Below are 55,931 nucleotides of genomic sequence, written 5' to 3'. Positions count from 1 at the left end.
ACGTGAATGCTGACCCAACGAGTTGACCTCGGAGCACGATGAACTCGGTCGATCCAAGGCCGACTTCGCCGTCAGCTAGAGACTGCACAAGACCGGTCTTCCCGTTCTGCAAGCACGGCGTGATCCGAGCGAACAGAGTGTCACCTCGCTCGAACTTGGCACCGGAACCCCCTGAGCGAACCTGGCTCGGACGACACCCCATGCTTCGTTCATCGAGGTCGCCCATCGTAATGAATGGGTGCTCGATCGACTTATCCAGCTTGATGCGGGGGTTCACGCTTATCGCCGTCGAGGCTGGAACCATTTGCCAACCCTCAGGAATCGGGCCAAGGGCAGAGTCGACCAACGGCACGTCGCCGTGGCCGGGGTAACGGAACTTCACGAACCACTCGCGGTAGATGGCCCGCGCCATCTCTTCCAGAACCTCCAACCGCCGACGGTTGTTCTCGCTCAGGTCATCTAGCGACCGTAGGATCTCACCAATCCGTCGCTGTTCAGGAAGGGGTGGACAAGGAATCGTGAGCTTTTCGCAGTCCGGCACACGAAGATGCTCCACGGTGGAGCCTGAGCCAAGACTCTTCAGCTCGGCCTGTACAACAGGTCCCATCATGCTGTACATCAGGAAATGCGGATCACATTTCGCTTCGTCGGCTCGGTACATAACGAGTCGCTGTCCAAGAAAGACCTGGTCGTCGCTCCGAATCATGCCTACACCTCCAAACGGCGCCTCTCGCGTCAGGATGATGTCGCCTCGCTGGGGCACAAGTCGACGCGTCCATTTCGTGTAGGTGAAGGCATCGACGTATCTGACGCTCATCGTGTCGACCCGGCCGCCACGGACATTTGTCGTGCGAAGCATCTTGAAAGGCGTGGGGGGTGACTCCTGTGAAGGTGCAGTCTTGTTGATGCAATCAACGATCGCGGTGCACAGGTCCTTTATGGATCTATCGCGCCATACGCTCATGCCTCAAGAATCCCCTGAACGGCGGCATCCACCTTCGAGCGCAGCACCTTAGCTTCGTCACTCAGCATCGTGAACTCCTCGTAGAGAGTTTCGAGATCGCCCATGAAGTCGACGTCGTTCTCGTCAACCGCTGCGGTGCCACTGTACCGTCCGGGGTTGAGGCTCCAGCCTCGGGCCTCGATCTCGGCGCGAGTTGCGACTTTGCACAGACCGCCGACGTCGACGTACTTCCCGTCGGGGAAGTTCTCAGCGAGCAGGGTGTAGCTGCCGTCAGCGGTCTCGACGTCCTCGCCGCGGTAGAGCCGGACGATGTTGGCGAGGAATTCTATTTGATCGGGCTTGAAGTCGCGGTGGGTGCGGTCGATCTGGTTATAGATATGCCGGGCATCTAGGAATAGCACGGTGTCTTCGCGCGGCGTACCGACCTTGGCTTTGTCGAGGAACCAAAGCGTCACTGGCAGTGTGACGGTGTAGAAGAAGTTGGAGCCAATGGAGACCATGACGTCGACGGCACCGGACTCGATCAGCTGCCTGCGGATCTCCTTCTCGGAGTGGCGCGCGTCGCCGGCGGAGTTGGCCATTACGAAGCCGGCGCGGCCCTTCGGGGAGAGCGCCGCGTAGAACTGCTGGATCCACAGGAAGTTGCCGTTGTCGACTTTCGGTAAGCCGAATGGGAATCGCTTGTTGCCGACAAGCTTTTCCTTCTTGATTTTGTCGACGTTGAACGGCGGGTTGGCCATCACATAGTCGAAGGCACCGACGGCGTTGTGGGGGTCTTCGTAATAGCTGTTGGCCTGGCGGATTTCGCCCGAGAGCCCGTGGAGCGCGAGGTTCATCTTGGCCAACGGAACAGTGTCTTCGGTCTTTTCGGCTCCGAAGACCGAGAGTTTGCGGCTGGCCGACTCGTTGTGCCGCTCAACGAACTTCGCACACTGGACGAACATGCCGCCCGATCCGCAGGCCGGATCGAAAACCCGACCCTGGAAAGGTTCCAGGATCTCGACAATGAGGCGGACGATCGAGTAGGGCGTGAAGTACTCTCCACCCCCCTTGCCTTCTTGCGCTGCGAAGTTGGAGAGGAAGTCCTCGTAGATGAAACCGAAAGCGTCACCTTCGAGTTGGGTGGGCAGGGGCGCAAAGAGCCGCAGCAGCTCGATCAGGGTCGAGCGCTCCAGCTTTTGGTAACCACGGGGCAGGATGTCCTTGAGTTCAGGGTTATCCTTCTCGATAGCTTTGATCGCTGCGTCGGTAGCTTTGCCGACGTCTTCGCCTTCGGGCAGGTCAACAAGACTGGACAGCCGTGCGTTATCGGGGACATAAAGCACCGACTTCGCCTTGTAGTCCGCGATCGTCGCAGGGTTCCGAGCGCTGGCCTTCGCCTCGACCTCGCCACGAACAGCCTCAAATCGGTTCTCGGCGTAGGCGAGGAACACTAACCCGAGCACCGGGTCGCGGTACTGGCCAGGCGTGAGTTTCGAGTTGGCTCGTAGTTCATCGGCGGCAGCCCAGAGTGTGGCCCGCACCCGGGCGAGATCGGAAGTTTTCACAACTAAAGGATATCGGCACGGCAAGGCCAAACAGCGCCGTGTCAGCCCTCCAGCTAAGCTGGGAATTATTCGCGGTGCGGCACTGGCAGGGCGGCGATGACTGCGTGATCCATCCGCGGAAGGACAAACCAATGGCTCGGCCGACAGTTCAGGACGTCGCCAAAACGGCGGGTGTGTCCGTGGGGACGGTCTCGCGCGTTCTGAACGGGAGTTCGGCCGTCAGCGAGGCGGCCAAGGAAAAGGTCAACGCCGCCATCCGGGAGCTCAGCTATCGACCGCTCGCCTCAGCGAGGGATCTCCGAAGGGACCGCACAATGCGTGTCCTTGCCCTGGCCAAGAACCTGGACTCGCTGGTGATCAGCGAAGTCTTCCGCGGTGTCGGCGATGCTGCCGCGGACTCGGGCTACGTCAGCCTCATCGCAGCGACCGACGGGGACTTGGATCGCGAGCAGCAGCTCGTGGACATGCTGAGGAACGGCTCCGTGGACGGACTGGTGATCTTCTCACCAACAATGCCGGACGACGACGTCAACGCAGTCGCCGAGCAACTCAGCGTGATTCAGGTCTGTGAAATCGTGGACGCCGAGTCGGCATTCGGGGTGTCCATCGATGACCGCCAGGCCGCCTACGACATCACTAAACACCTGATCAACACGGGCGCCACGAAGCTGGCCATGCTCGCGCATAGGGGTGCCCGCTCGGGCCGGCTGCGTGAGGAAGGATTCCGCCAGGCACTCACTGAGGGAGGCCTGAACGCGGACCAGATCCTGCTCGGTGAAGGTAACTTCGGATTCCACGCAGGCCGCAATCTCACCAAGAAACTTCTGGATACAAAAGACCTTCCGGATGCGATCTTCTGCGGCACCGACGTGGTCGCCGCCGGCTGCGTCCGTGAGCTCACCGACGCCGGACTACGAGTTCCTGATGACATCGCCGTGGCAGGCTTCGACGACTCTGCTCAAGCGGAAATGTGCGTCCCGGAGCTGACCACAGTCCGCCAACCCGCCTACGAAATGGGCCGCGTAGCCTTCGCTGAACTCCTGGAGCGGATGACCGTCGAGGGCTCACATCGCAAGGGAAGAACCTTCCTCCCGCACGAACTCGTCATCCGGGACTCCACCAAATAAGAAGGGTTGACAGCCCTCAGTGGTCCCTGTCACACTAATTTGGAATCGATTCCACGGCCGCAAGGCCGATTCTTTTGAACACATTTGGAATCGATTCCATGGATCACAAGAACCACCGGCAAAGAAGCCACCCTCAGCACGCGGGACAGCCAAAACGCGCACTGAACGCCACTCACCCACAGCCACCAAAGGAGCCACTTGTGGACTTGAACCGACCTGCTCAACCGCTCCAGAACAAAGCCACGAACCGAAAAGCACTAGCCGCGACCGCAATAGCAGCAGCCCTCCTGCTCAGCGCGTGCGGCGGGGGAGCCGCACCCCAAGGTGCGGAACAAGCGGCAGCTGCCGATCCGGCGTCGGGCGCTAATGCCAGCGGTGCCGTGAACATCTGCGGCGTCAAGGATGCGAGCGGTATCTACAAGGGCACGGCGGAGGCGTTCACCAAGGCGAACGGCAAGGTTACGGCCAAGTACACCGAGATCGGCGCCACCACGGATGAGGCCCGCACGCGGATTGTGCAGCGGCTCGAAGGCAAGTCCACCGAGTGCGACCTCTTCCTCACGGACGTCATCTGGACCTCCGAGTTCGCCTCCCAGGGCTGGCTGCTGGACCAGACCAAGCTGGTCGAGGCCAACAAGGACCGGCTCATTCCCTCCACTGTGGAAACCACCAAGTACCAGGAGAAGTACTGGGCCTCGCCGTTCTTCACCAACGCCGGATTGATCTACTACCAGAAGGACAAGGTGGCCAAGCCCGAGTCCTGGCAGCAGCTCTACGCGGAAGCCGCCAAGGCTCCCGGCAACGGATACGTCTACCAGGGCAAGCAGTACGAGGGCCTCACGGTGAACTTCCTCGAAATGCTCTACAGCGCAGGCGGCGAAGTCCTCAACGACCAGGGCGACGTCACAATCGACTCCAAGGAAACCCGCGACGTCCTCAACTTCATGAGCGACGGTCTCAAGAACGGCTCAGCCGACCGCGCCGTCCTCACCTACAACGAAGACCCGGCCCGCCTCGCCTACGAGTCCGGCGACTTCGGATACCAGCGCAACTGGCCGCACGTTTACCGCCTGCTCAACGCGACACCGTTGGCGTCCAGCTTCGCGGTCGCGCCGCTGCCGGCATGGGAAGGCGGCAAGGCCTCCGGCGTGCTCGGCGGCTGGAACCTGGCAATCTCGGCCCACTCCACCAACCAGGCTGGCGCTGTCGCGTTCATCGACTTCGCCACCAGCCCGGAGTGGCAGAAGCACGTGGCCATGGACTACTCGCAGGCTCCCGTGAATGAAGCTGCCTACTCAGACGCCGCGGTACTGCAGAAGATGCCGTTCGCCACGGAACTCCTCGCATCCGTGAAGGGTGCCAAGCCGCGCCCCATCTCCCCGGTTTACCCGCAGATCTCGCAGGCGATCTACAAGAACGTCTACGCCGTGCTCTCCGGCACCGCCTCCACCGAGGATGCCGTGAAGAAGATGGCCGAGGAAATCACCACCGCCAAGGCGAGCTTCTAGCCATGGCCATCAAGACACTCCTACCGGGCCGCGGCGCGCCGAACCGCGGCGCACCCGCCCGCCCACCGGCAAAAACAAGCGGCCGCGACCGCGCCGAACGCAAGCTCGCGTTCCGCATGACCGCGCCGTCGCTGGTCATCATGGCGCTGGTTGCGGCGGTCCCGATCGGCTACGCGATCTGGCTCTCGCTGAACCAGTACAGCGTCCGCACCGCAGGCCTGTCCCGCTTTGTCGGCCTGGAAAACTACATCAACGCCCTCGCCAGCCAAGAGTGGTGGGCGGCGTTCGGCCAGACGTTCCTCTTCGCAGGCCTCTCTGTCAGCCTGGAACTCATCCTCGGTACGGCCATGGCACTGCTCCTCAACCTCGCGTTCAAGGGCCGCGCCGTCCTGCGCACCGTGGTTCTGCTGCCGTACGCGATCATCACCGTGGTCAGCGCCATCACCTGGCAAACAATGTTCCAGCCAAACATGGGCCTCGTCACCAACGTCCTCTCCGCGCTGGGGCTGCCAGGTGGCGACGTCGTGTGGCTCGGGGAGCACGGTTACGCGATGGCCGTGATCGTTATGGCCGACGTCTGGAAGACCACGCCCTTCGCCGCGCTCATCATCCTTGCCGGTCTGCAGGTCATCTCCGCCGAAACGTACGAGGCCGCGGAACTCGACGGCGCCAGCAAATGGCAGACCTTCGTGAACATCACCCTGCCGCTGCTACGTCCGGCGATCGTCCTCGCCGCGATCTTCCGCACCATGGATGCCCTCCGCGTCTTCGACCTGCCGTTCGTCCTCACCCGCGGCGCCAACGGCACCGAGTCCATGTCCATGCTCGCCTACACGCAGCTGCGCGAAAACCGGCTGGTGGGCGAAGGTTCGGCGCTGTCCATCCTGACCTTCCTCACCGTCATGGTGGTCTCGGTCATCTACGTCCGCTTCGCCGGCGGCAACATCCGCGACGTCGCGAAGGAGGAGCAATGAGCACGCTGACTGCAGAACGCCCGACGGCGGAACTCGCCACGCGCCCCAAGGCGCCGAAGCGTCGGTTGCGTGGGGAAGCGAAGCTGCACCCCATGGTGTGGGTGTTCGTCATTGCCGTGATGGGCTTCTCGCTCATCCCGTTCTACTGGCTGGTCAACACTTCCCTTAAGAAGGGTGCGAGCCTGGCCCAAGGCGAGCTCTTCCCGAGCCAGCCGACCCTGGAGAACTATCTGGTGGTCTTCCAGAACCCCGAGTTCCTCCTGGCCTTGCGCAACTCGGTGATTATCGCCGTCGTAACTACAACAGTGGCGCTGGTTTTCGCGTCCTTTGCCGCCTATGCGCTGGCCCGGTTGAAGATGCGCCGCAAGGCGATGATCCTGACGCTGATCCTCTCGGTGACGACGTTCCCGGCCATCGCCATCGCGGCCCCCATGTTCTCCATCTGGCGCGACATCGGGCTGTACGATACTCTGCTCGGCCTCATCATCCCGAAGCTGACGTTCGCGTTGCCGCTGGCGATCTACACGCTGACTTCTTTCTTCAAGGAGATCCCGCGTGAGCTTGAGGAATCTGCGTACATGGACGGCGCCACGCCGTTTGTCGCCTTCCGCAAGGTCATCCTGCCGCTGGCGGTCCCCGGCCTGGCGACCACGGCGATCCTGGTGTTCATCTCGGTCTGGAACGAATTCCTCCTGGCCGTCACCTTGACCACCTCGCCAGAGGCGCGGCCTGTTCCGGTGGCGATCGCGTTCTTCAGCGGCACCAGCGAGTTCGACCAACCCCTCGGCACCATCAGCGCAGCGTCGGTGATCATCACCGTCCCGCTCGTGATCCTGGTGCTCCTGTGCCAGAAGCGCATCGTTTCCGGCATGACGGCCGGTGCGGTCAAAGGCTAGGCCCGAGTACCGTCACGAAATCCAAGAAGCACCCACTGATTCCTTATACGAACCCAGAAAGAACAGGAACAACGTGAGCATTCAGCAGCAGGCCCCGTCCGCAACCCTCAAAGTGGGAGTTGTGGGCATCGGTTGGGCCGGCCAGCAGCACCTCAAGGCGTACAGCAATATCGACGGCGTCGAGATTGTCGCCGTCGCAGGCATGGAAGCTGATCTTCTTGCCCAGCTGAAGGAGGAATACAGCATTCCCCACGCCTTCGCCCGCTGGGAAGACATGATCGAGCTTGAAGGTCTCGACGCCGTCAGCGTCGCCGTGCCGACGTTCCTGCATGCACCCATCGCCATTGCCTCGCTCGAGCGCGGACTGCACGTGCTGAGCGAAAAGCCGTTGGCGCGTAACGCCGTCGAGGGTCAACAGATGGTGGACGCCGCCCGCAAGGCCGGCCGCGTCCTGGACGTCGCGTTTAACCACCGTCGCCGCGGCGACATTCAGGCGCTCAAGGAAGTGATCGACGCCGGCACGCTGGGACGTCCGTACTACGCCAAGGCATCGTGGCTCCGGCGCCAAGGCATTCCGATGCTGGGCAGCTGGTTCACCAACCCGGAACTCGCTGGCGGCGGCCCGCTTGCCGACATCGGCGTGCACGTCCTGGACTACTCGCTGCACCTCCTGGGCGAGCCCAAGGTTCTGGCCGTCTCGGCATCGACCCACTCCGAACTCGGCCCACGCGGACTCGGTGGCAACGCCCGCTACACGGCGTCGAACTCCAGCCATAAGTTTGAAGTGGAAGACTTCGCTTCGGCGTTCATCCGGCTGGAAGGCGGCGGGACCCTGATCCTGGAAGCCGGATGGGCCACCTACCGCGACGAGCGGGACCTGATGGACTTCACCGTTTACGGGACCGACGGCGGAGCGGACTTGCGCTCGGTTGGCGCCTCCGAGAACCCGGTAGCGGACGTGCACGTCTTCACCGAGAAGGACGGCGAAAACGCTGACTTCGAAGTGGTGGCCGAACCCGGGCGAGCGCACCAGGCCGTCGTCGACGACTTCATCGCCGCCGTGCGCGGCGGCGAGACCGTGTGGGGAAGCCACGACGGTTCGCTTGCCCTAAGTCGCGCTCTGGTACTCGATGCCTGCTACAAATCCGCCCTCGAACAACGTGAAGTGGTGCTCTGAAAATGTCTGATTCAAAACTCAAGATTGTCGTCTGGAACGAGGCCGTCCACGAGGCCCGCAACGAGCCCGCCACTATCGGCGAGATGTACCCCGAAGGGATCCACGGCGCCATTGCCGGCGGTCTGCGCGGTTTCTACCCGGACTCCGAAATCACGACGGCGACACTCGCCGATCCCGAGCACGGGCTCTCCGAAGAAGTGCTGGAGCAGACCGACGTGCTGCTGTGGTGGGGACATATCGCGCACCAGGAAGTCAGCGACGAAGTGGTGGAACGCGTGCAGCGCCACGTGCTCGGCGGCATGGGTCTGGTGGTTCTGCACTCGGGGCACTTCGCCAAGATATTCACCCGCTTGCTTGGGACCACCTGCTCCCTGAAGTGGCGCAACGAGGGGGAGCGGGAACTCGTGTGGACGGTCAAGCCGTCGCACCCGATCGCGGCTGGTATCGAGAGCCCCATCGTCATCCCCAAGCAGGAAATGTACGGCGAACTGTTCGACATCCCCGAGCCCGATGACCTGATCTTCATCAGCTCCTTTGAAGGTGGAGAGGTGTTCCGCTCCGGCGTGACATTCACCCGAGGCAAGGGCAGGATCTTCTACTTCAGCCCGGGCGATCAGGAATACCCGGTGTACCACCAGCCGCAGATCCAGAGAGTTATTGCCAACGGTGTTGGCTGGGTGGCGCAGCCCGGTGTCTTCCGGGAGTCACCCGAGGTTTCCAACCCTTCGCGGGGCTGGTTCGAGGCCTAAGCCTTCCCATTTCACTTCAAGGAGCATCAGCATGACCACTTCCCTTCCTCCCGCTGGCCGTCCCCTGGGCGTGGCCGCCATTGGCTACGCCTTCATGGGCAAGGCCCATTCGAACGCGTGGCGGAACGTGGCCAGTTTCTTCGACGTTCCGGCCTTCGAGCAGAAGGTACTCGTTGGCCGGGACGCCTCCCTGGTGGCCGAAGCCGCCGCCAAGTATGGTTGGGCGGAATCCGCCACTGATTGGCGCTCCGTGATCTCGCGGGACGACATCGACATCGTGGATATCTGCGCTCCAGGCTGGATGCATGCGGAGATCGCTCTGGCAGCTCTGGCTGCCGGGAAGCATGTGCTTGTGGAGAAGCCGCTGGCCAACACTCTGGAAGAGGCCGAGTTGATGGCGGAAGCGGCTGCTTCGGCTCGTGCCCGGGGCGTGCAGTCGATGATCGGCTTCAATTACCGACGCGTTCCTGCGCTGGCATTGGCTCGGGAACTGATTGCGGAGGGCCGTCTCGGAACTGTGCGGCACGTCCGTGCCGCTTACCTTCAGGACTGGCTTTCCGACGTCGAAACCCCCATGAGTTGGCGGCTCCGGAAGGAAACCGCCGGTTCCGGCGCACTAGGCGATATCGCCTCCCACGCCATCGACCAGGTCCAGCATCTAACGGGTCAAACCGTCACTGAAGTGACGGGAACGTTGAGGACTTTTGTTGCCGAACGACCTGGCCCTGACGGTTTGGAGAAAGTAACGGTCGACGACGCCGCGTGGGCAACGCTTGGAATGACAGGGAATATCAGCGCTTCGGTGGAGGCATCGCGCGTGGCCACGGGGCAGAAGAACTCGCTCAAGATCGAAATCTATGGCTCACGCGGGTCGCTGACGTTTGACCTGGAGAACCTGAACGAGCTCGGCTTTATGGACGCTACGCTTCCGGTGCGGGAGCAGGGCTTTCGGCGGATCCTCGTGAATGAGCCCGAGCACCCGTACGCCGCTGCGTGGTGGCCGCAGGGGCACATCATCGGCTGGGAGCACACGTTCACGCATCAGGTCCGCGACTTCCTCCTTGCCATTCGCGACGGAAGCCTACCGTCGCCGTCGTTCGCTGACGGGCTCCAGATCCAGCGGGTGCTGGCCGCCGTCGAAGAGTCGGCGCGGAACAGGAGTGTGGTGACGGAGGTTCCAGAGTCACCCTCGGCGGCCGAGAACGCGTCAGGAAGACTCCTGGGCACGATTGTTCCGTGCTAGAGTTTGATCATCACGATCAGCCCGCTCGCCTCACGGCTCGGGCTGATTTTCTTTAACTAGGGGGTCGTGGCTGACTATAGGAAGCAGTGGCTTTCAGTCGAGGAGCAGATCCAAAAGTTGGCTTCGCGGGGTGTGGCGATTCCAAACGACGGGAGCGGTGTGCAGCTTCTTCGCGCCATCGGCTATTACCGGCTAACCGGGTATCTCTACCCCTTCCGGAATTCAGAGTTTTACCTTGATCAGTACGGTCGCAGGCGATTGCGCGTTCTTAACAACTATCGAGATGGCACCTCGCTTGAGGACGCAGCTGCAATCATCGACTTTGACCGTAAGCTGCGGATGTTGATTCTCGACGGAATTGAGAGGATAGAAGTCTCTCTCCGCATGCAGATTGGCTATACGTTGGGTTGTCGTTCTGCCTTTGCTCATCTGGAACCGGTCACGTTCGTCAGCGCCTTGACGAATCCCCCGATCGACGACTGCACTGGTCAGGTTGGCCCAAGCAAACATGAGCTTTGGATCGCTCGTATGCGAGAACGCCAGAACGCTTCTGACGAGGCGTTCGTTGCCCATTTTCGTGACAACTACGACGGTCGCATGCCGATTTGGGCAGCTACCGAGATTATGGAGATGGGACACCTCAGCCGCCTATACAGCGGCTTGGTGAGTTCAATAGCTACCGAGATTGCACTGGCGTATGGTGCACCTTCCAAACGCGTTATGAATAGCTGGATTGCGAGTCTGAACTATGTCAGGAATGTGGCTGCTCATCATGCCCGCATCTTCAATCGAAAGCTCGTAACAGCCCCCAAACGTCCGGGCAAAGGCACGGTTCCGATTCTTGATCACCTTCTTGACGAGACATCCTCGAAGCAAGTCTTTGGCCTCTATAACGCGTTGGCGGTCATGGCGTACCTACTTAGGGCGATCGATGAAGACGCTGATTGGACGCGTCGCGTTGTCGAACTGGTGAAGGCCTTCCCAACCGCCGGACATCTAACCGAAGAATCCATGGGCATGCCCGAGGGGTGGGCCGGCCTAGAGTTATGGAAGGCGTGATCGCTGGAATATAGGAAGAGAAAGAGCAGTCCCTTACTTACCCATGCCCGCCGGCCTCCAACCCCGCGCCCACAGCCTCAACGAACGCATCCGTCTCAGCTGACCTCCGGCTCTTCAACCACAACGCCGACGTCCGCCAGGCCAGGGGATCACCAACCAGCGGCCGCCACACAATTCCCGAAGGCAACGGAGTCCACGGCTCCTCATTGAAGTGCACCCCGCGGCCGGCGAGGATCAGTCCGTGCGTGAAGTGTTGGTTCCTCGCGTGCACGATCGCCGCCGGCAGGTACCCCGCGTCCCGGCACGTGTGCAGGAATGAGTCGTACAGAGTAGGGGCCATATGCCGCGGGAAGATGATCAACGGGTTGCCGGCCAAATCGCCCAGGGGCACAGAAGAAGCAGCAGCCAACGGATGCGCAGCATTCATCACCACTCCTAGCGCCCGCGAATACACTGGCCCCGACTCGAAACCTACGCTGCTCAAAGGGTGACGAACTACCGCAACGTCCAGTTCGCCGTCGCGCAGTCGCTCAACCTGCTCCACGGTGGTGAGCTCGTGCAGGTTCAGCAGAACGTCGTGCGCGGAAGCGCCAAAGGAAGAAACCATCGTGGACAGGGCAACGGGGTTTGTGTCCGGCGGCACGGCCACCTGCAGGATCCCTGAAGCGCCTGGCCGGATCCGGCGCATCGACTCCTGCGCCATGGCCACGTGATCCAGCACCCCACGTGCGTGCTCCAGCAGCAGAGCCCCTGCTTCGGAGAGCTCCACACCGGTGCGTCGGCGGTGGAACAGCAGCACTCCAAGCTCCTTCTCCAGGTCCTTGATCCGCTGCGACAGCGGCGGCTGGGCCATGTGCAGACGTTGCGCAGCACGGCCGAAATGAAGCTCTTCGGAGAGCACCACGAAGTACTTGAGATGGTGGAGGTCCATCGCCGCACCATATCAGTTTGGTATCAAGGCGAGTAGATATTGATGTTAGACGGGTCACATTCGCCGATGGTCAGATGGGAATCAAGAAGCCCCAACGAACCAAAGGAAACTTCCCAATGTCCCAGGATGTCCTCTTCGAACAGACCGGCCCCACCGCCATCATCACCCTCAATCGCCCGGACAAGCTCAACGCGTGGACCGAGGCAATGCGCAGCGAACTCATCGGCCACCTTGAAGGCCTCAAGGGCAACGAGGAAGTCCGCACCGTCATCCTCACCGGCAGCGGCCGCGCGTTCTGCGCCGGGCAGGACCTGGCCGAGACCGAGTCCATGAACCCCGAGGATCACGAATCCGCGGAAGCTTGGATCGATGGGTTCGATCGCCTCTACCGCGCTGTCCGCAACCTTGACCAGATCACCATCGCGGCAGTCAACGGCGTCGCCGCCGGCTCCGGTTTCCAGTACTCGCTCCTCGCGGACCTCCGCGTCGGTGACTCCAAAGTCCGCATGGGCCAGCCCGAAGTCCTCTCCGGGATCCCCAGCATCACAGGAATTTGGGCTATGTGGAGCATTCTCGGTAAGTCCAAAACCTCTCAGTTCGTCCTCACGGGCGAACTGGTGGACGCTGCGGAGGCTCAGCGCCTCGGCCTCCTTAACTACTTGGCGGACGACGGCGGCGTGCTGGCTTACGCGAAGGACCTCGCCTCGCGCTTGAGCCTCCTTCCCCCGGGCGCAGTCCGGTTGACCAAGAACCGCCTGCGCAGCCTGGAAGATGACGACCTCGCCGACGCCATGGCAGAAGCCAAGCGCGTCCACCGCGAGGCCTACGGCACCGGCGAACCACAGCGCGAAATGGCCCGCTTCCTCGCTGGCCGCCGCTGAGCCAGGAACCACGAGGAGGCAAACCCATGACAACCACAGCAACCCAAGACCGGTACACCGAACTGCGAAACAACCACCGCTGGGAGGTGCCGGAGCTCTACAACATGGCCGTCGACGTCGCCGACCGGCACCCGAGGGAAAAGCGGGCACTCATCCTGGAGTCCGCCGTCGAAGGTCAACGCGAGGTGAGCTGGGGCGAAATCCAGGACCGCTCCCGGCAGATCGCCGCCACCCTGCAAGCCGCGGGCATCAAGAAGGGCGACCGCGTCGCTGTCCTGCTGCCGCAGCGCTCCGACACTCCGGCCGCGTACCTCGGTGTGCTGCGGACCGGCGCCATCCTGGTCACCATGTCCCTGCTCTGGGCGGCCGAACCCATCCGATTCCGGCTGGAGGACAGCGGCGCGTCAGTGATCATCGCCGAGGAGTCCGCGAAGCATCTGTTCAAGGACTACGAAGGCACCTTCATCGACATCGATGGTTCGGCCATCAAAGAAGCGCCCACGGAGTTCCAGGATGTCGAAACCAAAGCCGACGACCCCGCGCTCATCTTCTACACCTCGGGCACCACCGGCCGCGCGAAGGGAATCGTCCACGCCCACCGGACCCTCCTTGGCCACAACGAGTTCGAGTACTGCCACCAGATCGGCGACGGCGATGTTTTCTACGGTGCGGGGGATTGGGCATGGTCGCTGGCCAAGCTCATGGGACCGCTCCGGCTAGGCGCAACTCACTTGGTCTTCCGGCCCGACGGCGGCTTCGACCCCGCAGCCCTGCTGGACAGCATGAGCCGCCACCGCGTCACCAGCGCACTGGTCAACCCGACGTTCCTGCGCAAGATGCGCGAAGACGTTCCCGACGCCGGGACTCGCTTCCCGCTGCACGTGCGGACGATTTGTTCGTCCAATGAGCCGCTGACGCCGGACTTGATCGCTTGGTTCCAGGCGCAGTACGGCGTGACGTTGCTCGATTACTACGGTTCTACCGAGTCGTACCCTCTGCTCGGCAACTACCCGGATGTGCCAGTGAAGCCCGGGTCCATGGGGCGTCCACTTCCTGGATGGGAAGTCCGCCTACTGGACAAAAACGAGCAGGAAGTCCCCATCGGTGAGACCGGCGAGATCTGCCTCCGTGCACGCTCCAACCCGCAATTTCCCTTGGGATACTGGAAGATGCCGGAGGCGTCAGCTGCCGCGTTCGGAGGCGGTTGGTACCACACGAAGGATCAGGCCTACGCGGACGAGGACGGCTACTTCTGGTTCCTGGGGAGGACCGACGACGTCATCAAAACGTCCGGCTACCGAGTAGGACCCTATGAGCTGGAGGCGGTCATTCGCGAACTCGATCCCGTGCGGGACGTGTCGGTGACCGGCGTGCCCGACGAGCTGCGCGGCCAGTCAATCAAGGCCTGGATCGAACTGATGCCCGGTCACGCTGGGGGAGCGGACCTGAGCGAAACCATCGTGGCGCATGTGAAGGAGAACTTCTCCCGCTTCGCTTACCCGCGATTCATTGAGTACGTATCCGAACTGCCGAAGTCGGCCACCGGAAAAGTCCAGCGGGCCCAGCTCCGCGAACTCCCACACGTTGTAGCCTCTCCCCACCTCGAAGGACAACAATCATGAATACGATGACCGAGAAAGTTGCTGAAACTGAATCTTCCCCCCGGCGCAGCCTGAAGCGCGTCGCTGCGGCAGCCGCCGTCGGAAATTTCGTCGAATGGTTCGACTCCGCGGCCTATGCGGTCATGTCCGTCACCATCGCGAAGCTCTTCTTCCCCGATTACTCCACGACGGCGTCACTTCTGGCCGTGTGGGCGATCTTCGCCGGCGGCTTCATCGCCAGGCCGCTCGGGGCGGCGTTCTTTGGACGCTACGGTGACCGGATTGGCCGCAACAAGATGCTCGGCCTGTGCGTGCTGATCATGAGCGCGGCGACATTCTGCATCGGTATACTGCCGACTTTCGCTGTGATCGGCGTGTGGGCTCCGATCCTGCTGTTCTTGTTCCGCGCCGTGCAGGGCTTCACCACTGGTGGTGAGTACACGGGGTCGTCGGCGTTCATCGTCGAATACGCTCCGGAAGGCAAGCGGGCGACCTACGCCAGCATCATCCCCGCCACAGTCGGCCTGGCTTCGGTTGCAGGTGCGCTGCTGGGTGCCGCGATCACCGCGACATTGAGCCCCGCCGACCTTCAGGCTTGGGGCTGGCGCATCCCATTCCTGCTCGCTGCGCCGCTGGGTCTGATCGGCCTCTACATCCGGTCCAGGGTGGACGACACTCCCGTTTTCCGCGGTCTGGAGAAGAAAGGCAACGTGGCCAAGAAGCCCCTGGGCGATGCCATTCGCCTCTGCGCCCGGCAGATCTTCACTCTCTTTGGATACAGCATCACAAACGCCATCGCTTACTACCTGATGAGCAGCTACATGATTGCGTACATGACCTCAAGCCTCCACTACTCCAGTACGGAATCAATGATCACTAGTGTGATAACGATGCTCGTGTATACGGGCGTCTGCCCTCTGGCCGCCCGCGCCAGCGACCGCTACGGACGCAAGCGGATGCTGCTGGTGGCGTGCGTGGGATTCGTCGTCATGACGATTCCGGCTTTCTCGATCATGCCGCTGGGTCTCGGCTTCGCAATCCTGGGCACGAGCATCCTGGGTGCTCTGGTCGCCGTGATCGGTACCTCAAATGTTCCGGCTTTGGTGGAGATGTTCCCTTCCTCGGTTCGGGCTTCGGGGTCCGCTATTGGTTACACGCTGGCCTACGTTCTATTCGGTGGAACCGCGCCGTTCGTTGCTACGGGATTGGTGGCTGGCTTTGGGACGCCGCTGGCTCCGGCCTTCTACCTGATGGGCATGGCCCTCGTGTCCGCGGTGGTCGTGGTCCTGTTCTTCCGGGAGACGAAGAACCTCTCGTTGTCGAGGACGACGGTTTTGTAGGTTTCCTTGTGCAAAGGCCCCCGCCGCTCAGTTTACTGGCTGACGGCGGGGACTTTTGCACATTCTGCCAAGGCCAACTTCGTGGATTCGGCTTCAGTAATTCTTTGGTGCTCAACAGATGGGGTTTGCATGTGCGAACGCGCAGGCTTCTCAGACCCAAGACTTCTCCGCCACGGCATGGAGGCCAAATGCTAATGCACCGGCTGCAAGGACGACGAACCCGACCCATCTTACGTAGTGAAGTTTGCTGCTACCCAGAGACATGACAGTGACTAGGAGCCAAGCCACGGATGCGCTCCAGATTCCAGCAAAAAAGGTGTAAACAGCCCATATGCCAGTGAACCCTGGATTTAGGTTTAAGGCAGCATCGGCGATCGCGACCGGAACGGCCGTTGCCGCGCCGGAAGTCATCATCGCAGGGAGTTGCAGCGCCAACCGCAGCTTTCCAGAAATAAATCTGTAGGTCGGAAACCAAATCAGAACCGCAGCCACGAGGGCAACTATCGAACCTTGGAATCCCGCGACAGCAACCTCCATGAGGACTTCATGCCCACTCGTGGATGCCCCCCGTGAAGCGGAAGAACCGGTGACGACTACTAGGGCACCGAGAAAAGTCCCAATGATCACGGCACCCAAGAATGACAGCAACTTGACCTGCTCTTTGCCCATATCCACCTTAATCGTCGCCGTCACTGGGCTCGACTAGTACGAACGAGCGTAGTTGATGGTCTGAGTGCCGCAAAGGCCGACTAGGCAGTGGAAGCCCGTGTTGCCGAGTTTGAACACATTCAACCACTGCTCAGTACCTGCCGTGGTATTGAACCTTGCCCAACCTTCATGTGCTGGCGCCTGCTGCCTGTTGCCGACTACCTCGACTAGTCCGGAACGATAGAACCGTACGATTACGCTGTAGGAGATTGAGCCCCCGTAGTTGACATCCCAGAGCTTGCAGTGCGGGTTGGAGGCGTCGTGCTTAAATCTTACCTGCGCGTAGGAACCAGCGGACTGGCCGTTTTGGAAGAGCATGTTTGAAGTGCTGGCGTATGATGTGGCGACAACCTGATTGTCCTTGTAGGTTACGCTTTTTCCAACATTCTTCGCAAGAACGAGCTTCTCACCGTCAGGGTTTTGCCAGTTCACATTTGCCCACATCATCGTCCGGTAATCAGGAGAATCGTATGGTGCGTTTATTGGGGGAGACCGAAACCCGCGGTTGTCACCTCCGAATGTGTAACGCGAATCTGCATAGTTGCACATAGAAGCATCGACTCTCGCTGGCGGGATGAATGTTTTGTATTGAAATGCTGTCCCATATGCCTGGTAAGTCATCGGCGTAATTGCTTGACCATCCTTCGATAGCGTTCTAAGTGTAAAAGTCTTACGCGATTCCTCCCCACTACGGTCGTCAACAGGTGTCACGACAGTGAATGTGTAGTCTGTCAATGGTCTCAAATTGTTCGTGGAAAACTTTCCCCGGCTCACGTACTGCAAGAACTTGCCGTTGAGATAGACGTCGGACTTGGTCGCCTCGTTCGGTGTCTCCCATGCAAGGCTCGCGGTAGTCGGAGTTACAGCCCAAGCCGAGACGGGCCTCATAGTTGAGGTGTCAAATTTGAGTTCCGATGCACTCAGAGTGTCTACTTCAACCTCAGGTGCATCACTGAGCTGACGGTCCTCGCCTAGTTTGGGTTTCCCGTTGATGCCAACCATGGAACCTACCCCTGCATCTGCCGGATCCATTGGAGGAGCTTTTTGGATGACAATCTTGACGGGCGTTTTCTGTCTGGTTGTGCCCAGAATTACTCGCTCACCTTCATCGGCATCATCGGAGACGACATCGATCTTCTTCTTGTTCAGATCTGTGAAATGAGAAGTTTGCTTTAGATCCAGCAAGATTCCCGGCTCTAATTCATCGGCAGCTGCCGGACCAATCGAAAGCAAGCAGCCTCCAGCCGTTATCAATACTGCCCAAATGGAAGTCCACTTCCTGAGCATACTTTGCTTGGAGCTCCTCATTGCTCATTCCCCATTTCGTTGTTGACCAAGGTGGTCTGTGGCCGTCGACCATCTGCGACGTCTGGCGCCGCTAGTAGTTCTGCTGCGGTTTAGGACAAAAACCCTATATATGACCTCATCCGCCGAAGGGTGTCGACTCCAGAATGCAACACGATTCCAGCACTAGGTGCTGAAATCGGGAGAAGTGAGTGCTGAATCGCGAGAAATGAGTGCTGACGACAGCCTTCTAGGTACTTAATTGGGCCCGAAATAGGTGTTGCTGGGCGTCTCTTAGGTGTTGCTGGCCCTTATAGAGCACCACGCATGAGCTGCGGCGTTACGCAAATCGTCGACTAAGCGCTCGATCGCTGCCAAGACCTCAGTTTGTGCCATTTGCGAAGCCTTCGGGATCTGCAAAGAGTGTCGGTTCCGGCCACCTCGAAAAGTATCCCGCCACTCCTCTAATTTGAATCCGTAGGACATCGCGCCAGGTGGAAGCATTCTGGATGGCGGTTGCCTCGACATGATCGGGCATTGATTCCCACCACCTAGACCACCCTTCCCCACCACCTAGATAGGGCCAGGCACCACCTATCTTTGGGGCATTCCACCACCTAGTTTCAATTTCCTCCACCATGGCACGCACGTCGGCCCATAGCTTCGTCTCAAGAACGACGGAACTATTGGGGGTTGGGGAATTGGCGTTAAGTCAGCAGCAGACCATTGCCGCAGCAGTGGATCAGTGGATTACGGGCATACCAGGGCGCATCGCAGGCCACGTCGTCTTCGTGGAGAATCCCGAGCACACCGACTACGCGAAGACGTTGGCAACTGAGGGCTCGGTCATCCTTGCTCTCAACGGCGACAAAAACGACGAAGCCATCACAACAGTGTCCGGCTCGTTCGACGCCGCCGGCGAAGAACTCATGGTGGACGGCACGCTCAGCCTCGAAATCCAGGACTACGTGGCCATACCTTTCGTGAATCTGGTGGGCGTAACGGTGGTCAGGATGACCACCAAAGAGGACTGGCAAGCCTTCTTGGACGATGTCGAAGAAGCTCGACGCTCGGGGCACTTCGTCCGGCAACTGACGGAAGTGAATGCTGTTCTGGCCGAGCGTGCCTTGCTCACGGGGATAGAACAGAAGAGCATGTCCTTGGCCAGGCTTCACATCACTTGGGATGGAAGAATTCTCAACGGCCCCTTTGGAGCAGAGATTGGCCGGGTCGGCGATGCGATTGGTGACCTGCGCGCAAAGTCAGTGGGCCCCGCATCAGCTATGGCTGCGGTCAACTGCGCGGCGGACATTGAGGCCCTCACAGCCAACCCCTGGACTCCGCGCTACCTGGCCGCTTTGGACGCATGGAAGTTCATTAATCGTGAAGCCCGCGAGGCCACCAGCTTGGTCGGCTTCGGAGCCAGCCTCTATGGCGCGTCATCGGGAGCCCCTTCGGCTTCCGCTCCTTTCATCGTCCAAAGGGCAGGGGAGTACACGCTGCTGGACACCAAGTCGGGTCGCGTCTTCAAGATTGGGGTTGACGCCGCCACCATCATCGAAGCCATATCCAACTTGCGGGACGCCAGCGCTGCTGCCGCGGTCATAGCGCCAGCCCTCAACGTCTCAGAGGCCGTGGCCACAGAATCCGTGACGGCAGTCCTGAATCAATTCGAACAGCTCGGCATTGACCTCATCGGCACAAACCGATGACCGCACCCCTAAAACCCCGGACACAGCTGCCGCTGTGGGTCCCGTTGGTGAGCCAGCACGATTTCGAGGCAGCAAGCCACACAGCGGTCAGTGCCCAAGGCGTCCACGTCACCTTCGAAGACGGACGACGACGGCTCTGCGCGAAGAGCGGCCTGTGGAACACGAACCTTGGCTATGGGAGTGCACAGATTGCCGAGTCAATAGCCAAAGAACTCGAAACAGCGTCCTACTTGCCACTTTTCCGGACTGCGCACGGCAAAGCCATCGAGGCATCCAAAGCCCTCCTTGAATTGCCCAAGCACCAATTCGAGCGCGTTCTCTTCTCTACGTCCGGAGGTGCCGCCAACGACGCCGTTATGAAGCTCGCCCGCCATTACTTTGTCCTGGACAAACAACCCGAACGCAAACTCGTCATCGGGTTAAGCGGCAGCTACCACGGGCTTACGTTCGGGAGCCAGGCACTCAGCGGCGACGACCTCGGCCAGGCCGTCTATGGCGTCGACAGGCGCAACATCCGGCATATCCGGTTCGACGACGGGGGCGTGGAGTTGGCCCAACTGATGCGAAGGGAGGGGCACCGCGTCGCAATGGTAGTCGTCGAGCCCGTCCTTGGTTCGGGGGCGGAAGTTGTACCGGACGCATTCGTGACTGCCCTCCTCAAACACCGGGATGAGCATGGCTTCCTTGTTGTTGCTGACGAAGTCGCCACCGGGTTCGGCCGTATCGGAGGGTGGTTCGCTTCAGATGAGTGGCGGGAAGCCCCGGACGTCGTTGTCACTTCCAAGGGACTTACCAACGGCACCAGCGCATGTGCCGCCCTCCTCATCGGCCAGCGCATAACCCAGCTCTTCGATAACAACGAGGCCGTCTTTGTCCACGGTGAAACCCAGGCCGGAACTCCAGCTACCTGTGCTGCGATTCTCGCCACGATTTCCGAGATGGAAAGGCTGGATCACAACACTCTGACTAAGCGGGTGTCCGAAGGCCTCGACGAGCTCATTACCAAGCTCCAGGGCGTTCCGAGGGTTGGCGAGTCCTCAGGACGGGGCTGTATGAGGGGCATCCTGCTGCGGACCAAGAGTGGATCATCCCTTTCTCCGAACGGTGTCCTGGCCGTCGTCCGGCGGATCCATCAAGCCGGGGCAATCGTGCAGCCTGGGCCGGGCCGGATCCAACTGCTGCCAGCACTGACCTATACACAGGAGAACTTCGAGGAACTCCACACGGCCATGGTCGATGGGCTGGCCAGAGCAGAACGCGATGGAGTTTTCGCATGATCGCGGATCGCACGTGGAACACGCGTTGCGTCGTCCTGGATCCGGGGATGGCACCCAACTACATCGGAGAACTTACCCGAGGCCGGACCGGACTCGTGGTGGATAACGCACTCGCGGGACAGAGGGATGCCCTCTTGGCCGGTGACTTAAAGGGAGCGCCAACCTTGGAGTTAAACGCTACCCCGGTCAACGTTGAGACCCTGCGGCTTGTGGGCAGCTTCATTCGCAAACACGGACTCCAGTCGGTTGTGGGTCTTGGCGGAGGTTCGGTGATGGACGCCGTAAAACTGGCGGCGTTGTTCACTGCGGACCCGAGCCTCACGATCTTCCTCGAACGCCATGCAAAGCGCTCGGGACTCATCGTTCTGCCTCCGGTCGCCTATCCAAACGAGCGCCCCCGCACCGTCCTCATGCCGTCAACCGTGGGGACCGGCGCGGAAGTTAGCGCCGTAGCGTGCCTGGATACCGCCGTCGGGCGCCGTTTGATCGCCTCACGTCACCTGTCCGGTGACGTGGCCGTGCTCGACGCCGACAATCTCGCCACCCTGCCCACGCGGCTGCTTTTCGAAGGGTTGCTTGAGGCGTTCCTCCGGGTGGCGGGGACCATGGTTGGCAGCAGCTCCAGCATGTTCGACGACGACGGTCACTCACTTCTGGCGCGGATCGTCCGGCTCGGGAATCGAGTGGCACGGGAGGATTCGCCCGAGCTGAGACTGACGGCGGCCCACCTCAGCATGGAGACACACACTGGCTGGGCCCTGATAGGTCGTGATCCGTACGGAGCGAAGCACTGGTATGTCGCCAACGAACTCGCCCATGTCACGGGGGCCCGAAAGATGACCGCCACGGCCTCGGTGATCGGTCCCATCTGGGAGGAGATCGCCAACGGATCCGCAGCCTGGGGTGATCGTGGACTACTCCTGAAGCTCTGGTCGGCGGTTCTGGGTGCGGATCCTTCATTGGACCCCAACCCAGCCAAAGGCATCAACCAATTGATGTGGCGGTGGGGCATCGCGGGTCTGGAGGTCATCGGCGAGCAGGCGTTGATGAAGACTTCCGAGGCTGCTCTCCAGAACTGGGGCGGCGGGCTGCCGATGTTGCGGGCCCTTGATGCCGTGCAGATCCAGCATGTCCTCTCCAAGGCAGGGCTGGAACAACAAATCTTGCCAGGCCCAGTGGGCGAGCTACGAGCGGCAAGGGAAAGGGGGTGAGCACTTGGGCAGCACTCTTGCACCCAGGACTTTGGACCTCACCGTCCAGGAACTGGAAACCATCGACGTCCCTGACGACTGGAGCGAACGCATCCACGGCATCACCGTGGGCCTCGCATTAATCGGGATCGCCGTCAGCATCACCTGACGAACACGCGCAGTCCTTCAACCCGCGCGAAGGGAGGTGAACGCAAATGCAGAAACAGCTCAACATCTCCATCCAGGAGATCGAGTCGCTGGACACCCCGGACTTCAACAACTGGTTCATCGGAGTATCCCAGGGAGTTGCCATCGGCATTATCGCCGTCAGCATCACCTAACCCGTCCGGGAAACGGAACGGGCCAACAACAAAGACCCAACACCAAGAAAGGAGACGCAATGATCGCAAACTCGAACCTTCAGCTGACCATCGAAGAACTGGAGAACCTCGACACCCCGGACGATACACCGTGGTACATCCGCGTAGGTGACGTCATCATCATCGCCGGCATCGTCGTCGGAATCGCAGCCACCTAGCTGGTGCACGCGGGTGGCGCGACGTTTCGCCGCCGCCCGCGTGTAACCCGGACACCTACCAACTCCCGGAGAACACGAGCTGATGAATACCCCGCCCGACAAATCTGCTGATGCCATCCTGCGCGTCCTTGGCCATGTGGATCCGCCCGAGGATCTGTACAGCGTTGCTGGCTCCCGCCTTTACGACCAGATCACCGCTGACGACCTGACCGAACTTCCTGAGATCCTGGCTGCGGCACGTAAAACCGCCGGCCCCATTCTTGAATTGGCTGCGGGATCGGGCCGGATCACCCGGCCGCTCCTTGCCTTGGGACGTCGTCTGACCGCCGTCGATTCCTCGCCGGAAATGCTTGCGATGCTGGCGGAAAGGATCGGGACCAAAGCCTTTAATCCCCGCGAAGTGCCGGTGGAATTGCTCGAGGCGGACATGTCCCGATTTGAGATCGACGGCGGCTTCGGTTGCGTCGTTCTGGGCGCCAGTTCCATCACGCTCCTGGACCCCCAAGACAGGAGGGAGTTGTTCCGCCGCGTCCGTGACTGCTTGACGCCCGGCGGCCGCTTCCTGATGACGGTACTGAACGCCGACAGTCACCAGGCAACAGAAGGATACGACGGCGGGACCACAGTTTCAGCGCTGGGCGAGGACGCATTCCTTATCACCGTGGAAAGCCGTGATCCGGTCAACGGGGCCCGGCACGTGACCATGATCCACGTTGGCTTCAATGAAGGAGGAACGTACCGATCGTCCGCGTATTCGAGCGACATCGCCTTCGTCAGTAACAGCCTCATCGAGGAGGAGGTGCTGGCAGAGGGCCTCGCTATCCTCGAGCGGCGGCCGGTCCGCATCGCCACCCCGGTGCCCGGCCTGAACGACATCGAGTTGTGGGTGTGTGGCAGATGAGCATCGATCCAGTACTTACCCTCGATCCTTCGCTGGGTCTGGTGTCCTCGGCAACGGTCTATCTGCCCAACGACGTTGGGCTTTGGCGTACCGTAGCGTCCCTCTCAAATGGGCGGCCCGATGCGAAAGGGTTCGCAACCGCCGTCGGTGCTTTTGATGTGAAGAAGCGGTCCTCCATGACGCGGGGCGCAGGCGAGGCCGTAGAGCGTTTCGCGCTGGCGCCGGTGGCAGCGGATGCTGAGCATCTTCTTGCGGCGAGGGACGCGGTGGACAAGCGCATCGATTTTGTCACCGCAGGGTTGGGACGCGCCTCTGCCCTAGCTTTCGACTTCCCGTGGTACCGGGCAACGGACTTGCTGACAGGCCAGGAATCACACGTGCCGGCACCTGTGGTGGACTACACCGCCGGGGGTTCCACGCATCCGGATCCATGGAATCGGTTCTTTGATCCGTCGCCGAACGGCGCGGCGTCCGGTCCGTCAGAACGCTTCGCGCAAGTATCCGGCATTGGTGAAGTCATTGAACGGGATGCCTTCCTTTCTGCCTGGCGCCAAAGGGTTCCGCTGCACGAGTTCGTGGCGGGGTCGATGCCGGCAGATGTGCTCGACGCGCTCTCGACACGGAATTTCCTCCTGCTCCTGGAGGCTGCACGCAAAGCTGACATCGCCCCAACACTGGCCTTCATCCCACAGGGTAAAAGTCCTTTGCATGTTGCGGTCTGCATCATCGCTGGAGACACCGGGCACGGCCACTTCGGTGCTGTTGGACTCAAGGCGGCCGCGGACCCCGTGGCCGCTCTGAGAGGAGCCCTGCAGGAAGGCCTGCAGATTCGCGAACTCTTCCTTTCACGGATGCCGTCGGCAGTTCCATCACCGGAAGTGATCGACGACGAATCCCGCGCCGAGCTCTGGACCACCGGGCAAGCCCTGGCTGAATTGCTTCTGTGGGTTCGAACCTTCAGGCCTGCGCACATTCCGGCGGTCAAACCCATACCGAACGTCGATGTCCTGGTGAAGTATTTGGCGGGGCGAGACATTCGATCACATTGGGTCAGCCTCACCCACCGCCTCCCAGCGGCAATTCAGGAGCTCGGGTGGGTAGCCGGCAAGGCGATTTGTCCCGGTGCGGTTCCCCTGACGATGGATGAAACGAAGGGACTGGCCCAGATGCCGTCCGGTTCGGTCTGTGATCCCTCCGGTACGTCCCTAACACCGCACCCACTGATATGAGAAAGCCCTCCATATCCGGATCGTCGAAGATTCCTACACCCGTGCAGTGGCCCGTCCAGTTGGCGCCAGCGGCGTCCATTGATCAACCGTTGGTGGACGGCGGCCCCTGGATTGTTGCCATAAACAGTGTTCCAAAAGCCCGGGTTTCAGCAGATGTGGCTGCTGTGCTCAGGACAATTGACGGCGAGAGAAACCCTGCCCAGATTGCCCACCTTTTGGGGTTGCCGTGGACGGCTGCCGACGTGATGGGAATCGTTCGCCAGTTGACGCACACAGGCATCTTCGACGGCGGTGCGCACCCACCGAGGGACCGTCGGGTTCAGTTCCGGGCACCATTAACGGTGCAGTTCACCTTGTTCAATCCGGCGCCGCTCCTACTGCGATTCCGTCCTGTGGTCGCTGCCTTTGCGCGGCCAATCGCTGCGATACCCCTTGCCTTTATCCTCATGGGCGGCATGCTGGGCGCCTTGACGGCTGGCCCAAGCATTTGGCGGGTCTTGGCGACGCCGCTGCCACTCGCGGTGTATCTCTACGTTGCAGGTGCGATGTTTGCCTCCACGCTGCTGCACGAACTCGGCCATGGAATGGCCCTCAGCTACTTTGGCGGTACGCCCCGGCGCATTGGCATCATGCTGTTCTACTTGTCTCCTGCATTCTTCTGCGACGTAACCGACGGCTGGCGGTTGAGCTCACGAAAACAACGGGTGGTGATCGCCCTCGCCGGGCCCCTTGTCCATCTTGGTCTGGGGAGCATCGCACTGGCGGTACAGATTTTCCTTCCGGCATCCTCGGTGAAAGATGCGGCTCTACTCTACGGCGTCATTTGTTGGGCTGTCGCCATCTTGAATCTCTTTCCGTTCATCAAGCTGGACGGCTACGTTGCCTTGATGTCGGCCGTGGACATTCCCCACCTTCGCCAGAAATCCGTTAAGGCGCTGGCCGACGTCGTTGGCTTCCGGCTTCTTGGAGCGCGGGCCGCTTTTTGCGGTAATGGTTGGCTTCCGTGGTTCGGATTGGCGAGCTTCATCGCGGGAGTCGGCTTCATGATCATTGGCTTTCAACGCATTGTGCCGATCTTCCTGCAGCTCGGATTCGCAGGGCACATCGTGGTGTTTGCCGTTCTTTGCCTGCTCATCGTGGTGGCTTGCAGGAGCGTAGTTCAGTTTTTCCGTGTGGCCGGGCAGAACGGCAGCCCAGTCTGGAGGCGTGCCCTCATCATGCTCCTGGGAACTCTTGCCGTCGGGGCGCTTCTCGGCGTGGTACCGGTCAATCGGGTGACCGTAGCGGGTTACACCTACATGAATGGTCAGCTGCACATCGTGACGCCCAACGGAGCTGGGGATCACGCGCTCGAACCGGGCGACAGCGTCGCCTTGCAATCGCAGGGAATGATCTTCCACGAAAACCTGGGTCGGGCCACGATCGGTGACCACCCGCCGTCGTCATCCCTCGCACCTGTGGAGACCATCGTTCCCATAACGCTCGCTGGCACCACGCTGCCCGTGTTGGCCTACGTCGGCCAGGTGGAGGAAAGCACCTCCCTCCCCGCTTCCGGGCGCGCAGAGGTAACCAGCCGAAGCCAAACAACTTTGGGGGAGTGGCTCTGGCAAGCCGTTTCACAATCGCCGTTATGCCCCGGACATCCCGAACGCGACGACTCCACGAGAGGGCACTCATGACAATCCACGCAAGCTTCGAGGGATTCAGCAAGAGACGGGGCCAACGGCTTGCCGTGGATGATCTGACGTTCGATGTGCATGCCGGGCGGGTTGTGGGATTGATCGGGCCCAACGGTGCCGGAAAGAGTACGGCACTCGCCGGGCTGACGGGTCTAGTAGAGGCGACGTCAGGCCGGGCAACGGTTTTCGGCATGGACTATCGCTCGCTGAAGAGGCCTGCCACCCACGTTGGAGTGAACTTGGACGGGATGGAAGTGGAGCCCGGATTAACGGGGCGCCGTCATCTTCAGATCTGCCGGCTGGCGGCAGGGGTGAATCGGGAAAACGTCGAGCGGGTTCTGGAACAAGTGGACCTTGCGGCCCACGCGGACAGGAAGGTCCGGGACTACTCGCTGGGGATGAAACAACGGCTGGGGATTGCATCCGCCATCATCGGAAACCCTCGCCTCCTTGTCTTGGACGAGCCTGCCAACGGTCTCGACCCGGAAGGCATCCAGTGGCTGCGAGGCTTTCTGCGCGGGTTCGCCGAGTCCGGCGGGAGTGCCTTGGTCTCAAGCCACCAGCTATTGGAGCTCGAACAAGTGGCCCACGACGTCCTCATTCTGAAGCAGCGGACGCTGTTCCACGGGACCCTTGAGGAGGCGAAGATTCTTGGTGGCGGCAGCCTCGAATCGGCGTATTTCAAGATCCTGGAGGGTGCCCGGTGACGGGGCATCCGAACTCCAACTGGGCCTGTGGACTAGGTGCAGAGCTGCTGAGGTACTTCAGCGGATATTCGGTTCTGGGCATCCTCGCCTTCAGCGCTTTGGTTCCGTGGTTCGTGGCCAACTTCCTGGGGTGGCCGGATAGTGCAGATCAGCTGTCCGCGACGGAAAACATCAAAGCGTTTTGGGCTTTGGCCACCAGCATTGCGATCGTGGCTACGTTTGCCGGGAGCTACCTTGTGACCCGCGAGTCCTACTACGGGACGCTCCGGCGCAGCGTAGTGATGTCCGGGCTAGTACACCTTGTGGCGGTCAAGTACGCTGCGGCGCTTGTGGTCGGCCTCGCCACTTTAGCGGCGGGGATCCTGGCTTGGGGAGCCAGCGTCGCCTTCACCCTGCCACCCGAATTGCGCGTGGAACTCCTCACTCCGGAATCCTGGCGGGCCTTGCCCGGAGTCGTGCTCTCGTCCGCTGTTGGTTCCCTGTGGGGTTGCTCGCTCGGGTGGATCATTCGGCACTACTACGCGACGACGATCGTCACCATGCTTATTCCGCTGGCAATCGAACTGCCGGTCCTGGCAAACGATCCCGAAATAGGGCGTTGGCTGCCGTGCGGTGCGTTGGCAGGCATTGCCTCTCTTCCCTTTGAGGGCCTTCTTCAACCAGGCCCAGCGTTCCTGGTCTCGCTGGCGTGGCTCCTCGCAGCGAGCGCCGGGGTGGTCGGCGTGCTCAAACGGAAGGAGTTCTAAATGGTGTCCGCACTTCTTGCGGATCTTCGCCGCCCTTGGCTGTGGAAGGGTTCAGGGATTGCTTTCCTGCTGGTGATCGGACTCCTGGGCACGCTCCTGGTGGCAGCCAATCTAGAATCCACCACTCGCGGTCCGGGTCTCGAAGGAGCTCTGCGAGGGGCAGGACTATCGCTCATGCTCACGGGCGCGGGCGTCATGGGCTCCTGTTCGTTCACGGCCGACTTCCGGGCGGGGTGCCTTACACACCGGGTCCTGTTGTTCCAAAGGAGCCCCGCATTTATTGCTCGAGCCCTGACAACAGCTCTTGCAGCAATCCTGGGCGGCGCAATGGTTGGCATCTGCTTCGGTCTTGCCGGGGGAATAGTCGCCGAAGGTTGGCAGCTCAGCCCACACGTGGTGCTGGCCTTCGCTGGAATCGCAGCGATGGGATCCGCTTGGGGATTCGCGATTGGTTCCCTCGTTCGTAACCACCTTGTGAGCCTCTTCGCGGTTCCTCTCAGTTTGGTACTTCCTCAAATCCTGTCTCCAGGCAGTGCCGAGACGTACCTCTTCCCGTTCCAAGCTGCCGACTGGGCGAACCAAGCGGCAGTCCACATACCGGCGTCGGAGTCTTTCTTCGGGGCTGTTGCATGGCTGTTAATCATCTTGGGGGCAGCCTGTGTTGTTTTCTCCAAGCGTGACTTGGCCTGATAACTACCAATAAATCAAGGAACTCATTGTGAATCGTAAACCGTTGGTATGGCTTCTTCTCGCCCTCACCATGGCCTCCTACGCCATCTACATTTTCCTCTCAAGCGGCAGCGAATCTGTTTGGTCCCTTATTTCCGGAATCATCATCGCAGCAGCTTCGTTGGTGATGGTGTGGAGATTCTGCCGGGAACTCAAGACCAACCGCCAAGAGTGAACAACTCGGACGAATTGTGGCGAAAACTCTGGACTACGCGTGCGTACAAAGGTTTTGTCACCATCAATCAGGACACCTACTTGGAAGCTGACGGCTCAGTTTCCACCTGGGACGTCATTGCGAGCCCGGACTCCGCAGCGGTTCTCGCCTTCACGGAGGGCGGAACCGATGTGGTGCTGTTTGAGCAGTTCCGCGTCGGGCCAGGGAGGACATTGCTGGAACTGCCCGGAGGCTACCTGAATGAGAACGAGACTCCGGTATATGGCGCCCAACGCGAGTTGGCCGAGGAAACAGGCTATGAATCGTCAGCCGTCTACTATGCAGGATCGGAATGGTGGTCCGCCAACTCAACCCGGCGGAAGCATTTGATCATTGCGGCAGAAGCCCGCCTCGGCAGCGACCCAGCGTGGGATGCTTCCGAGGCGGGTTTCGTGCGGCTACTGCCAAGCGACGAACTGATGGACTACCTGCTAAGCGGTGAACTGACGGACGCAGGGCTAGCCTGCCGCGGACTCATGAAGTTCGCTGCCAGCACTCCACAGAGCCCGGAGTTGGACAAGCTGCAGGCAACAGTCCGAGGCCTGTTTCCGGGCTAATACATCAATCACGGTCCGCTGCTTGGCTTCAAAACCATGGCCGATCCACCTCCACGGCGTTTCGGCTCAGCCGCTGCCGTGAGCTTTCCGCCGTCGCCGAACTCAATGGCCGTAGCCGCACCGATTTCGGCTAATGAGGTGAAGGCATCACCGGCCGGGACCAGATTGTGCCCCAACGACTTCAAACCGGGGCCGTAAGCATCAATGAACGCCTGCTCGGAACTCACGGTGAGCCCGTTTCGGGGAGCTGCACGCGGAGCGGCGATGGCCTCGGAGATGTCCATACCCAGGTCAACACGGTTCAGGATGGTCTGCAACACGGTGGTGATGATGGTCGATCCGCCGGGGGAGCCGAGGGCCAGAAACGGATTACCGTCTTCCAGGATGATGGTTGGCGACATCGAAGAACGGGGACGCTTGCCTGGCTGGATCCTGTTGGGATCAGTCGCCTTATATTCGGCGCTGAAGTCAGTCAACTCATTGTTCAACAGGAAGCCGCGGCCTGGGACGACGATCCCGGATCCACCTGTCTGCTCAATGGTCAGGGTGTACTCCACCACGTTTCCCCATTTGTCGGCGACCGTCAGGTTGGTGGTGGAAAGGTTCTCGGTGTCCGTCTCGTCGGCGAGCGGTGCGGCCCCGGCCGGGCACGCGCCGTCGTACGTTGTGATGTTACCGGGGTCCACCGGTTTGGGCGCTGCCGCCGTCGGATCAATCTCGCAAGCGCGTTCTTTACCGAAAACCGGATTGGTGAGGACAGCAGTGGGCACGTCAACGAATTTCGGATCTCCCACATAGGCGCCTCGGTCAGCGAACGCCAGCGAGCTGGCCTCGAAATAGTGGTGCAGCGCGTCCACCGGCTGCATGTCCTTCAGATCGAAGTTTTCAAGAATGTTGAGCGACTCGCCAACCGTGGTGCCGCCGCTGCTGGACGGCGCCATGCCATAAACGTCATAGCCGCGGTATTTCACGTGCGTCGGAGCCTGGTCAATCGCCTTGTATGCAGCCAGATCGTCGGTGGTCATGAACCCGATCGGCACGGGAAGATCAGTCTCGCCCGATTTCGGCGGCGCCTTTACTGCGGACACGATCTCTTCTGCGAGGGGGCCCGTGTAGAAAGCACTGGTGCCTTGCTTCGCCAGCAGGCGGTACGTCTCGGCAAGCTCGGGGTTCTTGAAGACACTCCCGACGGCGGGAGCGTCACCGCCGGGAAGGAACAGGTCCTGCGTGGAGGTGAAGGTGTTGAAGCGGAATTTGTTGTCCAGGGTCTGGTTTCGGAATGTCTCGTCCACCACGAACCCTCGGTTGGCTACCTTGATCGCGGGCTTGAGTGCCTCGCCCAAGTCCAAAGTCCCCCAACGCTCAAGTGCGCGTTCCCAAGTGGCCGGGGTGCCGGGGACGCCGACGGAGACGCCGCTGGTTGGCAGTTCGGGCCGCTTCGTCGTAAAGAGATAGGGCTTGCCAGTGGCGGGATCGATGAACGCATCGTTCGGCATGGCTGCCGGCGCCGTTTCGCGGCCATCAATGGTGCTGACCTTCTTGGTCTTGGCGTCGTAAAACACGAAATAGCCGCCGCCTCCAATGCCGGCGCTATACGGTTCCGTCACGCCCAAGGTCGCGGCGGCGGCGACCGCTGCGTCGGCAGCGTTACCGCCCTTGCGGAGGACTTCGATGGCGGCCGCCGAAGCTTCCGGATCCACCGTGCTTACGGCGCCGCCGTATCCGGTGGCGGTAGGGTTCTTATCGGTTTCGCGAGGATCGGCGAAGGCAGGACTAGCCACCGCTCCGCTTGTCACGCTTAGGGCCAGGGCTGCGGTGACCGCAGCCAATTGGCGTCTCACATGTGTCATGGTTCTCCCAGAATTTTCCCAGACGATGATGTGGTTGGACGGTCCGGCCACCCTACTCCGGGGCTTTGGGGAGATTCAACGGTTGTTTTCGTCGCCAAAAGCTGCCATGCGGCTCAGCCTCTGAACGGTCCGGTTCGTCAGGCGCGGGACGATTTGCGAACGATCAGCTCGAAGTCAAAGAGTTCGTTGACGATTGTCTTGCCCCCGTCGGCGTCGACGTTCCCGTCGACCAGGATCTCAACGGCGCGGTTCGCAATGGACTGCGTTGGCTGCCGAATGGAGGACAGAGGAGGCACGGAGAATTCGGAGGCGGCAGTGCCATCGACGCCGATCACCGCAAGCTCTTCCGGAACATGGAGGCCAAGTGTGTATGCGGCGAACAGGACGCCGTGCGCCTGTTCGTCCGTTGTTGCGTAAATGGACCTGGGTGCGTCGGCGGCGCGGAGCCACTCCAAGGCAACTGCGGCCGCTCCGGCCCTGGATATCGGCGAGGCCCGTCTGGAGACTGTCACGGATGTTCCGGAAACGGCTCGCTCGAAACCTGCAGCATGCTGCCTGGTGCCCACGGAGTCGAGGGGCCCGTTCAGCAGACCGATGCTCCGGTAGCCCTCTTCCAACAAATGACGGGTGGCCACGTACGCGGCCTCCTCGTAATCGATGGTCAGGGATGACGCGTGCTGTCCGGCGGAAAGCGGGTGGAGGGCCACGACAGGAAGGCCGGCCACATTGATCGGTTTGAGATCGGGCTCGTCCAGGAGTGAGACAAGGATGATGGAGTCCACTTTCCTTTCGATGAAGGACTCCATCAGGCGCCGCTCCTGCTCCTCCACCGTTGCGGAGTCGCCGATCAACAGCAGATGGCCACGTTCGGCGGCCGCAATCTCGACGGCCCTGGCGAGTTCGGCAAAGAAGGGGTTGGCGATGTCCGGAACTATCAGGCCAATGGACCTCGTCTTACCTGCGCTCAGTGCGCGCGCCAAAGCGTTTGGCTTGTAGTCCAGTTCCCTGGCAGCCGCGAGCACGCGTTCACGGGCAGCTGCGGAGACTGCGCGGGGGCCGTTGTTGAACACGTAACTGACAACAGCGTTGGACGTTCCGGCCAGTTTTGCCACGTCTCTGGCTGTCGGCATTGGCTTCTCCTCGCGTCGCGGACCTCTAACCGGGTAGATCTGTTGATCATAACTGCTGGGCCCGGTGATTCAACTGTTGGGAAATCTCTTGTCAAAGCCTTTTCCCACGAGTAGTCTAACCGGTTAGATGCTCGTCTCGCATCCGACCCAAATCTCCAGAAAGGCTTCCCGTGAAGCGCAAACTCCTTGCAGCGACGTCGCTGTTGGCGGCCGGAGCGATATTCCTCGCTGGCTGCTCCACGAGCTCACAGAATTCAGGTTCGGCACTGGGAAACGACGGCCCGGGAACCGGAACCGTCAACCTCCTTGGTCCGGAGGATCCGGCAACGTTCGCCCCTGTCATTGCCGCCTTCCAGGCCAAAAATCCGGACATCACTGTGAAGTACTCACAAGTGCCCTTCGACCAACTCAACCCAACGCTTCAGCAGCGCCTTGGGGCCAAGGACGACACGATCGATGTCTACACCGTGGATCAGCCCCGGCTGTCCCAGTTGGCTGCCCAAGGATTCCTTGAGGACCTGAGCAGTCTGAAGGAGCCGGCCAAGGCCGCCGTTCCGGACGCGCAGTTCAGTGTGAACCTTTACGATGACAAGCTTTGGGCGCTGCCCATCTGGAACTCCACCCAAATGCTGTTCTTCAACAAGACAGCCCTGGATGCGGCCGGCGTGAAGCACCCATCGGTTGACCCCTCCCAGCGCATGACGTGGGAACAGATCGCCACGGATGCCAAGAAAGTCCAGGCGGCGGGAACGCAGTACGGCCTGCTTCTGGAACAAGTCGAGGCTTACTACCAACTGCAGCCACTGGCTGAGTCTGCAGGTGGTGGATCCGGCATCACGGGCGACAAGATGTTGACCACCGACATCAACAACGCGGGCTGGGAAAAGGCCATGCAGTGGTATGCGGATACGTTCGCGTCGGGGCTCTCTCCCCGCGGCATTGGCGGCTTCCAGACCAGCCCAGTCTTCACCTCAGGTAACGTGGCCTACTTCGTTGGCGGTCCTTGGGATGTTGGCGGATTCGCCAAGACGAACATCGATTGGGGCGTGGCACCCATGCCGTACTTCGACGGCGGAAGCCAGGTAACGCCAACAGGCTCGTGGTCGTGGGGCATCAATCCCGCATCCAAGAACAAGGCAGCCGCAAAGAAGTTCCTGGAGTTTGCGTCCTTGGACACAGCGGGAAATCTCGCCACCACTGAGGCGACCACCATCATCCCTGCCAACAGCGCGGCAACGGCCCAGTATCTGCCCAAGCTCGAAGCGCTGGGCGGAGACCATAGTAAGGGGCTGGCCGAGTTGATCTCCCACGAAAATACTCAGACGGCAAAACCGCGCCCGGTCAGCGTTGGCTATATCCAGTTCGAAGAAATCATGGGCAAGGCCTTCGCTGATATCCGCAACGGGACTCCGGTCAACGAGCGGCTGAAGCAGGCATCCCAACAGATCAACGATGCTTGGAAGCAGCTCTAGCCATGTCCCCCTCGCAAACAACCAATCGTCCACCTGCAACGCAGCATCGAGCCGTGGCCACGCCTCCGGTCCGTCGCAGGAGGCGTGCATCGTTGGTGGCAGTGGCGGCCGCGTTCCTGGCTCCCGCTTTGATCAGCCTGATAGTGCTTCGTCTTGCACCCGCGGCTGTGGCCCTGTGGGAGAGCCTGTTCCGCGAAAGCTTCTTGCGCGGCGGAACGGTGTTTGTGGGCTTTGAGAACTATGCAGACCTCTTTGGCAACGCAGACTTCAACAACGCCTTCTTGGTGACGCTCGTCTTTTCGGCAATCGTGAACCCCCTCCAGATTGCTGTGTCGTTCCTGCTTGCCGTCCTTTACACCCGCAAGGCTGCCGGCGCAAAGGTTTGGCGCTCCCTGGTGGTCCTTCCCATAGCCGTCCCACCTGCAGTTTCGGCGGTCGTGTGGAGCGTCATCTACCGGCCGGACGGCCTGGGTAATTCATTCCTTGACCTTCTGGGACTTCCGGCGCAGCCGTTCCTGACCTCGCCGCAGCAGTCGCTCGCGTCCATCATGGTGCTCTTGAGCTGGATCGGCGTCGGCTATTGGATGCTGTTCCTGATCGCCGGTATCAACGATGTTCCCAACGAGCTCTATGAGGCCGCATCCATCGATGGAGCCTCGGCCTGGCGGAAGCTCTGGTCCGTCACGTTCCCCTTGGTCCGTCGACCTCTTGCCTTCGTCCTGGTCGCCGACACCGTTTCCAACTTCCTGATCTTCGCGCCCGTACAAATACTCACCAAAGGCGGTCCGTCAGGTTCCAGCAACCTGCTCATGTATGACATCTACACGCGGGCTTACACTCTCGGGGACCTAAGTAAAGCCCAAGCGGAAGTGATCATTCTCGTGTTACTGACCCTCGCCGTCGTCGCCATGCAATTCCGACTTCTTCGGAGCTCTGATGCGGCATGAGTGCGGTCGCCGCGGCCAAAGCGTCAGGGCACCGGACCCTTGGCTACATCGGCCTGAGTGTCCTGGGCGCCTGTGTTGGACTGTTGTTCCTTATCCCGCTGTGGTGGACGTTCGTTAATTCGCTGCGACCCGGTGGCGATACCTTCCGGTACCTGAACCCGTTGCAATGGGAAACGTTCTTCACCATGACTCCGAGCCTGGACAACTATGCCGAGCTGCTGCGCAGCAACTTGGGGTTGGCCATGCTGAACTCGATATTCGTCAGCGCGGCCACCGTGGTGATCGGCCTCGTGATTTGTTCCATGGCAGCATTCGCCCTGGCCGCCATCCCGTTTCGTGGAAGTGGCGCCGTCTTCGTGGTAGTGGTGGTGAGCTTCCTGATCCCGTTCGACGCGATCGCCATCCCCTTGGCGGACCTCTTCCGTGACTGGAACCTGCAGAATACGTATGCCGGGCTGATCCTTCCCGGTTTGGGAAACGGCATGGCGATATTCCTGTTACGCACGTTCTTCCTGGCCATCCCCAAGGACCTCGTGGAGGCGGGCCGCTTGGACGGTTTGGGCTGGTGGGGCATCTTCCGGCGGATCTATCTGCCGCTGTCCGTTCCGTCCCTCATTGGCGCTGGGCTGACGCTCTTCCTGTTCCAATGGCAGTCCTACGTTTGGCCGTTGCTCAATGGCACGGACGAGCAGCACATTCTGGGTCCCATCGCCCTGTCCAATCTACAAGGCCAATTCAACGTGGACTACGGCGTGATGTTCGCTGGATCGATAGTCCTTACGGTGATTCCGCTCGCCATCATCATTGGGTTCCAGCGCTACTTCATCCAGTCCGTGACCACCACCGGGCTCAAGTAACTCCCCATCAACCACGTCGGCACGGCACACGCCTGCCCGAAGCAAACTACAGAAGGAACAACCATGGGTGCTCGGCACCGCATCATTCTTGACACTGACATTGGATCCGACGTCGACGACGCACTGGCTTTGGCCCTGATCTTTGGCTCACCCGAGGCTGAACTCCTTGGCGTCACCACGGTATACGGCGACACTCGGCTGCGGGCGCGGCTCGCAAAGCGGTTCGGCAAACTGTCGGGACGAGACATCACTGTGCACCAGGGAATTGCCAGCCCGAAGTCAGGCCGTGAAGTGTGGTGGCCCGGCCACGAAGGTTCCTTGCATGACGGACTCCCGCAGGAAACCATCGACTCCGAGGACGCCGTGGCGTATCTGGTGCGGGAAGTCGCCAACAATCCTGGACAGATCGACCTCATTGCGATTGGACCTTTGACGAACATCGCATCGGCCCTTGAAACTGATCCAAGGTTCGAGCGCAATGTGCGGCATCTGTGGATCATGGGCGGAGCGTTCGGCACGGGCGAAACCGAGCACAACTTCCGCAGTGACGACCAAGCAGCGCGGACCGTTTTCGCTTCCGCTCTTAATATCACCGTCACCGGCCTTGAAGTGACGCGCCAAGTGGAGATGCACCGAGACCAGCTCGAACTGATCGCTGCGGCCGGCCCGCTAGGGGAAGCGCTCGACGCCGATATCCGGCAGTGGTGGGCGTTCTGGAACGAGGAATGGAATGTTCCGCACGACCCCATCACGGTCCTGACGCTGCTTCGCCCCGAGCTCTTCGAAGTGTCCGCACCCGGTACGGTCTCGATCACGTGCGACGGCGACTCGGCGGGATTGAGCACGTTCACTCCGGATTCCGAAGGCCGGGTTCGCCGCGTCACCACCATCGACGCCCAAGCAGTCGCGAACGAAATTAGCACCAGGATCGTCAAAGCGGGTGGGCTGCTCCGCGAAGTGAAAACGCCGTAGGCAATCCGAAAAACACCCTCCGTTACTGTCACTGCTGTCCGAAAGTGTTGGCTCGTTCAGCAGTGACAGTCGGCACCCAGCAGGCTCTTCCCGATCTCCCTGCCGATCTGTTGAAGCAACTCCGCTGAAAGCAAAGGGCCTTTCGAGGAGTCCAGCGATGTTTAGTCAGCCAGCGCATGCTCGGGGGACACTGACATCTCGCCCACCGCCTTTGCGGCAGCAGCGAGCGGCGGGGGAGCAGGCCTTCTGCGGACCAAACGCCGACGGCGCTCCTTGTGGTCCGCAGAGTGGGTTGTGCACGTCGGTGGTGAGGATAAGTTGCGCGCCCGCCAACCAGTGCAACAGCGCAGCCGTTAGCGTCAGATGAATCTTTCGGGCCATGCGTGAGGATGTCCGCAGGCAAAGATTCCTATGAAAGCCGCAGCCAATGGGACCTGTACGAGTAGGACTCCGGGAGGAAATAGCTGGACTGAAGTTCGACCATGGTGTGCTGATCGTCGTAGTAGGCAAGGTCGATGCGCAGCGAAGTTTCTCCCTCTTCGCGTTGAAGGTTCATGGCTGCCTCTGCTGACAAGCCCGATGCGGTGATGCTCTGCTCTGCGCTTGCGATGCCTCCGGGGATGCGCTCATCCAGGATTTCGGCCACAGTCCTATACGAAGCGATCCCGGGTTCCTTTAGTTCGCTTACATCCTGGAGTAGTTCGCCGATGTGAGGGGGCATGAACACCGAGGTGTAGCAAAAGGCGCCCTGATCGTTAAGGCGCCGGAAGGATGCGCAGGCAACGTCGTCGGTTGGCAGACGGAGCCTGCCTGCCGCGGCCAGTTCGATGCGCTTATGAAGGGGAATGACGAGTTCGTAGCGCGAATCGTGAACCGATGAGAGCAAGTCCCTCGCCGAGCTGAACTGCCGTCCAGTCTCCCCTGACGGTGCCAGGAACGTACCTTTGCCGGCGATTCGTACGATTAGTCGTTCCCTGGCGAGTTCTTCCAAGGCCTTACGTACGGTTTGGCGGCTTAGCCCGAACTGTTTCACGAGCTGGGCTTCTGTGGGCAGCATGGCGGTCTCAGGCAGAACGTTCATCTTGATGGCCTCACGCAATGCCCTGCCAAGCCATTCGTGTCGCTTTTCCCCTGGCAACGGCCCGGCATCGCGGATGCCGGCAAGGAGTGTTTCGGCGTCGAGGGTTTCGATCGATGATGTCACGCTTCAGCCTTTGCTCGATTGTACGTACAAATACAACCATAGCTAATACCGCTGACTTCAGCCACCCCGCCGCTGCGGTGTGTAATCCACCCTTCTTCACGTTCTTCGCTTGCAGAAAAGAGAACCCTTTAGACCTCTAGACAAGCCAATGACCATACAGGTACCGTAATTGAACGTACAAATAACCGTATTGTCGTGACTGCACAGGGAGGCGTCGTCAGATGACTGAAGACCGGAACTTGACCGTAGGTGGGCTCGAAGTGGAGGCAGGCGAGAAAAAGAAAGGCTGGCTCAAACTGGGCACCAGGCCGGATGGGACGCCCTTGGGCATCCCACTGGTAGTGATTAACGGTGCCAAGCCAGGCCCGAGACTGGCCCTGATCGCTGGGGTGCACGGAGACGAGTACGACTGCTGCGAAGGTCTTCGACGGTTTCTGTCCGACGTTGATCCATCCACGCTTCAGGGTGCGATTGTCGCCACGACCCAGGCCAACCCCGCGGCATTTGAAAGCTTCTCCCGGCACAGCCCAGTCGACCATCTCGATCTAAACCGGTGTTTTCCCGGTAACCCTGACGGCTTCCTGACTGAACGCGTTGCCGATGCGCTGGTCACGCACATCATGGCTGGAGCGGACTACCTGCTTGACATGCATAGCGGTGGAATGACTCTTGGCCTCATCCCGTTTGTCGGTTTCGATGACAGTCCGGGGGAAATCGGTGAGAAGTCCTTCAAGCTGGCTCAATCAACCGGTATTGAAACTCTGTATGCGGCCGTGCCCTTCAAGAACGTCCTGCGATTGGTCGCCGCCGAAAGCGGAGTGCCGTCCATTCTGGTCGAAATCGGGTCGGAAGGGCGCATGCGGGAGGACCTGGCGGAACAGGCCAGAATGACACTCGCCGGTGTTGCCCAGCGGCTTGGCATGGTTCCGGAATCGGAAAAATGGACGATCCCTTACACGGAGAATCACACCATCGTCCGCGCAGCGAAGACAGGGGAGTTCCTGCAGGCACCAACCGGCGGGTTCCTTCTGCACCGTGTGGCTCTGGGGCAGACCGTAGATGCCGGAGAGATCCTGGGCGAGATTGTGGACCCCTTTGGCGAGCAACTTCACCAAATCCGCGCCCCGCATGGCGGTCTTATCGGTGAAATGCGAACCGTTCCCGCCACAAGGATCGGTGACTGGACGTACGCCGTGCTGCCGGTTGCAGGAAGCGTACCCACCGGATCCGATCTGCAGACCCTTAGGACCTTGCCGTGAACATGAAAACAGTTGAGACATCCATGGAGTCACCCCTCTTTTACGGCGGTGACGGCCTGCAGGAAACCAAAGTCCGGCGCATGCGAACCCTTATGGACGAGAGGGGGCTTGATGCAATCCTGTTCATTAAGCACGACGCCGTGCGGTGGATAACCGGGTTCTATGCCAAGGGCTACCGCCCCTTTATCGAGATCGAGTACCTGGCTCTACTCATCAACAACGGCCCGGTAATTCTCGGAACCGCACTCAGCGGCGAACGCGCCCGGGCAATGTCACGCTCAAGGGCTGACGAGGTTGTGCAACTTGGCAGCCGGAGCACATGGGCGGGAACCGTCGAAGACATTCTCACCCTGCACGGCCTGACGAAGGGCAGGATTGGCTTTGACTTCCTAACTCATGACCTGCACCGCGGACTCCAGGAGCGACTCCCCAAGGCCGAGTTCGTGGACGCATCGGCGCTGTGGACCGACGCAACCAAAATCAAGGAGCCCGAAGAAATCGACCTCCTAAGGCAGGCGCTGGCCATCACCCAGGACGGAATGAGGGTCGCCTTGGACACAATTCGTCGGCCGGATGCGCCACGTGAAATTGATGTTGCTGCCGCGGCGGAGTACGAAATGCGGGTGGCGGGATCGGAAATGACGCCATTCATTACCAACGTGGCGTCCGGACCAAACGCAGCCATCTTCGAAAGGCTCGCAACCGAACGACGGATCAACGACGGCGACATGGTCATCGTGGATCTCGGGTGCGTCTACCGCGGATACACGGGAGATTTCGCTCGCGGAACCGTCCGCGGTAAAGCCTCCCTGGCCCAGAAGCGGCTCTACCGGGCCGCCTGGCTCGCCCAGCAAGAAGCGATCCAGGCCATCCGACCGGGAGTTACCTGCGCGTCCATCGACAAGATCGCACGCGATGTCCTCATTCAGGAAGGATACGGCGACTACACCATGCCCTGGGCCTCAGGCCACCAACTCGGCTATGGCCTTCACGGGGCACCGGTAATCGCACCCGGAGTGCACGACGTGTTGATGCCCGGAATGGTCATCAACATTGAGCCCGCCGCCTGCACACCCGACCAGCCGGAAGTAGGCGGCGTCGAGATTGAAGACACCGTACTTGTCACGGAAAACGGCTACGAAATGCTTACCAACTTCCCCTACGACGAAGATCTCTTGTCCTGACCCGGCTGCCCAGAAAGGTAGGAAAATAGAATGAATGAAACAACGAAAGCAACTCCCGCGGTGAGCGAAACCATTACCACCTCCATTAGGCGACGGGCGGTGCTCGCCGGCGCCATTGGCAACATGGTGGAATGGTATGACTTCGCCGTCTACGGACTGTTCGCCGTAATCATCGCGGCGAACTTCTTCCCAAACCAGGACCCAACGGCTGGCCTCCTGTCAACCTTCGCCGTCTTCGCCGCCTCTTTCTTTATCCGCCCCCTCGGTGCCGTTTTCTTCGGCCATTTTGGAGACAAGCACGGACGAAAAAACGTACTCCTCGCCACTGTTGCACTCATGGGCGCAGCCACCGTCGCCATTGGCCTAACACCAAACTACGCGTCGATCGGCCTTGCAGCACCCGCTTTGCTCGTCCTGTTCCGTTTTGTCCAGGCCTTCTCGGCCGGCGGGGAGTGGAGCGGCTCCTCCGTCTACACAGTCGAATATGCGCCGCGCAACCGTCGTTTCCTTTACGGCAGCTGGGTTCAAGTCAGCGCGTCCGCGGGAACACTGGTGGGCTCGCTGACTGCAGCACTCTGCGGACTGTTGTCATCGGATGCAGCCCTCCGTGACTGGGTTTGGAGGATTCCTTTCATCCTCGGTGGCATCATCGGCGTGCTCGGGCTTATCCTCCGGGCAAAGCTCGAGGACACTCCCGAATTCAGGAAAGCCCAGTCAGAACCGAAGCCCCATAAAACCCCACTTGCTTCGGTGATCAAAAACTACCGCTCCGAAGGGCTCATCGCCATCGGAATTACCATCGGCTACTCGGTCAGCATCTACATGTTCTCTACGTACCTGCCGACCTATATCAAGACCACAACGCAGGTACGCCTGACGGACGCCCTGCTCGGGAACTCCTTGCAGCTGGTGGTCCTGATGATCTTGATTCCGTTCGCCGCGATTCTTGCCGACAAGGTCGGCAGCAGGAAGTTGCTCATCGCCTTCGCCGTACTCATGATCGTCTGCGTCGTACCCCTGTTCCAGCTCATCGCGATCGGGACGCTGGGCTCCGTGATACTTGGACAGGTCCTGTTTGCCGCTATTGTCTCGCTCATTGGAGGAACCGCGGTCACCACCACCACCCGGCTTTTCCCCATAGACGTCCGATACACAGGACTTGGCGTCAGCTACAACATCGCTGTGGCCGGCTTCGGAGGAACCGCACCATTCATCTCAACCTGGCTGATCGGATCCACCGGCAGCCCAATCTCACCGGCGTACTACGTCATCTTTGCCGCGCTGATTGTCGGACTGGTCGCCGTATTTGCCCTGAAAGGCAGGGACGCGGCCGCAGCATCAAATTAGCTGCAAGGCAAAATAGCGCCGTGCTTGAGGGGAGGGAACAGAAGCGTCCCTCCCTTCAAGTTGCACCTGAAGGGAAGGGATAATTCAAATCCGCGCATCATCCGGCAATTGAGCCGATGCGATCTGATAGGAAAGAAAGTGTGAAATCACTGGATGACTACCTCTTCGACATTGACAACCGGCCGTCGAACGGTGAACTTCGGTTTTGGGTCGGGTTTCAGGTGGTGGTCTTGGGCGCCCTTGGTTGTGCGGTCCCGCTGTTCATCCTGCACTGGGCTGGTGTGCGTCAATGGGCGCTGGTCATCATTCCATTGCTCTGCGCGGCCGCGTCAGTGTGGTGGCTCTCGCGATTCCTGAAGCGACGTGGCGTGGAGAGCAAGGCGAAATACCGGGCTCACGGCGGCAACCCTGAGGGCACCAGTGACCTTCTGTTCGGCCAAGTGTCCTACGAGATTACGGCGGATGGCCGTTGGAAGTGGCCCACGCCAAGCTCAGGAGAATAAAGCGTAAACCGGGACGCACTCCTTCGCCGCGATCACCCGGTTCAGCTGGGCGAACACGTCGTCGGGTGTTCCGTTGGCGTCAATCTCCATGAAGTCGGGGAACTCGGGAAGCGAGCGGTAGGCGGCCCGGAAAGCTTCCAGCTCAGCCAGCTCTTCCTGGTCGGTGCCGCGTGCCATGACCCTTTCGTAAGCACGCGGCGGGTCAACGTCGAAGTGGATCAAGAGGTCCGGATCGGGGAGCTTTTCCAGCAGCCATGGGAGCAACCAGCCCCGTCTTAATCCAGCCGCGCGGCGCAGGGCAAGTTGGCAGTACAGATGCCTGTCCATTACCACCAAACCGTTGAACTGCCGGGCTCGCACATGCGAAATAAGGACGTTCGCCACGCGGATGCTGGTCTCTACAAAATCCGCAGCGCGTGGCGGCAGCTTCCACCCGAATCTCTCCGAAAGGAGCGACATCCGTCGGCGTGCAGCATGGTTGCTGAGGAGCAGCGCGTTCCGCCCCTCAGCGCGAGCCGAATCCACCAAGGCGCGGGCCGCCGTCGTCTTTCCTGAACCGTCTATTCCTGTCAGAACAATGAGCATTTGGCCTCCCGTCGTCTCTCTTCCAACGGAGGAAAAGCCAGCCTTGTCCCTGATTGAGGCTCAGATCACGTCTCGGGCAAGCCCTGTTCACCCAAGGGGCCGCCACTTAAACCGGGGTTGCTCGCGGTTCAGGAACGCGCTGATGCCGATCTCCATGTCAGGACAGTCCGGCATGGCGGACCAGGCCGCAGCCCACTCCTGATCCATGTCAGGCTGTCCGGCGTCCGAAGCATCCAGGTCCACCAGCCGCTTCATGGAGTGCACCGAGAAACGCGAACGGCTCCGCAGGGAACCAAGAAGCGCGTCGCACTGTTGCTCAAAGGACGCGGAAGGAACGACGTCGGCCACCAAACCCAGCGCTTGGGCTTGCGTTGCACTGAATGTTTGCCCGGTAAGGAGGATGTATTTCGCATTGGCGTGCCCCACCAGCCGGACCAGCCGTTCAATGCCTGGGCGTGGGTAGATGATGCCGATCTTGGCCGGGGTCAGCCCGAAGACGGCGCGCTCGTTGGCAATGATGAAGTCGCATGCCGAGGCGATCTGCCACCCTCCACCCATGCAGGCGCCATCCACCAAGGCGACGGTGGGCTTGGTGAGCGATGCAATGGCGTGATCGGCCAGGCTGAGCTGGTCAAGAACCGAACCGTCCGGCTGGGGGTCCAAGAGCACGGACGAGAGTTCGCTGATGGAAGCCCCGGCGCAGAAGGTGTCGCCCGCACCGCGCAGAGCTACCACGGCAATATCGGGATCGGCATCGAGCCGGGGCATCAGCTCCTGGATTTCCAGGCACATGGCCTTGGTCAGGGCATTGCGCTGCGCAGGATTGCAGATGTCCACGGTTGCAATACCCCCGGCGACCGACACGGCTATCCGGCCCACAAGGCCCTCATGGGAGACACGGGATGCCTGGGAAACTGTACTCATCGCCCTGCTCCAATCTTTGTCGAAGTGGACGCCGGCCCGCACAGAACGCGGCCCTTGCGCTCAAGCCGGGTGACGTCGTCGTAGGTCATTCCCAGCTCCATGAGTACTTCGGTGGTGTGTTCGCCCAGCAGAGGCGGGGGTGACAGGATTTCGCTGGGTTCCCCGTCCAGGCTCAGCGGTCCGCGTAGGAGTGGAAGCTCAGAGCCGTCCCGCCGCTGGCTGTGCTGGACAAGGCCCAGCGCGGCAACCTGTTCGGAGGCCAGGGCCTGTGTGTAGTTGTAGATGGGGCCGCAGGGGATGCCTTCCTGGCTGATCAGTGGCACCCATTCGTCAGCCGGTTTGGCCACCAAGGAAGCTTCAATGAGTTCGGTTAGCTGCTGCCTGTTGGCCGAGCGGTCCGCCCCGGTGATAAAGCGGGGATCCTCCACAGCCGTGGGAATACCCAGCAGGCCACAGAATGCCGTCCATTGTTTGTCGCTGCCCACCGCGATATTGATGGATTCGGTGGCGGTGGCGAACATCCCGTAAGGGGCGATGACTGGGTGGTTGTTCCCTTGTGGAGTGGGCGCTTCATTAAGGCTGAGCGCCTTTTGTCCCTGAAATGCGGACAGGTTCAGCGCCGTCTCCAGAAGGGAGGTGGACACCTTGCTAACGCGCTCACCACTGCGGACGCCGAGGAGCGCTGCGACGATCCCAAACGCGCACACCATTCCGGAGGTGATATCTACGATCGGTATCCCCACACGGTAGGTTTCGCCGGCGCCGGAGTGGGCGCCTGGCCCGGTGACGGACATCAGCCCGGACATCCCCTGGATGACCTGATCCAGGCCGGCGTCGTCTTTGAGGGGTCCCGTGTTGCCGAACCCGGTGACGGACCCCACCACAAGCCCGGAATTGAGTTCTTCCAACCGTGAGGCAGTGAATCCCATTTTCTCCAGGGTGCCGGGTTTGAAGTTCTCCACCAGGACGTCGGCTCCGGCTATCAGCGTGGAGAGGATGTCGCGTCCCTCGGATGAGTAGAAATCAACGCAAACGGAGGCCTTGTTCCGGTTCACGGAATCGAAGTAGAGGCTGTGGCCATCCTGGAAGGGGGGCCATTGTCGGGCGGTATCGCCGCCATTGATGCTTTCCACCTTGATGATCCGGGCGCCCATGTCGGCCAGGAGTGCGGTGCAGTAGGGGCCGGCGAGGGCGCGGCTGAGATCGACCACGGTGATTCCGTGGAGTGGTTTGAGCATGGTGGGCACCTTTCGTGCGTAGGAAAACTTGAGTGCGTGGCTGCGTAGGAAGCTAGAGGCTCGACGGAACCACCAGCGCACCGACCAGCAAGAGGGGTCCCACCACCACCATGGACAGGCCCCAACGTGTGAGGAGCCTGGTGACGCGGGGCCGCTCATCTGCATCGACCGTGGCCACAAAGGTTGCGCCGACGGTAGAGAACGGCGAGACGTCCACGATTGAGGAACACACGCCCAGTGCTGCAATGACGGCCCACCCGGCAATGTCTCCGGAGGCAACGAGCGGCAGCGCCAGGGGCACGAGTGCCGCGAGCATTCCGGTGGTGGAGGCGAACGCGGAGATGAGTCCGCCGATCCCGCAGATCACCAGCGCGGCCAGCAGGGGAGTCCCGACGGCGCCCGCTGCTTCGCCCAGCAGCGCTACAGCTCCCATGGTCTGAAGGACTCCGACGAACGTGATGATTCCGCCCACCAGCAGCACCGTGGACCAGTCGATCTTGGCTACCGCCGATTTGCCGGATTGCGGATCGCAGAGGGTGAGGACTGAGGCGAACGCGAAGCAGAGAACGCCGATGTCAGGGTTTGAGCCCAGGACGGACATGAGGATGACCGTGACAACCAGCCCCGCCATGCACAGCACCGTGACGACCTGGTTGCGGTTCAGCTTTGAGGCCGACGCCGGTACTTCCTGCGCCGCTGCCGGGTCAAGGACCTGGAGGGCTGCTTGCTTGCCCCGTGCGATGTTGCCTTCGCGCTCGAAGGGGTGCGACGGCGTCGGGCGGCTTGCGCTGAAGGATGGCAGCTGGGTGCCGAAACCGTCACCGGTACGCATGTTGAGCAGCTTGAACCCACCGAACATGACGTAAGCGGCGGCCAGCAGAAGGAGATTGGTTCCCAGGGCGACGCTGAAGAGGACCAGGGGATCAAGGTCAATCCCTGCCGCCCGGGCTGTGCCGTACGTGACAATACCGAACAGGCTGGTTGGCGCGAAGCCACCTGCGCTGAGGCCGGATCCAATGGCGATCCCCATGAGCATGCGGTCGATGCCATAGCGTTTGGCAAGTGGCATGCCGATGGGGGCCATAACCAAGCCTGCCAACGGGGAGCCCATGGCTGAGATGCCGATGGTGAGCGCGAAAAAGGCGATGGGCAGAAAGAAGGCACGGTCACCCACTTTGGTGATGGCCATCTCGATGATGCGGTCGATCGTTCCGTTGGCCTGGGCGATCGAGAAGAAATAAGTGACCCCTACCAGCAGGACGAGGATCCCGATGGGGAAGCCCGCCACCACCTTGTCGATGGTCATCCCTGCCATCCAAACGCCAACGCCGGCCGCGGCTGCGAACATGAGCACGCCAATGTGCACTTTGCGCAGGGTTGCCAGGACAAAGACGCCCACAAAGATGGCGAGGGCAGCTATTTGTTGTTCCAAGACCCGTTCTCCAATCAAACATCGTCGGTTCACTGGATGAACCAATGGTTCATTCTGGGAAATCGCCTGTACCGTAGGTCATAAGAAAGTGAGCGGTCAAGGGGGAGTGTGAATGAGTACGCAGAGTGTGGTCACGGCGATACGGGTTCTTGAAGCCGTGTCCGACGGTCAGCCGGCAGGACTATCGGAGCTGAGCCGTGAAGTGGACGTCCCCAAGGCTACGGTCCTTCGCATGCTGAGGACCCTGGCGGAATTGGGTTGGGTGGCACAGTCTGAAGCCCAGGCGGGCAAGTGGGTCCTGACCAACCATGCTTTTGCCGTGGCCAGCCGGGGAAGCAGCGGCTCGGTTATTCGCGACGCCGCCATGGGCCCCCTGAACGCACTGCAGCTGGACACCACGGAGACTGTCCACCTGGCGGTTCCGGACCGCGGGTACATGCTCATCATCGAGCGCCTGGACACGCCCCATGTCCTGAGGGCCTTCCTTCCGTTGGGATCCCGGCTGCCGATGCATGCGTCCTCCACCGGGATTGCCTACTTGTCCGCCGCTGATGACGCAATCGTGGATGAATATCTGGCCACACCTCTTGAAGCCCTTACGCCGCAAACCGTGGTTGACCCCGCGCAACTCCGGGCGATGATTGGAGAAACCCGTGCCCGCGGCTATTCCATCAACGAACAAGGCCTCAGCACGGGAATTACCTCAATTGGAGTTCCCTTGTTGGGCCCGGGCGGCGTAGCAGCAGGATCAATCTCCATCTCCGGGCCGTCAAGCAGGATTGTGCCCGCCAAATACCAGGAATATGGCGAGGCCGCATCGGGTACGGCGCGGGAGATCAGCCAGGCCCTCGGAGCGTTTTCCGCGAAGAGGTACTAAGTTTCCTGAGGAACTACTTCGCCGGGACAGAAAGCGCGCCTATCATGATGCTGTGCACGTGCTTCGGAAGGCAGGGTTCTGTTTGAACTGTTGTCATTTGGGGTAAGTACGGAATAAGGAGATCATTTCTCCGTTCGGTGCCCGTTGCTTTGGGGTGGAGCTCCAATTGGAGTCCCAGCGGACGCCTTCCTAACTGGACAAATTTGTTTGAAGGGATGCGTAGCTTACATGAACACACTATTGGTGATTGCCGGCGTCATTGCGATCATACTGCTGCTTGTTGGCGGGTTTAACCAGGCCCTGAGTTTCCTCCTGTGGGTAGGAATTATCTTGCTGGTCCTGGCGCTCATCGGCTGGGTTCTTGGCCGGGGCCGGTCACGCGTATGACAACTGATCCAACCGAAGTTGCCGGCTTCAGCCAGGTGCACGATGGGATCACGACACCGGGTTATCCGATCCCCCGTGATCTTGGGGCTCCCGCCTCCAGTGATCAGGTACCTGTTGGCGACGCATCCGGGGATGGTTCGGAAGATGCCGCGGATGCCGGAGGAAGCGAATCGGCAAATCCACCTGGGCCGGCAGAAGAGAAGGATGAGCGGACCGGGGATGACCGCGGTTTAACTACTGAAACTAATCCGACGGATTGACATGGGGTTTTGCGGTCGGGGCCAGGGAGAGGATCCCGGCCCCGACCGCGCCCTTCGGCCACCCAGCAGGTACTAATAGCTGGGCGTATTTCCCGTTTATCGATTGGGGAAGAAATGCGAATCGGTTCAATTATTGGGCTGTTCGTAGTTGTATGGCTCGTCATTGGAGCAATAGCGGCTGGCCAGCGCGGCTATTACAACGCCCCGCCCGCGCAGTGTTCGCAGTTCGCGACGATCGCCCTCAATATCCTCGCCGGGCCCCTTAATTACACAGGGATGGATCCACAAGCCGGTTGCCAGATTCCGCAGCCATCGTGAGTCCGCATGCCAGACGCCTCGCGGCGATCCTCCTGACTCTGGCGGTCCTCGCCGGAGCTATGACCGCATGCTCACCTCATCCTTCCCCGGACACGCTTGAAGGACCAGCAAAAGAGGTATTCTCCGCCGTCCAAGCTGCCACGCTGGCTGTAGACCTCAGGATTAAAAACAGCACCACGGCGGCAGCCGGGGCCACTACTGCAGATGACATGTTGGGCGAGGTTGAGTCGGCTACGGATGAAGTTGAAGGATTCACGGCCCCCACCCAGGAGGAAAAGTTGCTCCGAGATGACATGCTGGCCTCTTTCGCTGCAATCTCGCGCGCAATACTGCATGCCCGTGATGCGTTGACCGCTCCCGACAATGGCACCGAGCAAGGGCAAGCGGGATCAGGGGAGCACGGCCTTCCCAACGTTCTGCGTGAGCTGCGCAGCGCCACGGATCAGCTCGAAGCCCTCATGACCAAGGCCGGCATCCAGTGAAACGGCTCCTCGGTGTTGCACTTGGCATCCTGACGGCGATCGGGGGCTTTGTTGACATCGGGGATTTGGTGACCAACGCCGTGGTGGGTTCCCGCTTTGGGCTGTCCCTGGCGTGGGTGGTGGTGGTCGGCGTCGTCGGAATCTGCCTCTTTGCCAATATGTCCGGCAGGGTGGCGGCCGTATCCGGCAGGGCTACCTTCGAGGTGATTCGTGAACGCATGGGCCCGCGCGCCGGGCTGGCCAACCTTGGCGCTTCCTTCCTGATCAACCTGATGACGGTTACGGCTGAGATCGGCGGCATCGCGTTGGCCCTTCAGTTGGCCAGCGGCGTGGGTTACTTGCTCTGGGTCCCTGTCGCGTTGCTGGCTGTCTGGCTTGTGATTTGGCGCGTGAAGTTCAAGATCATGGAGAACGTCACCGGGCTCCTGGGACTCTCCCTGGTGGTCTTTGCGGTGGCGCTTTTCCTGCTCAAGCCCGATTGGGGTGTCCTGGCCAGCCAGGCGTTCACGCCCTCGGTACCGCAGGAGGAGGGCTCCGGCGTGTACTGGTATTACGCCATCGCGCTGTTCGGAGCTGCCATGACACCCTACGAGGTCTCCTTCTTCTCTTCTGGCGCTGTGGAGGAACACTGGAGCGTCAAGGACTTACTGCAGACCCGTATGAACGTCCTTCTCGGTTTCCCGCTCGGCGGGTTCCTTTCCGTGGCGATCGCCGCCTGCGCCGCCGTCGTTCTGCTGCCGGCGGAGATCAGCGTCACCACGCTCTCGCAAGTGGTTTTACCGGTCGCCCAGGCCGGAGGCCAGCTTGCCTTGGCAGTGCTGATTGTGGGCCTTGTGGCCGCCACGTTCGGCGCGGCGCTGGAGACCACGCTTTCCAGCGGCTACACCTTGGCACAGTTCTTTGGATGGTCCTGGGGGAAGTTCCGGCGCCCGGCGCAGGCCGCCAGGTTCCATCTGTCCATGATCGTGGTCCTGCTGGCGGGCGTCGCAGTCCTCGCCACCGGCGTAGACCCCATCCTGGTGACGGAATACTCGGTGGTGTTCTCCGCGATCGCCTTGCCCCTCACGTATTTGCCGATCCTGATCGTCGCCAACGATCCGCAATATATGGGCAAGCACGTCAACAACCGTGCCGTGAACATCGCTGGACTGGTGTATTTGGTGATCATTCTTGCCGCGTCCCTGGCCGCAATTCCGCTCATGATCGCGACAGGAGCAGGCGCATGAGTGCCAAAAAGCGCAGAAGGATCGAGCCACGTGAGATCAAGCCTGCGCCGCGCCCGGCCGGGTTGGTCCTCGACGCACAGCTCCACCTGTTGGACCGGCAGGTTTTAGACGTCGACGGCGTACCCGTCACCACCGTCGACGACCTCGAGTTAAGCGGTCCAATGCCTGATGAGCCCATCCCGGCAGGTGCAGAACCGCCGACCATCACGGCATTGCTGACGGGCCCCGTACTCGGCACGCGGATCTTCGGTGGAAGGCCGCCGTCGAACAGGTTGATCCGTATTCCTTGGGACGTCGTGTCCGATGTGGACACCGTTATCACTGTGGGTGTGCGCGCGGAATCCCTTGATGCGTCATGGGTGGAACGCTGGCTTCGGAACCACGTCATCGGCCGGATTCCCGGAGGTAGCCATGATCCTGACTGACCTGCTCGGTAGTGACGTTGTGGATAGCAAGGGTGAACGGCTGGGGGAGGTTTCAGACGCCCGCTTCGTCCTGGACTCGGCACCGACCCAGCTCCTGAGCCAGGCCCGCTTGGTGGGCATCATTGTGAGTCCGCGGACGGCGTCGTCATTCCTTGGGTATGAGCGGCAAGGTATGACGCAGCCATGGCCGGTAGCGCAGTTGTTGCGCTGGTGGCATCGAGGATCGTTCCTGGTGCTGTGGGAGGACATCGCGATGATGGGCCCACGGGAGGTGATGCTGCGTCCGGACTTCATGGCCTATGAGTCGGGGCTGCCACGATAGCGCCTCAAGCACGAAATTGCTAAGTTTGCTGACTAATTTCTTCAAAGCATGGACACGTCGCCAACCGTCCTTATAGGTTCGAAGTGTTCCATTAACACGTTCCACCGCATGGAAAGGACAGGTCACATGGACAAGCAGAACGCCACGCCTGAAGAGGAAGTGGGAGGCTACGGCACCCCAACAGCAGAGCAGGAAGCGGGCGGATCGCAGGCGCAGCCCCGCGTGGAAGAGGATCTCAGCGAAGCCGGCCTGAGCGAGGACAGCCCTGATGGCGAAACATACGTAACCGGCGCGCCAAATCTCAGCCACCTGGATCCTGAGGACTCAGACAGCGCAGGGGAACCGGGGGCAGGCCGCTTTGGCGGTATCGACGAACAGTCCCAGGCCGAGCAGAATCTGGACAAGCCTGCTGACTCCCTGGCTGATGGCAGCGGCAACGATCTGCCCCGGGACGAGTCACCCAAGGATGACGACGAAGAGAATTTCGACGCAGGTTAGGCCATAACTCCGGCGCGCCCCCATAAGACAGGCGCGCCACCGGTTATGCAGCCAGCCGGCTGGCGCGCCGCCGGCAATACCCGGCTCAAAAGAGTCCGTACACAAAACGCGGCAATAATAAACCGCGGTAAAAAGCGCACTACAAGAAGAAACATTGAAGGAGCGACACCCTATGGCTACCGTCAATAAATCAATCGACGTAGATGTACCTGTATCCGTTGCCTATAACCAGTGGACGCAGTTCGAGACTTTTCCCGAGTTCATGAACGGGGTGGAGTCCGTGCAGCAGATCGATGACACGGCGCTCCATTTCGCAACGAACGTGGGTGGCGTGAAGCGCGAATACAACGCCCAAATCATCGAGCAGGTGCCTGATTCCCTTGTCAGCTGGGCGAGTGTGGACGGTCCGCGGAATGCGGGAACGGTGACCTTTGAACCGTTGGACGCCGGGCACACGCGCGTCAATGTAGAGATCGAATGGGAGCCGGACACACTTGCAGAAAAGGCCGGCTCGGCAGTCGGAGTGGACAGTTTGCGCGTGGGCGCGGACCTGGACAAGTTCAAGAAGTTCATCGAGGCCCAAGGACATGAGACCGGAGCCTGGCGTGGCACAGTATCCGGTGGCGATGTGGACGAAGGCGGAGGAGTATTGGCTTAAAGGTTTTTCGTGTGAGCCTCTTACCGGTGGAGGCCGGCCAGCGAACGGGCCGGCCTCCGCGGGTGCCACGAAGAAATACTCCAGTGAGGAGAACTGATGGCAACGTCCAGCATGGTGGAGGCAGAGCGGAAGTTCGACGTCGATCCCTCCACGCCGCTTCCCACGCTTGAAAAGATCGACGGCGTGGCCAGCGTGGGAGAGCCATCCACCTATAGCCTGGAAGCTGTCTATTTCGACACCAGCGACCTCGCGCTTGCCGCCCGCGGAATCACGCTGCGGCGACGCACGGGGGGACCCGACGCCGGATGGCACCTCAAGCTTCCCCACAGTCCAGGACGTCGCACGGAAATCCACGCGCCCCTGGGCCAAGCCGATACCGTGCCTGTGGAGCTGATGGACCGGATCCTTGCCTATACGCGCGGACACGCAGTAATGGCAGTCGCCACGCTCAACACCGAGCGCACCGGCTACCCCCTCTACCAGGACGACGGCGGACGGGTGGCAGAGTTCGTGGATGACCACGTAAGGGCACGTGTTTCCCTAGGCGAGGGCAGTGAACAACAGTGGCGCGAATGGGAAGTGGAGCTCAACGGTAGCGGGCACATGAAAAAGGGCGACGACATCCTGGACGCCGTCGCAGCCCAGCTGATCGAAGCCGGTGCGAGCCCCAGCGAGCGCACTTCCAAACTGGCAACAGCTCTGGGAGATTCTTGGCCGCGTGCAAAGGGGACCGGCCGAGAGGTTCCCAGCCGCAAGGGCCCCGCCGTCGTTCCCGTACTGAACTACCTTGACGCCCAAGTGGCCAAGTTGCTCCTGCAGGACTCGCATGTACGAATGAACCGGGACGATTCCGTCCACAAGATGCGGTCATTGACCCGGCGTATCCGCTCCGTGCTCCACAGTTACCGCAAGCTTTTCAAGGGCTCCCCGGTTCAGGAACTTGAACTCGAACTGAAATCGTTGGCCAAGACGCTTGGACGCTACCGGGACGTGGAGGTACTTCATGAGCGGCTCCGAAAGGATGTGGAGGAGCTGCCAATGAAGCTGGTTTTGGGTCCTCTTCACGCTGAGCTGGATGAGCGGATGAAGGTTCGGGCGGACACTGCCATGGCGGCCATCAGGACCCGGCTCAACAGCCCCCGCTATTTCCGGCTTCTGGATGGGCTCGAAGCTTTCCTGGACTCTCCCGCAATTGCGCCGAAAGGAACCGGGCCCGCACGCAAGACCACAGCGAAACTCGCCAACAAAGCGGCCAAACGCCTCGCCAAACGCCACGACGCAGCGGTGGGTGCCGCCGTCGGGCCTTCACGTGACTCGGCGTTTCACAACGTCCGCAAGACTGCCAAGAAGCTTCGCTTCGCCGCAGCCACTGCTGAAAGTGTCCACGGGAAGCGCGCCGCAAAGCTCGCGGACGCTGCCCATGATGTCCAGACCATTTTGGGCGAACATCAGGACAGCGCCATGGCCAGTGCCGAGCTTTTGAAGTTGGGGTCTGCCTCCGGTGCTGGTAACAGCGCCTTCACGTACGGCCTGCTTCATGCCGCAGAACGCGCAAAGGCCGACGCCGCTCAGCAGGAGTATCTGCGTAGCGGCAAGAAAGCCCGGAAGCTCCGCCTCAAAAAGTAGGAGGTACTACTTCTTGAGGAAGGTCAGCAACGCTTCGTTGACCTCGGCACCGTGCGTCCACAACAGACCATGGGGTGCGCCCTCGATCTCCTGGTACTCGGCGCTGGGCAGTGCATTCTTGAAGCGCCGGCCCGTGACGTCGATGGGGAGGATGTTGTCCGCGGTGCCGTGAACAATCAAAGCGGGAACATCGATCTTGGGGATGTCCGCGCGGAAGTCCGTCAGCCATGTGGGCTGGGCGGCCACCGAAGCAAAGGCGCCCGACTGGCTGGCAAGGTTCCAGCTGGCGTCCACGGATTCCTGGCTGAGGCGCGCTGTCCCCAGGAACGTGTCGCTGTTGTAGAAGTTCTTGAAGAAGTCGGTAAAGAAGGCGTAGCGGTCGGCCTTGGCAGCCTCATACAGCCCGTCGAAGACATCCTGCGGAACGCCGTCCGGGTTGTCGTCCGTCTTCAGCATGAACGGCTCCAACGAACCGAGGAAGACGGCCTTCGCCACGCGGGACGAACCGTAGGTGCTGATGTAGCGTGCAACCTCTCCGGTTCCCATGGAGAAGCCAACCAACACGGCATCGTTCAGGTCCAGGGTTTCCAGGAGGGTCTTGAGATCTGCGGCGAAGGTGTCGTAGTCATAGCCCACCGTGGGCTTGCTGGATTTGCCGAAGCCACGGCGGTCGTAGGTAATGACGCGGTAGCCGGCGTCCAGGAGGGCAGCAGTTTGCTTCTCCCACGATGAACCGTCCAGCGGATACCCGTGGATAAGGACCACTGGCTGGCCCGTCCCGTGGTCCTCGTAATAGAGCTCAATCTCGGTGCTGTTTTCGTTTCCGACAGTGATGTAAGCCAAAACTCAAGTCCCTTCGTAGCGGTTCTGGGTAGAACACGTCCAGCCTACTGTCCAGGCACCCAGAGACGCTGCCCTCCAGCGCAGAGGGTGGTGTTCCCACCACCACCATCCACGGACACTGGTTGCCGGCGGCTGCGCCATGGATTCTAGGATCACCGCCGATGACGATCCTAGGAATACCCATGCCACCTGCCCTACGCTCCAGCACCAGGAGTTACGCCTCCATCGACGAACTCCTGGGCGATGGTCGCCGTCGGTTCTTCAGCCACGGCTACAAGACCACCAACCCAAAGCTGCGGGAACTCCGCGTGAACCATACGGTCTCGGAATCCACGCTCACGGCCCGCGGCGCTCTTGGCGTTGAAGGCACGTGGTCCATCAAGGGGAACTCGGAGCAAACCCCACACCTTGGCACCACGGATGTCCTTGTTTTGGCTGCCAGGATGGCGGAGGCTTTGTTGGCCAGCCGGTATTCTCCCGAACTGTTGCCTGCGGCCTACGTGGCGTCGGTGACCATCTCGGGTGGCAGCGAGCCTGTGGAAGGTTCGCTGGGCGATCTCGAATGCCGGGCGACGCTGCAGGATCTGGGACACGCTTCGGTTCTTCGGTGCTCTGTTGCGTCCATGACCGCGGTACTGGAAGTAGCCCACGAGCACGCCGAGCTCGGGCTCGCGTCAGTCCAGTCGCCGTCCGAGGAAGCTTTGGTGGGTGACGCCGGCACACGTCTCTACGGTGGGCTGTGGGCAGAACGGCAGGTCTCGCTGCTGGACGTCGTCCTGGATCCCGGTGAAGGAACCGCCCACGCGCAGCTCTCATTCCGCCAGCAGCCCTCTCTGGGCCGACGCCTGGATGACCGCCGCGGGCTGGAGGCCGCCTACCCGCAGGCGCTGTCCGCCGTCGAGTACTTTGTTGCCTCGCTGCAGCTGGGACAGGTTCTCCTGTACCGGCTCGATTCCATGAACCGCGCGGACAGCAACACATTGTGGATGCGCAAAACCCGCATCACACTCAGCGGCTCCTGCCCGAAGAATGGGGGCGGGCAGGAGACCGGCCTTGAAGTGGGGCTGCAGAAGAGCCGGTTGATCGAAAAGGACGGCGGATGGTGGCGCTGCGCTGACGTCGTAGGAACGTTCGACGGCGGCGAAGTAGTTTGCAGCGTTGCTCACCAACTGCCATCCCGGGTTGCGGCAGTGAGCGCTTCCGTGGGGGAAAAGAAATGAGTGCCGCATCTGCCGTTGTCCGGGGACTGGGTGGCGCACTGCCCAGGAAGGTGGTCACCAACGAACACCTTTCTGCTGTCATGGACACCTCCGACGAATGGATCAGGCGCAGGACGGGTATCGAGGAACGCCGCCACTCGGACGAAACGGAAAGCACCAGCGTCCTGGCCACCGCGGCCGGGCGGCGCGCCTTGGCCAGTGCCGGCGTCGATTCGGCTGGACTCTTGATTGTTGCGACCTCGACGCCGGACAAGGTCTGCCCAGCCACCGCACCCAAGGTGGCGGCGAACCTGGGGTTGAACGGCGTCGCCGCATTCGACGTGTCCGCAGTTTGCTCAGGGTTTGTCTATGCGTTGACTACCGCCACGTGGGCAATCCGTTCGGGATCCGTGGACTCGGCACTCGTAATCGGCGCGG

Annotated in this window: 59 protein-coding genes (2 of these 59 only partly in view); 45 read left to right on the top strand and 14 right to left on the bottom strand. The window is 60.9% G+C overall.

Annotated features, from left to right (window positions below; genetic code table 11):
- Together ACZ5G6_RS20135 and ACZ5G6_RS20130 are read right to left on the bottom strand one after the other, a co-directional pair.
- On the bottom strand, positions 1-964 hold the 5' portion of the coding sequence (locus ACZ5G6_RS20135) for a restriction endonuclease subunit S (protein ID WP_498687616.1). Its footprint begins 302 nt before the window's first position; only the first 964 of its 1,266 coding nucleotides appear in the window; the start codon lies at positions 962-964; its stop codon lies off the left edge, out of view.
- Positions 961-2,511: a class I SAM-dependent DNA methyltransferase gene (locus ACZ5G6_RS20130; protein ID WP_498687613.1), complete on the bottom strand. Its 1,551-nt coding sequence runs from the start codon at positions 2,509-2,511 to the stop codon at positions 961-963. Before ACZ5G6_RS20130 ends, ACZ5G6_RS20135 begins: the two co-directional genes overlap by 4 nt.
- 131 nt (positions 2,512-2,642) lie before the next feature.
- Here ACZ5G6_RS20130 and ACZ5G6_RS20125 point away from each other — a divergent pair, with 131 nt between their 5' ends.
- The 8 genes from ACZ5G6_RS20125 to ACZ5G6_RS20090 all read left to right on the top strand — a co-directional run bounded on the left by ACZ5G6_RS20125 (position 2,643) and on the right by ACZ5G6_RS20090 (position 11,244).
- Positions 2,643-3,638, top strand: a complete 996-nt coding sequence (locus ACZ5G6_RS20125; RefSeq protein WP_498687611.1) for a LacI family DNA-binding transcriptional regulator — start codon at positions 2,643-2,645, stop codon at positions 3,636-3,638.
- A 200-nt stretch (positions 3,639-3,838) separates the two neighbouring features.
- Entirely contained in the window at positions 3,839-5,146 is a 1,308-nt protein-coding gene (locus ACZ5G6_RS20120) for an ABC transporter substrate-binding protein (protein ID WP_498687610.1), read from the top strand.
- A 2-nt stretch (positions 5,147-5,148) separates the two neighbouring features.
- On the top strand, positions 5,149-6,120 hold the full coding sequence (locus ACZ5G6_RS20115) for a carbohydrate ABC transporter permease (RefSeq protein ID WP_498687609.1): 972 nt from the start codon (positions 5,149-5,151) through the stop codon (positions 6,118-6,120).
- On the top strand, positions 6,117-7,016 hold the full coding sequence (locus ACZ5G6_RS20110) for a carbohydrate ABC transporter permease (RefSeq protein WP_498687607.1): 900 nt from the start codon (positions 6,117-6,119) through the stop codon (positions 7,014-7,016). Before ACZ5G6_RS20115 ends, ACZ5G6_RS20110 begins: the two co-directional genes overlap by 4 nt.
- 73 nt (positions 7,017-7,089) lie before the next feature.
- Positions 7,090-8,193, top strand: a complete 1,104-nt coding sequence (locus tag ACZ5G6_RS20105) for a Gfo/Idh/MocA family protein (RefSeq protein ID WP_039242955.1) — start codon at positions 7,090-7,092, stop codon at positions 8,191-8,193.
- 2 nt (positions 8,194-8,195) lie between these two features.
- On the top strand, positions 8,196-8,942 hold the full coding sequence (locus tag ACZ5G6_RS20100) for a ThuA domain-containing protein (RefSeq protein ID WP_498687604.1): 747 nt from the start codon (positions 8,196-8,198) through the stop codon (positions 8,940-8,942).
- Positions 8,943-8,973: 31 nt separating this feature from the next.
- Positions 8,974-10,185, top strand: coding sequence for a Gfo/Idh/MocA family protein (locus ACZ5G6_RS20095; protein ID WP_498687602.1), 1,212 nt, complete (start codon positions 8,974-8,976; stop codon positions 10,183-10,185).
- A 66-nt stretch (positions 10,186-10,251) separates the two neighbouring features.
- Positions 10,252-11,244, top strand: coding sequence for an Abi family protein (locus ACZ5G6_RS20090; protein WP_498687600.1), 993 nt, complete (start codon positions 10,252-10,254; stop codon positions 11,242-11,244).
- A gap of 37 nt (positions 11,245-11,281) precedes the next feature.
- On the opposite strand, the gene ACZ5G6_RS20085 is transcribed toward ACZ5G6_RS20090, so the two are convergent.
- Positions 11,282-12,175, bottom strand: coding sequence for a LysR family transcriptional regulator (locus ACZ5G6_RS20085; protein ID WP_498687598.1), 894 nt, complete (start codon positions 12,173-12,175; stop codon positions 11,282-11,284).
- Between the two features lie 116 nt (positions 12,176-12,291).
- Here ACZ5G6_RS20085 and ACZ5G6_RS20080 point away from each other — a divergent pair, with 116 nt between their 5' ends.
- From ACZ5G6_RS20080 to ACZ5G6_RS20070, 3 genes are read left to right on the top strand one after another with little or no spacing between them, the layout of a single operon-like run.
- Complete coding sequence (locus ACZ5G6_RS20080; RefSeq protein ID WP_498687597.1) at positions 12,292-13,056, top strand: enoyl-CoA hydratase/isomerase family protein; 765 nt, start codon at positions 12,292-12,294, stop codon at positions 13,054-13,056.
- 26 nt (positions 13,057-13,082) lie between these two features.
- Positions 13,083-14,678, top strand: a complete 1,596-nt coding sequence (locus tag ACZ5G6_RS20075; protein WP_498687594.1) for an acetate--CoA ligase — start codon at positions 13,083-13,085, stop codon at positions 14,676-14,678.
- Complete coding sequence (locus ACZ5G6_RS20070; RefSeq protein ID WP_498687592.1) at positions 14,675-15,997, top strand: MFS transporter; 1,323 nt, start codon at positions 14,675-14,677, stop codon at positions 15,995-15,997. The genes ACZ5G6_RS20075 and ACZ5G6_RS20070 overlap by 4 nt, the downstream gene beginning before the upstream one ends.
- 150 nt (positions 15,998-16,147) lie before the next feature.
- Here the strand turns inward: ACZ5G6_RS20070 and ACZ5G6_RS20065 are convergent, their stop codons facing one another.
- Positions 16,148-16,690: a hypothetical protein gene (locus ACZ5G6_RS20065; protein ID WP_223934560.1), complete on the bottom strand. Its 543-nt coding sequence runs from the start codon at positions 16,688-16,690 to the stop codon at positions 16,148-16,150.
- 9 nt (positions 16,691-16,699) lie between these two features.
- On the bottom strand, positions 16,700-17,938 hold the full coding sequence (locus ACZ5G6_RS20060; protein ID WP_498687590.1) for a fibronectin type III domain-containing protein: 1,239 nt from the start codon (positions 17,936-17,938) through the stop codon (positions 16,700-16,702).
- A 689-nt stretch (positions 17,939-18,627) separates the two neighbouring features.
- Here ACZ5G6_RS20060 and mpaB point away from each other — a divergent pair.
- The 14 genes from mpaB (at position 18,628) to ACZ5G6_RS19990 (ending at position 29,468) form a co-directional block, all read left to right on the top strand.
- Positions 18,628-19,701 (top strand): daptide biosynthesis RiPP recognition protein, encoded by a 1,074-nt coding sequence (mpaB, locus tag ACZ5G6_RS20055; RefSeq protein ID WP_498687586.1) that lies wholly within the window; start codon positions 18,628-18,630, stop codon positions 19,699-19,701.
- Positions 19,698-20,978, top strand: coding sequence for a daptide-type RiPP biosynthesis aminotransferase (mpaD, locus tag ACZ5G6_RS20050; RefSeq protein WP_498687585.1), 1,281 nt, complete (start codon positions 19,698-19,700; stop codon positions 20,976-20,978). The genes mpaB and mpaD overlap by 4 nt, the downstream gene beginning before the upstream one ends.
- Positions 20,975-22,189, top strand: coding sequence for a daptide-type RiPP biosynthesis dehydogenase (gene mpaC / locus ACZ5G6_RS20045; RefSeq protein WP_498687583.1), 1,215 nt, complete (start codon positions 20,975-20,977; stop codon positions 22,187-22,189). Before mpaD ends, mpaC begins: the two co-directional genes overlap by 4 nt.
- A 4-nt stretch (positions 22,190-22,193) precedes the next feature.
- Positions 22,194-22,337, top strand: a complete 144-nt coding sequence (locus ACZ5G6_RS20040) for a daptide-type RiPP (RefSeq protein ID WP_498687582.1) — start codon at positions 22,194-22,196, stop codon at positions 22,335-22,337.
- A gap of 46 nt (positions 22,338-22,383) precedes the next feature.
- Positions 22,384-22,509, top strand: a complete 126-nt coding sequence (locus ACZ5G6_RS20035) for a daptide-type RiPP (RefSeq protein WP_263422335.1) — start codon at positions 22,384-22,386, stop codon at positions 22,507-22,509.
- Between the two features lie 59 nt (positions 22,510-22,568).
- Positions 22,569-22,706, top strand: a complete 138-nt coding sequence (locus tag ACZ5G6_RS20030) for a daptide-type RiPP (protein WP_498687579.1) — start codon at positions 22,569-22,571, stop codon at positions 22,704-22,706.
- 82 nt (positions 22,707-22,788) lie between these two features.
- On the top strand, positions 22,789-23,607 hold the full coding sequence (gene mpaM, locus ACZ5G6_RS20025) for a daptide-type RiPP biosynthesis methyltransferase (protein ID WP_498687577.1): 819 nt from the start codon (positions 22,789-22,791) through the stop codon (positions 23,605-23,607).
- Entirely contained in the window at positions 23,604-24,836 is a 1,233-nt protein-coding gene (locus ACZ5G6_RS20020; protein ID WP_498687575.1) for a YcaO-like family protein, read from the top strand. The genes mpaM and ACZ5G6_RS20020 overlap by 4 nt, the downstream gene beginning before the upstream one ends.
- A gap of 41 nt (positions 24,837-24,877) precedes the next feature.
- Positions 24,878-26,515: a daptide biosynthesis intramembrane metalloprotease gene (gene mpaP, locus ACZ5G6_RS20015; protein ID WP_498687572.1), complete on the top strand. Its 1,638-nt coding sequence runs from the start codon at positions 24,878-24,880 to the stop codon at positions 26,513-26,515.
- Positions 26,512-27,222: an ABC transporter ATP-binding protein gene (locus ACZ5G6_RS20010; protein WP_498687570.1), complete on the top strand. Its 711-nt coding sequence runs from the start codon at positions 26,512-26,514 to the stop codon at positions 27,220-27,222. Before mpaP ends, ACZ5G6_RS20010 begins: the two co-directional genes overlap by 4 nt.
- Positions 27,219-27,968, top strand: coding sequence for a hypothetical protein (locus ACZ5G6_RS20005; RefSeq protein WP_498687569.1), 750 nt, complete (start codon positions 27,219-27,221; stop codon positions 27,966-27,968). Before ACZ5G6_RS20010 ends, ACZ5G6_RS20005 begins: the two co-directional genes overlap by 4 nt.
- Positions 27,969-28,658 carry a hypothetical protein gene (locus tag ACZ5G6_RS20000; protein ID WP_498687567.1) on the top strand — a complete coding sequence of 230 codons (690 nt, stop codon included), beginning with the start codon at positions 27,969-27,971 and terminating at the stop codon, positions 28,656-28,658.
- A gap of 28 nt (positions 28,659-28,686) precedes the next feature.
- Positions 28,687-28,872 carry a hypothetical protein gene (locus tag ACZ5G6_RS19995; protein ID WP_498687565.1) on the top strand — a complete coding sequence of 62 codons (186 nt, stop codon included), beginning with the start codon at positions 28,687-28,689 and terminating at the stop codon, positions 28,870-28,872.
- Positions 28,869-29,468 (top strand): NUDIX hydrolase, encoded by a 600-nt coding sequence (locus tag ACZ5G6_RS19990; protein ID WP_498687563.1) that lies wholly within the window; start codon positions 28,869-28,871, stop codon positions 29,466-29,468. The genes ACZ5G6_RS19995 and ACZ5G6_RS19990 overlap by 4 nt, the downstream gene beginning before the upstream one ends.
- 8 nt (positions 29,469-29,476) lie before the next feature.
- Here ACZ5G6_RS19990 and ggt read toward each other — a convergent pair whose 3' ends face one another.
- Together ggt and ACZ5G6_RS19980 are read right to left on the bottom strand one after the other, a co-directional pair.
- A complete protein-coding gene (ggt, locus tag ACZ5G6_RS19985; protein ID WP_498687561.1) occupies positions 29,477-31,318 on the bottom strand; it encodes a gamma-glutamyltransferase in 1,842 nt (613 codons plus the stop codon).
- Between the two features lie 137 nt (positions 31,319-31,455).
- The gene (locus ACZ5G6_RS19980) at positions 31,456-32,448 is read right to left on the bottom strand and encodes a LacI family DNA-binding transcriptional regulator (RefSeq protein WP_498687560.1); all 993 of its coding nucleotides are present in this window, start codon (positions 32,446-32,448) and stop codon (positions 31,456-31,458) included.
- 170 nt (positions 32,449-32,618) lie between these two features.
- Between ACZ5G6_RS19980 and ACZ5G6_RS19975 the strand changes: the two genes are divergently transcribed.
- The 4 genes from ACZ5G6_RS19975 (at position 32,619) to ACZ5G6_RS19960 (ending at position 36,696) form a co-directional block, all read left to right on the top strand.
- A complete protein-coding gene (locus ACZ5G6_RS19975) occupies positions 32,619-33,920 on the top strand; it encodes a sugar ABC transporter substrate-binding protein (RefSeq protein ID WP_498687558.1) in 1,302 nt (433 codons plus the stop codon).
- Positions 33,921-33,973: 53 nt separating this feature from the next.
- Positions 33,974-34,867 carry a carbohydrate ABC transporter permease gene (locus ACZ5G6_RS19970; RefSeq protein ID WP_498687556.1) on the top strand — a complete coding sequence of 298 codons (894 nt, stop codon included), beginning with the start codon at positions 33,974-33,976 and terminating at the stop codon, positions 34,865-34,867.
- On the top strand, positions 34,864-35,724 hold the full coding sequence (locus ACZ5G6_RS19965; protein WP_498687554.1) for a carbohydrate ABC transporter permease: 861 nt from the start codon (positions 34,864-34,866) through the stop codon (positions 35,722-35,724). Before ACZ5G6_RS19970 ends, ACZ5G6_RS19965 begins: the two co-directional genes overlap by 4 nt.
- Positions 35,725-35,787: 63 nt before the next feature.
- Entirely contained in the window at positions 35,788-36,696 is a 909-nt protein-coding gene (locus ACZ5G6_RS19960) for a nucleoside hydrolase (RefSeq protein ID WP_498687552.1), read from the top strand.
- Between the two features lie 165 nt (positions 36,697-36,861).
- Here the strand turns inward: ACZ5G6_RS19960 and ACZ5G6_RS19955 are convergent, their stop codons facing one another.
- On the bottom strand, positions 36,862-37,077 hold the full coding sequence (locus ACZ5G6_RS19955) for a glycerate kinase (RefSeq protein WP_498687550.1): 216 nt from the start codon (positions 37,075-37,077) through the stop codon (positions 36,862-36,864).
- A gap of 28 nt (positions 37,078-37,105) precedes the next feature.
- Positions 37,106-37,900: a GntR family transcriptional regulator gene (locus ACZ5G6_RS19950; protein WP_498687548.1), complete on the bottom strand. Its 795-nt coding sequence runs from the start codon at positions 37,898-37,900 to the stop codon at positions 37,106-37,108.
- A gap of 221 nt (positions 37,901-38,121) precedes the next feature.
- Between ACZ5G6_RS19950 and ACZ5G6_RS19945 the strand changes: the two genes are divergently transcribed.
- The 4 genes from ACZ5G6_RS19945 to ACZ5G6_RS19930 all read left to right on the top strand — a co-directional run bounded on the left by ACZ5G6_RS19945 (position 38,122) and on the right by ACZ5G6_RS19930 (position 42,193).
- Positions 38,122-39,159, top strand: a complete 1,038-nt coding sequence (locus ACZ5G6_RS19945; RefSeq protein ID WP_498687547.1) for a succinylglutamate desuccinylase/aspartoacylase family protein — start codon at positions 38,122-38,124, stop codon at positions 39,157-39,159.
- Between the two features lie 2 nt (positions 39,160-39,161).
- Positions 39,162-40,343 (top strand): M24 family metallopeptidase, encoded by a 1,182-nt coding sequence (locus ACZ5G6_RS19940; protein WP_498691967.1) that lies wholly within the window; start codon positions 39,162-39,164, stop codon positions 40,341-40,343.
- A gap of 30 nt (positions 40,344-40,373) precedes the next feature.
- Positions 40,374-41,690, top strand: a complete 1,317-nt coding sequence (locus ACZ5G6_RS19935) for an MFS transporter (protein ID WP_498687545.1) — start codon at positions 40,374-40,376, stop codon at positions 41,688-41,690.
- Between the two features lie 140 nt (positions 41,691-41,830).
- Entirely contained in the window at positions 41,831-42,193 is a 363-nt protein-coding gene (locus ACZ5G6_RS19930; protein WP_498687544.1) for a hypothetical protein, read from the top strand.
- Here ACZ5G6_RS19930 and ACZ5G6_RS19925 read toward each other — a convergent pair.
- The 4 genes from ACZ5G6_RS19925 to ACZ5G6_RS19910 form a co-directional block, all read right to left on the bottom strand.
- Positions 42,182-42,778 (bottom strand): dTMP kinase, encoded by a 597-nt coding sequence (locus ACZ5G6_RS19925; RefSeq protein ID WP_498687542.1) that lies wholly within the window; start codon positions 42,776-42,778, stop codon positions 42,182-42,184. The two genes, ACZ5G6_RS19930 and ACZ5G6_RS19925, sit on opposite strands and share 12 nt — an antisense overlap.
- Positions 42,779-42,865: 87 nt before the next feature.
- On the bottom strand, positions 42,866-43,702 hold the full coding sequence (locus ACZ5G6_RS19920; protein WP_498687541.1) for an enoyl-CoA hydratase/isomerase family protein: 837 nt from the start codon (positions 43,700-43,702) through the stop codon (positions 42,866-42,868).
- The gene (locus tag ACZ5G6_RS19915) at positions 43,699-44,940 is read right to left on the bottom strand and encodes a CaiB/BaiF CoA transferase family protein (protein WP_498687540.1); all 1,242 of its coding nucleotides are present in this window, start codon (positions 44,938-44,940) and stop codon (positions 43,699-43,701) included. Before ACZ5G6_RS19915 ends, ACZ5G6_RS19920 begins: the two co-directional genes overlap by 4 nt.
- A gap of 52 nt (positions 44,941-44,992) precedes the next feature.
- The gene (locus tag ACZ5G6_RS19910) at positions 44,993-46,372 is read right to left on the bottom strand and encodes an SLC13 family permease (RefSeq protein WP_498687538.1); all 1,380 of its coding nucleotides are present in this window, start codon (positions 46,370-46,372) and stop codon (positions 44,993-44,995) included.
- Positions 46,373-46,484: 112 nt separating this feature from the next.
- Here ACZ5G6_RS19910 and ACZ5G6_RS19905 point away from each other — a divergent pair, with 112 nt between their 5' ends.
- The 10 genes from ACZ5G6_RS19905 (at position 46,485) to ACZ5G6_RS19860 (ending at position 53,451) form a co-directional block, all read left to right on the top strand.
- The gene (locus ACZ5G6_RS19905; protein ID WP_498687537.1) at positions 46,485-47,249 is read left to right on the top strand and encodes an IclR family transcriptional regulator; all 765 of its coding nucleotides are present in this window, start codon (positions 46,485-46,487) and stop codon (positions 47,247-47,249) included.
- 228 nt (positions 47,250-47,477) lie between these two features.
- Complete coding sequence (locus ACZ5G6_RS19900) at positions 47,478-47,636, top strand: hypothetical protein (protein ID WP_223934535.1); 159 nt, start codon at positions 47,478-47,480, stop codon at positions 47,634-47,636.
- Between the two features lie 374 nt (positions 47,637-48,010).
- Entirely contained in the window at positions 48,011-48,214 is a 204-nt protein-coding gene (locus ACZ5G6_RS19895) for a hypothetical protein (protein ID WP_223934534.1), read from the top strand.
- The gene (locus ACZ5G6_RS19890; RefSeq protein WP_498687536.1) at positions 48,211-48,696 is read left to right on the top strand and encodes a hypothetical protein; all 486 of its coding nucleotides are present in this window, start codon (positions 48,211-48,213) and stop codon (positions 48,694-48,696) included. The genes ACZ5G6_RS19895 and ACZ5G6_RS19890 overlap by 4 nt, the downstream gene beginning before the upstream one ends.
- Positions 48,693-49,922, top strand: a complete 1,230-nt coding sequence (locus tag ACZ5G6_RS19885; RefSeq protein ID WP_498687534.1) for an Nramp family divalent metal transporter — start codon at positions 48,693-48,695, stop codon at positions 49,920-49,922. Before ACZ5G6_RS19890 ends, ACZ5G6_RS19885 begins: the two co-directional genes overlap by 4 nt.
- The gene (locus ACZ5G6_RS19880) at positions 49,919-50,347 is read left to right on the top strand and encodes a hypothetical protein (RefSeq protein ID WP_498687532.1); all 429 of its coding nucleotides are present in this window, start codon (positions 49,919-49,921) and stop codon (positions 50,345-50,347) included. The genes ACZ5G6_RS19885 and ACZ5G6_RS19880 overlap by 4 nt, the downstream gene beginning before the upstream one ends.
- Positions 50,334-50,669, top strand: a complete 336-nt coding sequence (locus tag ACZ5G6_RS19875) for a PRC-barrel domain-containing protein (protein WP_498687530.1) — start codon at positions 50,334-50,336, stop codon at positions 50,667-50,669. The genes ACZ5G6_RS19880 and ACZ5G6_RS19875 overlap by 14 nt, the downstream gene beginning before the upstream one ends.
- Before the next feature lie 48 nt (positions 50,670-50,717).
- On the top strand, positions 50,718-51,167 hold the full coding sequence (locus tag ACZ5G6_RS19870) for a hypothetical protein (protein ID WP_498687529.1): 450 nt from the start codon (positions 50,718-50,720) through the stop codon (positions 51,165-51,167).
- Between the two features lie 172 nt (positions 51,168-51,339).
- On the top strand, positions 51,340-51,825 hold the full coding sequence (locus ACZ5G6_RS19865) for an SRPBCC family protein (RefSeq protein WP_498687527.1): 486 nt from the start codon (positions 51,340-51,342) through the stop codon (positions 51,823-51,825).
- Positions 51,826-51,921: 96 nt separating this feature from the next.
- The gene (locus ACZ5G6_RS19860; RefSeq protein ID WP_498687525.1) at positions 51,922-53,451 is read left to right on the top strand and encodes a CYTH and CHAD domain-containing protein; all 1,530 of its coding nucleotides are present in this window, start codon (positions 51,922-51,924) and stop codon (positions 53,449-53,451) included.
- Between the two features lie 6 nt (positions 53,452-53,457).
- On the opposite strand, the gene ACZ5G6_RS19855 is transcribed toward ACZ5G6_RS19860, so the two are convergent.
- Positions 53,458-54,294, bottom strand: a complete 837-nt coding sequence (locus ACZ5G6_RS19855; RefSeq protein ID WP_498687524.1) for an alpha/beta fold hydrolase — start codon at positions 54,292-54,294, stop codon at positions 53,458-53,460.
- A gap of 182 nt (positions 54,295-54,476) precedes the next feature.
- Here ACZ5G6_RS19855 and ACZ5G6_RS19850 point away from each other — a divergent pair, with 182 nt between their 5' ends.
- Both ACZ5G6_RS19850 and ACZ5G6_RS19845 read left to right on the top strand, forming a co-directional pair.
- Entirely contained in the window at positions 54,477-55,514 is a 1,038-nt protein-coding gene (locus ACZ5G6_RS19850) for an AvrD family protein (protein ID WP_498687522.1), read from the top strand.
- Positions 55,511-55,931: the 5' end (the start) of a beta-ketoacyl-ACP synthase III gene (locus ACZ5G6_RS19845; RefSeq protein WP_498687521.1), read on the top strand. The gene runs 554 nt beyond the window's last position; 421 of the gene's 975 nt are visible here — the first part of the coding sequence; it begins with the start codon at positions 55,511-55,513; its stop codon lies beyond the right edge, outside the window. Before ACZ5G6_RS19850 ends, ACZ5G6_RS19845 begins: the two co-directional genes overlap by 4 nt.

The organism is Arthrobacter sp. TmtSoilC51, assembly GCF_055388015.1.
The sequence above is the reverse complement of the archived record's forward strand: the minus strand, read 5'-3'. Positions and strand labels throughout refer to the sequence as shown.

What these genes read in the sequence shown, in the direction of transcription:
- ACZ5G6_RS19900 (WP_223934535.1), top strand. Translation starts at nt 47,478, where the DNA reads ATGAACACACTATTGGTGATTGCCGGCGTCATTGCGATCATACTGCTG.
- mpaD (WP_498687585.1), top strand. Translation starts at nt 19,698, where the DNA reads ATGACCGCACCCCTAAAACCCCGGACACAGCTGCCGCTGTGGGTCCCG.
- ACZ5G6_RS20010 (WP_498687570.1), top strand. Translation starts at nt 26,512, where the DNA reads ATGACAATCCACGCAAGCTTCGAGGGATTCAGCAAGAGACGGGGCCAA.
- ACZ5G6_RS20080 (WP_498687597.1), top strand. Translation starts at nt 12,292, where the DNA reads ATGTCCCAGGATGTCCTCTTCGAACAGACCGGCCCCACCGCCATCATC.
- ACZ5G6_RS19875 (WP_498687530.1), top strand. Translation starts at nt 50,334, where the DNA reads ATGATCCTGACTGACCTGCTCGGTAGTGACGTTGTGGATAGCAAGGGT.
- ACZ5G6_RS20110 (WP_498687607.1), top strand. Translation starts at nt 6,117, where the DNA reads ATGAGCACGCTGACTGCAGAACGCCCGACGGCGGAACTCGCCACGCGC.
- ACZ5G6_RS19915 (WP_498687540.1), bottom strand. Translation starts at nt 44,940, where the DNA reads ATGCTCAAACCACTCCACGGAATCACCGTGGTCGATCTCAGCCGCGCC.
- ACZ5G6_RS20115 (WP_498687609.1), top strand. Translation starts at nt 5,149, where the DNA reads ATGGCCATCAAGACACTCCTACCGGGCCGCGGCGCGCCGAACCGCGGC.
- ACZ5G6_RS20030 (WP_498687579.1), top strand. Translation starts at nt 22,569, where the DNA reads ATGATCGCAAACTCGAACCTTCAGCTGACCATCGAAGAACTGGAGAAC.
- ACZ5G6_RS19955 (WP_498687550.1), bottom strand. Translation starts at nt 37,077, where the DNA reads ATGGCCCGAAAGATTCATCTGACGCTAACGGCTGCGCTGTTGCACTGG.
- ACZ5G6_RS19920 (WP_498687541.1), bottom strand. Translation starts at nt 43,702, where the DNA reads ATGAGTACAGTTTCCCAGGCATCCCGTGTCTCCCATGAGGGCCTTGTG.
- ACZ5G6_RS20035 (WP_263422335.1), top strand. Translation starts at nt 22,384, where the DNA reads ATGCAGAAACAGCTCAACATCTCCATCCAGGAGATCGAGTCGCTGGAC.
- ggt (WP_498687561.1), bottom strand. Translation starts at nt 31,318, where the DNA reads ATGACACATGTGAGACGCCAATTGGCTGCGGTCACCGCAGCCCTGGCC.
- mpaC (WP_498687583.1), top strand. Translation starts at nt 20,975, where the DNA reads ATGATCGCGGATCGCACGTGGAACACGCGTTGCGTCGTCCTGGATCCG.
- ACZ5G6_RS19960 (WP_498687552.1), top strand. Translation starts at nt 35,788, where the DNA reads ATGGGTGCTCGGCACCGCATCATTCTTGACACTGACATTGGATCCGAC.
- mpaB (WP_498687586.1), top strand. Translation starts at nt 18,628, where the DNA reads ATGGCACGCACGTCGGCCCATAGCTTCGTCTCAAGAACGACGGAACTA.
- ACZ5G6_RS19865 (WP_498687527.1), top strand. Translation starts at nt 51,340, where the DNA reads ATGGCTACCGTCAATAAATCAATCGACGTAGATGTACCTGTATCCGTT.
- ACZ5G6_RS19880 (WP_498687532.1), top strand. Translation starts at nt 49,919, where the DNA reads ATGAGTGCCAAAAAGCGCAGAAGGATCGAGCCACGTGAGATCAAGCCT.
- ACZ5G6_RS19965 (WP_498687554.1), top strand. Translation starts at nt 34,864, where the DNA reads ATGAGTGCGGTCGCCGCGGCCAAAGCGTCAGGGCACCGGACCCTTGGC.
- ACZ5G6_RS20085 (WP_498687598.1), bottom strand. Translation starts at nt 12,175, where the DNA reads ATGGACCTCCACCATCTCAAGTACTTCGTGGTGCTCTCCGAAGAGCTT.
- ACZ5G6_RS19870 (WP_498687529.1), top strand. Translation starts at nt 50,718, where the DNA reads ATGGACACGTCGCCAACCGTCCTTATAGGTTCGAAGTGTTCCATTAAC.
- mpaM (WP_498687577.1), top strand. Translation starts at nt 22,789, where the DNA reads ATGAATACCCCGCCCGACAAATCTGCTGATGCCATCCTGCGCGTCCTT.
- ACZ5G6_RS20070 (WP_498687592.1), top strand. Translation starts at nt 14,675, where the DNA reads ATGAATACGATGACCGAGAAAGTTGCTGAAACTGAATCTTCCCCCCGG.
- ACZ5G6_RS19850 (WP_498687522.1), top strand. Translation starts at nt 54,477, where the DNA reads ATGCCACCTGCCCTACGCTCCAGCACCAGGAGTTACGCCTCCATCGAC.
- ACZ5G6_RS20125 (WP_498687611.1), top strand. Translation starts at nt 2,643, where the DNA reads ATGGCTCGGCCGACAGTTCAGGACGTCGCCAAAACGGCGGGTGTGTCC.
- ACZ5G6_RS19945 (WP_498687547.1), top strand. Translation starts at nt 38,122, where the DNA reads ATGACTGAAGACCGGAACTTGACCGTAGGTGGGCTCGAAGTGGAGGCA.
- ACZ5G6_RS20075 (WP_498687594.1), top strand. Translation starts at nt 13,083, where the DNA reads ATGACAACCACAGCAACCCAAGACCGGTACACCGAACTGCGAAACAAC.
- ACZ5G6_RS19860 (WP_498687525.1), top strand. Translation starts at nt 51,922, where the DNA reads ATGGCAACGTCCAGCATGGTGGAGGCAGAGCGGAAGTTCGACGTCGAT.
- ACZ5G6_RS19905 (WP_498687537.1), top strand. Translation starts at nt 46,485, where the DNA reads ATGAGTACGCAGAGTGTGGTCACGGCGATACGGGTTCTTGAAGCCGTG.
- ACZ5G6_RS20100 (WP_498687604.1), top strand. Translation starts at nt 8,196, where the DNA reads ATGTCTGATTCAAAACTCAAGATTGTCGTCTGGAACGAGGCCGTCCAC.
- ACZ5G6_RS19895 (WP_223934534.1), top strand. Translation starts at nt 48,011, where the DNA reads ATGCGAATCGGTTCAATTATTGGGCTGTTCGTAGTTGTATGGCTCGTC.
- ACZ5G6_RS20000 (WP_498687567.1), top strand. Translation starts at nt 27,969, where the DNA reads ATGGTGTCCGCACTTCTTGCGGATCTTCGCCGCCCTTGGCTGTGGAAG.
- ACZ5G6_RS19940 (WP_498691967.1), top strand. Translation starts at nt 39,162, where the DNA reads ATGAAAACAGTTGAGACATCCATGGAGTCACCCCTCTTTTACGGCGGT.
- ACZ5G6_RS20095 (WP_498687602.1), top strand. Translation starts at nt 8,974, where the DNA reads ATGACCACTTCCCTTCCTCCCGCTGGCCGTCCCCTGGGCGTGGCCGCC.
- ACZ5G6_RS20020 (WP_498687575.1), top strand. Translation starts at nt 23,604, where the DNA reads ATGAGCATCGATCCAGTACTTACCCTCGATCCTTCGCTGGGTCTGGTG.
- ACZ5G6_RS19935 (WP_498687545.1), top strand. Translation starts at nt 40,374, where the DNA reads ATGAATGAAACAACGAAAGCAACTCCCGCGGTGAGCGAAACCATTACC.
- ACZ5G6_RS19980 (WP_498687560.1), bottom strand. Translation starts at nt 32,448, where the DNA reads ATGCCGACAGCCAGAGACGTGGCAAAACTGGCCGGAACGTCCAACGCT.
- ACZ5G6_RS19925 (WP_498687542.1), bottom strand. Translation starts at nt 42,778, where the DNA reads ATGCTCATTGTTCTGACAGGAATAGACGGTTCAGGAAAGACGACGGCG.